The 57671-nt window shown below is 54.5% G+C and carries 54 protein-coding genes and 1 pseudogene (2 of these 55 running past the window's edge); 7 read left to right on the forward strand and 48 right to left on the reverse strand.

Translation table 11 applies throughout. The features are described 5' to 3' along the window. Both RDU76_00865 and RDU76_00870 read left to right on the forward strand, forming a co-directional pair. Nucleotides 1-154, forward strand: the 3' portion of a protein-coding gene (locus RDU76_00865) for a hypothetical protein (protein MDQ7797478.1). Its footprint begins 56 nt before the window's first position; the window shows 154 of its 210 coding nt (coding positions 57-210); the start codon falls outside the window, past its left edge; its stop codon occupies nucleotides 152-154. Next, nucleotides 135-740 (forward strand): tetratricopeptide repeat protein, encoded by a 606-nt coding sequence (locus RDU76_00870; protein ID MDQ7797479.1) that lies wholly within the window; start codon nucleotides 135-137, stop codon nucleotides 738-740. Before RDU76_00865 ends, RDU76_00870 begins: the two co-directional genes overlap by 20 nt. 128 nt (nucleotides 741-868) lie before the next feature. On the opposite strand, the gene RDU76_00875 is transcribed toward RDU76_00870, so the two are convergent. The 48 genes and pseudogenes from RDU76_00875 to mnmE form a co-directional block, all read right to left on the reverse strand. Further along, the gene (locus RDU76_00875; GenBank protein MDQ7797480.1) at nucleotides 869-2134 is read right to left on the reverse strand and encodes a hypothetical protein; all 1266 of its coding nucleotides are present in this window, start codon (nucleotides 2132-2134) and stop codon (nucleotides 869-871) included. 5 nt (nucleotides 2135-2139) lie between these two features. After that, complete coding sequence (locus RDU76_00880; GenBank protein ID MDQ7797481.1) at nucleotides 2140-2874, reverse strand: outer membrane lipoprotein-sorting protein; 735 nt, start codon at nucleotides 2872-2874, stop codon at nucleotides 2140-2142. A 16-nt stretch (nucleotides 2875-2890) separates the two neighbouring features. Next, nucleotides 2891-4141, reverse strand: coding sequence for an FtsX-like permease family protein (locus RDU76_00885; protein MDQ7797482.1), 1251 nt, complete (start codon nucleotides 4139-4141; stop codon nucleotides 2891-2893). 1 nt (nucleotide 4142) lies between these two features. Then, entirely contained in the window at nucleotides 4143-4850 is a 708-nt protein-coding gene (locus RDU76_00890; GenBank protein MDQ7797483.1) for an ABC transporter ATP-binding protein, read from the reverse strand. Nucleotides 4851-4919: 69 nt separating this feature from the next. Continuing rightward, nucleotides 4920-6071: an ABC transporter permease gene (locus RDU76_00895; GenBank protein MDQ7797484.1), complete on the reverse strand. Its 1152-nt coding sequence runs from the start codon at nucleotides 6069-6071 to the stop codon at nucleotides 4920-4922. Between the two features lie 13 nt (nucleotides 6072-6084). After that, nucleotides 6085-7239 (reverse strand): ABC transporter permease, encoded by a 1155-nt coding sequence (locus RDU76_00900; GenBank protein ID MDQ7797485.1) that lies wholly within the window; start codon nucleotides 7237-7239, stop codon nucleotides 6085-6087. Between the two features lie 3 nt (nucleotides 7240-7242). Next, nucleotides 7243-8196: an ABC transporter ATP-binding protein gene (locus RDU76_00905; GenBank protein ID MDQ7797486.1), complete on the reverse strand. Its 954-nt coding sequence runs from the start codon at nucleotides 8194-8196 to the stop codon at nucleotides 7243-7245. A gap of 4 nt (nucleotides 8197-8200) precedes the next feature. After that, nucleotides 8201-9523 carry a TolC family protein gene (locus RDU76_00910; GenBank protein ID MDQ7797487.1) on the reverse strand — a complete coding sequence of 441 codons (1323 nt, stop codon included), beginning with the start codon at nucleotides 9521-9523 and terminating at the stop codon, nucleotides 8201-8203. A 10-nt stretch (nucleotides 9524-9533) separates the two neighbouring features. Then, nucleotides 9534-10451, reverse strand: a complete 918-nt coding sequence (locus RDU76_00915; GenBank protein ID MDQ7797488.1) for an ABC transporter ATP-binding protein — start codon at nucleotides 10449-10451, stop codon at nucleotides 9534-9536. A 9-nt stretch (nucleotides 10452-10460) separates the two neighbouring features. Continuing rightward, nucleotides 10461-11279 carry an efflux RND transporter periplasmic adaptor subunit gene (locus RDU76_00920; protein ID MDQ7797489.1) on the reverse strand — a complete coding sequence of 273 codons (819 nt, stop codon included), beginning with the start codon at nucleotides 11277-11279 and terminating at the stop codon, nucleotides 10461-10463. Further along, nucleotides 11276-11905, reverse strand: coding sequence for a TetR/AcrR family transcriptional regulator (locus RDU76_00925; protein ID MDQ7797490.1), 630 nt, complete (start codon nucleotides 11903-11905; stop codon nucleotides 11276-11278). Before RDU76_00925 ends, RDU76_00920 begins: the two co-directional genes overlap by 4 nt. 118 nt (nucleotides 11906-12023) lie before the next feature. Beyond that, nucleotides 12024-12638, reverse strand: coding sequence for a chemotaxis protein CheC (locus RDU76_00930; protein ID MDQ7797491.1), 615 nt, complete (start codon nucleotides 12636-12638; stop codon nucleotides 12024-12026). Between the two features lie 59 nt (nucleotides 12639-12697). Next, nucleotides 12698-13207 (reverse strand): cupin domain-containing protein, encoded by a 510-nt coding sequence (locus RDU76_00935; protein MDQ7797492.1) that lies wholly within the window; start codon nucleotides 13205-13207, stop codon nucleotides 12698-12700. Nucleotides 13208-13266: 59 nt separating this feature from the next. Next, a complete protein-coding gene (locus RDU76_00940) occupies nucleotides 13267-15057 on the reverse strand; it encodes a molybdopterin-dependent oxidoreductase (GenBank protein ID MDQ7797493.1) in 1791 nt (596 codons plus the stop codon). Nucleotides 15058-15177: 120 nt separating this feature from the next. After that, entirely contained in the window at nucleotides 15178-16098 is a 921-nt protein-coding gene (locus RDU76_00945; GenBank protein ID MDQ7797494.1) for a phosphate/phosphite/phosphonate ABC transporter substrate-binding protein, read from the reverse strand. Between the two features lie 2 nt (nucleotides 16099-16100). Next, nucleotides 16101-16583 carry an NADH-quinone oxidoreductase subunit B family protein gene (locus tag RDU76_00950; protein ID MDQ7797495.1) on the reverse strand — a complete coding sequence of 161 codons (483 nt, stop codon included), beginning with the start codon at nucleotides 16581-16583 and terminating at the stop codon, nucleotides 16101-16103. Nucleotides 16584-16658: 75 nt separating this feature from the next. Then, nucleotides 16659-17843: a branched-chain amino acid ABC transporter substrate-binding protein gene (locus RDU76_00955; GenBank protein MDQ7797496.1), complete on the reverse strand. Its 1185-nt coding sequence runs from the start codon at nucleotides 17841-17843 to the stop codon at nucleotides 16659-16661. A gap of 69 nt (nucleotides 17844-17912) precedes the next feature. After that, nucleotides 17913-19439: a proton-conducting transporter membrane subunit gene (locus tag RDU76_00960; GenBank protein ID MDQ7797497.1), complete on the reverse strand. Its 1527-nt coding sequence runs from the start codon at nucleotides 19437-19439 to the stop codon at nucleotides 17913-17915. Between the two features lie 177 nt (nucleotides 19440-19616). Continuing rightward, nucleotides 19617-20093 (reverse strand): cyclic nucleotide-binding domain-containing protein, encoded by a 477-nt coding sequence (locus RDU76_00965; GenBank protein ID MDQ7797498.1) that lies wholly within the window; start codon nucleotides 20091-20093, stop codon nucleotides 19617-19619. Nucleotides 20094-20107: 14 nt separating this feature from the next. Then, nucleotides 20108-20770 (reverse strand): NADH-quinone oxidoreductase subunit K, encoded by a 663-nt coding sequence (locus tag RDU76_00970; protein MDQ7797499.1) that lies wholly within the window; start codon nucleotides 20768-20770, stop codon nucleotides 20108-20110. A gap of 99 nt (nucleotides 20771-20869) precedes the next feature. Further along, complete coding sequence (locus tag RDU76_00975) at nucleotides 20870-21322, reverse strand: 4Fe-4S dicluster domain-containing protein (GenBank protein ID MDQ7797500.1); 453 nt, start codon at nucleotides 21320-21322, stop codon at nucleotides 20870-20872. 111 nt (nucleotides 21323-21433) lie between these two features. Then, nucleotides 21434-22333 carry an NADH-quinone oxidoreductase subunit H gene (locus tag RDU76_00980; protein ID MDQ7797501.1) on the reverse strand — a complete coding sequence of 300 codons (900 nt, stop codon included), beginning with the start codon at nucleotides 22331-22333 and terminating at the stop codon, nucleotides 21434-21436. 55 nt (nucleotides 22334-22388) lie between these two features. Continuing rightward, entirely contained in the window at nucleotides 22389-24062 is a 1674-nt protein-coding gene (locus RDU76_00985; GenBank protein ID MDQ7797502.1) for an NADH-quinone oxidoreductase subunit C, read from the reverse strand. 22 nt (nucleotides 24063-24084) lie between these two features. Continuing rightward, nucleotides 24085-24495, reverse strand: coding sequence for a four helix bundle protein (locus RDU76_00990; GenBank protein ID MDQ7797503.1), 411 nt, complete (start codon nucleotides 24493-24495; stop codon nucleotides 24085-24087). 74 nt (nucleotides 24496-24569) lie between these two features. Beyond that, complete coding sequence (locus tag RDU76_00995; protein MDQ7797504.1) at nucleotides 24570-25208, reverse strand: hypothetical protein; 639 nt, start codon at nucleotides 25206-25208, stop codon at nucleotides 24570-24572. Between the two features lie 77 nt (nucleotides 25209-25285). After that, nucleotides 25286-27331, reverse strand: coding sequence for a proton-conducting transporter membrane subunit (locus RDU76_01000; protein MDQ7797505.1), 2046 nt, complete (start codon nucleotides 27329-27331; stop codon nucleotides 25286-25288). 18 nt (nucleotides 27332-27349) lie between these two features. Further along, nucleotides 27350-27922 carry a hypothetical protein gene (locus RDU76_01005; GenBank protein ID MDQ7797506.1) on the reverse strand — a complete coding sequence of 191 codons (573 nt, stop codon included), beginning with the start codon at nucleotides 27920-27922 and terminating at the stop codon, nucleotides 27350-27352. Nucleotides 27923-28022: 100 nt separating this feature from the next. Continuing rightward, a complete protein-coding gene (locus RDU76_01010; protein ID MDQ7797507.1) occupies nucleotides 28023-29474 on the reverse strand; it encodes a hydrogenase 4 subunit D in 1452 nt (483 codons plus the stop codon). Between the two features lie 224 nt (nucleotides 29475-29698). Continuing rightward, on the reverse strand, nucleotides 29699-30163 hold the full coding sequence (locus RDU76_01015; GenBank protein ID MDQ7797508.1) for a hydrogenase maturation protease: 465 nt from the start codon (nucleotides 30161-30163) through the stop codon (nucleotides 29699-29701). A 94-nt stretch (nucleotides 30164-30257) separates the two neighbouring features. Beyond that, a complete protein-coding gene (locus tag RDU76_01020) occupies nucleotides 30258-31094 on the reverse strand; it encodes an FAD/NAD(P)-binding protein (protein MDQ7797509.1) in 837 nt (278 codons plus the stop codon). 72 nt (nucleotides 31095-31166) lie between these two features. Continuing rightward, nucleotides 31167-31546, reverse strand: a pseudogene (locus RDU76_01025) (GxxExxY protein). A gap of 47 nt (nucleotides 31547-31593) precedes the next feature. After that, a complete protein-coding gene (locus tag RDU76_01030; GenBank protein MDQ7797510.1) occupies nucleotides 31594-32679 on the reverse strand; it encodes a 4Fe-4S dicluster domain-containing protein in 1086 nt (361 codons plus the stop codon). Nucleotides 32680-32999: 320 nt separating this feature from the next. Continuing rightward, the gene (locus RDU76_01035; GenBank protein MDQ7797511.1) at nucleotides 33000-33680 is read right to left on the reverse strand and encodes a 7-carboxy-7-deazaguanine synthase QueE; all 681 of its coding nucleotides are present in this window, start codon (nucleotides 33678-33680) and stop codon (nucleotides 33000-33002) included. 290 nt (nucleotides 33681-33970) lie between these two features. Then, nucleotides 33971-34519: a hypothetical protein gene (locus RDU76_01040; GenBank protein MDQ7797512.1), complete on the reverse strand. Its 549-nt coding sequence runs from the start codon at nucleotides 34517-34519 to the stop codon at nucleotides 33971-33973. A gap of 142 nt (nucleotides 34520-34661) precedes the next feature. After that, on the reverse strand, nucleotides 34662-35339 hold the full coding sequence (gene queC / locus RDU76_01045; GenBank protein ID MDQ7797513.1) for a 7-cyano-7-deazaguanine synthase QueC: 678 nt from the start codon (nucleotides 35337-35339) through the stop codon (nucleotides 34662-34664). After that, nucleotides 35326-35697 carry a 6-carboxytetrahydropterin synthase QueD gene (gene queD / locus RDU76_01050; protein MDQ7797514.1) on the reverse strand — a complete coding sequence of 124 codons (372 nt, stop codon included), beginning with the start codon at nucleotides 35695-35697 and terminating at the stop codon, nucleotides 35326-35328. The genes queC and queD overlap by 14 nt, the downstream gene beginning before the upstream one ends. A gap of 245 nt (nucleotides 35698-35942) precedes the next feature. Next, complete coding sequence (gene queF, locus RDU76_01055; GenBank protein ID MDQ7797515.1) at nucleotides 35943-36344, reverse strand: preQ(1) synthase; 402 nt, start codon at nucleotides 36342-36344, stop codon at nucleotides 35943-35945. Nucleotides 36345-36354: 10 nt separating this feature from the next. Then, nucleotides 36355-39009, reverse strand: a complete 2655-nt coding sequence (locus tag RDU76_01060) for a PEP/pyruvate-binding domain-containing protein (GenBank protein ID MDQ7797516.1) — start codon at nucleotides 39007-39009, stop codon at nucleotides 36355-36357. A 13-nt stretch (nucleotides 39010-39022) separates the two neighbouring features. Beyond that, nucleotides 39023-39562, reverse strand: coding sequence for a GNAT family protein (locus tag RDU76_01065; protein MDQ7797517.1), 540 nt, complete (start codon nucleotides 39560-39562; stop codon nucleotides 39023-39025). A gap of 22 nt (nucleotides 39563-39584) precedes the next feature. Further along, nucleotides 39585-40061, reverse strand: a complete 477-nt coding sequence (locus tag RDU76_01070; protein MDQ7797518.1) for a GNAT family N-acetyltransferase — start codon at nucleotides 40059-40061, stop codon at nucleotides 39585-39587. An 18-nt stretch (nucleotides 40062-40079) separates the two neighbouring features. Continuing rightward, nucleotides 40080-40811: an alpha/beta fold hydrolase gene (locus tag RDU76_01075; GenBank protein ID MDQ7797519.1), complete on the reverse strand. Its 732-nt coding sequence runs from the start codon at nucleotides 40809-40811 to the stop codon at nucleotides 40080-40082. A gap of 140 nt (nucleotides 40812-40951) precedes the next feature. Then, entirely contained in the window at nucleotides 40952-41497 is a 546-nt protein-coding gene (locus tag RDU76_01080; GenBank protein ID MDQ7797520.1) for a GNAT family N-acetyltransferase, read from the reverse strand. Continuing rightward, entirely contained in the window at nucleotides 41494-41859 is a 366-nt protein-coding gene (locus RDU76_01085) for a hypothetical protein (protein ID MDQ7797521.1), read from the reverse strand. The genes RDU76_01080 and RDU76_01085 overlap by 4 nt, the downstream gene beginning before the upstream one ends. 74 nt (nucleotides 41860-41933) lie before the next feature. After that, on the reverse strand, nucleotides 41934-46862 hold the full coding sequence (locus RDU76_01090; GenBank protein MDQ7797522.1) for a C25 family cysteine peptidase: 4929 nt from the start codon (nucleotides 46860-46862) through the stop codon (nucleotides 41934-41936). A gap of 236 nt (nucleotides 46863-47098) precedes the next feature. Next, a complete protein-coding gene (locus tag RDU76_01095) occupies nucleotides 47099-47872 on the reverse strand; it encodes a DUF4184 family protein (protein ID MDQ7797523.1) in 774 nt (257 codons plus the stop codon). 49 nt (nucleotides 47873-47921) lie between these two features. Continuing rightward, nucleotides 47922-48383, reverse strand: a complete 462-nt coding sequence (gene mscL, locus RDU76_01100; protein ID MDQ7797524.1) for a large conductance mechanosensitive channel protein MscL — start codon at nucleotides 48381-48383, stop codon at nucleotides 47922-47924. Nucleotides 48384-48590: 207 nt separating this feature from the next. Next, complete coding sequence (locus RDU76_01105; GenBank protein ID MDQ7797525.1) at nucleotides 48591-49748, reverse strand: hypothetical protein; 1158 nt, start codon at nucleotides 49746-49748, stop codon at nucleotides 48591-48593. A 20-nt stretch (nucleotides 49749-49768) separates the two neighbouring features. Next, nucleotides 49769-51127 carry a tRNA uridine-5-carboxymethylaminomethyl(34) synthesis GTPase MnmE gene (gene mnmE / locus RDU76_01110; protein ID MDQ7797526.1) on the reverse strand — a complete coding sequence of 453 codons (1359 nt, stop codon included), beginning with the start codon at nucleotides 51125-51127 and terminating at the stop codon, nucleotides 49769-49771. A 243-nt stretch (nucleotides 51128-51370) separates the two neighbouring features. On the opposite strand from mnmE, the gene RDU76_01115 reads away from it, so the two are divergent. The 5 genes from RDU76_01115 to RDU76_01135 form a co-directional block, all read left to right on the forward strand. Next, nucleotides 51371-53029 (forward strand): carboxypeptidase regulatory-like domain-containing protein, encoded by a 1659-nt coding sequence (locus RDU76_01115; protein MDQ7797527.1) that lies wholly within the window; start codon nucleotides 51371-51373, stop codon nucleotides 53027-53029. Nucleotides 53030-53038: 9 nt separating this feature from the next. After that, nucleotides 53039-54760, forward strand: a complete 1722-nt coding sequence (locus tag RDU76_01120) for a hypothetical protein (GenBank protein ID MDQ7797528.1) — start codon at nucleotides 53039-53041, stop codon at nucleotides 54758-54760. 102 nt (nucleotides 54761-54862) lie between these two features. Next, on the forward strand, nucleotides 54863-55339 hold the full coding sequence (locus tag RDU76_01125; protein MDQ7797529.1) for an SLBB domain-containing protein: 477 nt from the start codon (nucleotides 54863-54865) through the stop codon (nucleotides 55337-55339). A 246-nt stretch (nucleotides 55340-55585) separates the two neighbouring features. Beyond that, nucleotides 55586-57046, forward strand: a complete 1461-nt coding sequence (gltX, locus tag RDU76_01130) for a glutamate--tRNA ligase (GenBank protein ID MDQ7797530.1) — start codon at nucleotides 55586-55588, stop codon at nucleotides 57044-57046. Nucleotides 57047-57056: 10 nt separating this feature from the next. Next, a protein-coding gene (locus RDU76_01135) for a TonB-dependent receptor plug domain-containing protein (GenBank protein MDQ7797531.1) crosses the window boundary here: on the forward strand, nucleotides 57057-57671 show its start. 2160 nt of this gene lie beyond the right edge of the window; the window shows 615 of its 2775 coding nt (coding positions 1-615); it begins with the start codon at nucleotides 57057-57059; its stop codon lies beyond the right edge, outside the window.

Here is a 57671-nt window from a genome sequence, read left to right on the forward strand (position 1 = left end):
CAGCCTTCAGCAGGGGGTGGCCGCCAATGCCCTTTCCATCCAGGCCCTGATAAATGTACTGGTGGCCAAGGATCTCTGCACCCGCCAGGAACTGTTGGATGAGTTGAAGAAGATATCCGGCCAGAACCAGCATCATGCCCGGCCAGGCAAATAACAGCACCCGGCTTTTCGCCCGGGCCGATCGGTTCTCCCGGCAGGGCAAGCGCAAGGAGGCCATCAAAGCCTACCGGGCGGTACTGGCCCTTCCGGAATTGAAAAACGGGGGCGATCTGGCCAGGGAACTGGCGCATTGGGGCCTGGCCGAGCTTTTAATCCTGGAGAGGGATACCGCCGAAGCCGAGAGCCACCTGCTGGCGGCCATCGGGCTCAATCCCGACGAGGCCAACTATTACCAGCAGCTGGGCTCGCTCTACAGCTATATGGATCGCTTCGAGGATGCCATCGCCCAGCTGAAGAAGTCCCTGGACATCCGGCCCGCCCACCCCCAGACCATGCACCTGCTGGGGTGGGCGGTCTTCATGTCCGGCGATCACAAGAGCGGCCGGCAGATATTGGAGCAGGCCGCGGCCCTGGATGAATGCGATGCCGGCATTCTGAACGACCTGGCGGTCTGCCTGGTGGAGATGAGATTATACGGAGAAGCCCTGAAACATCTGGACCGGGCGCTGGAGCTGGATCCCCATAACCAACTGCTTGAGTCCTACCGCCAGATGGTAATGGAAAAAAAGGCCTCCCTTTAGGGAGGCCTTTTTATTGTTTCTAATATTGTGGTTATTTAGCTATAGCCTGATTTATCCGACGGGTTTCGAGTGGTAACTTTTAAGACGAACAACGCAACGTTTCTCTGCTTATTGTTCGACGATTTGGTCTAAAAATAAAACGTGGCCCAGAGATCCATCTTGCCTTCATACTGCTTGCTGCCATACTCGGTGTTTGATCCTCCGGCAAAAACAACCGGCCAAAACACAAACTCCAGATTGGTTATCGGCTTGTAGCTGACCGGCAGACCGGCAGAATAGCTTTGGTCATCAAGATTATAAAGCAACTGAACGGCGGGCGTAAAATACAACATATTAAACGGCTCCTGCCACGACACCTTGAGATACAGGTACTCCCGCATCAGGTTCGGATCGCCAAAATATGTTTTACCGGTGTTCAGGGCGCTGGAGACGGCAATATTATTGCCCGAACTCACAGCCTTGTCTAAAAAATCCTGGTACTGTTCAAATTCAGCTTTGCTCAAGCCGGCTTCATTTTGGCAATATTCACCGATAGTGGTGATATTCCAGCTGTTCAGCCATCTGAATCCAAATAGATAAGATGAACCGTCAATGTTTTCTGTTCGTAGGCTGTCGTTTAGAAGATAGTATCTTGGCAGATTGGTGAAACGGCTGTACTCGCCGTGGATTTCCAAACTGGGAATAACATTCCGGGAAAAATCAAACCCGTATTCTTCGGGATTCACCCGACTGTAATAGCCCATCAGATCTATATCCGTGTTCCACAACAGTAAATATAATTTTCCGGCGATGTCGGTATTTTCCGCTTCCGCCACTTTGCCGTTGATGGTATTCGCTGAAGGCGCCAGGATCAGATCTACAGATATATTATCGAGCGCGCCACTGGCAATGCTTTTGGTATATTGGTAATTCATGGACAAAAGGCCAGATTGAGCCTGATCGGGATTCTCGGGGTCCTTTTGGGGGTTGACATACCCCACCGGGTTGAAGGCGTAGCCCTTGCCCCAATTGTACATCTTTTGCCCCAGCAGCAGGAACGAAGTGCCGGATATGCTTACATTCCCATACAACTCATGCAGATCAAAGTCCGCCTGGCTGCTGCCATAATACCCGGAATAGGTCTTTAGGTGAACCCCGACGTCTCCGGTTTGGTAGTCTCCGTTCAAATAGAAGTCGGCCCGGTACGACGACAGGACATCGGACAACGGCCGGCTGTAATACTGAAGGGCGTACAGCGCCGATCCTTTTCTGCTTTTGGCCAGCAAATACCTGGCGTCAAGGCTGCCGCTCAATTCCAGGGTCTCTTTTGTGGTTTCCGCCGGAGGTACCTCAAAAGAATAATCATCGGCCCGGGCAAGAGCGCCGAAGAGCAGCAGGCAAAACAACCCCGTCAAGGCCCTCATTTTCTTAAACCCTCAAGCTTGGACATGTAGTTCATGGTGAACACCTCCTCCTTGAAGGATCTAGGCTTCACCTGGGAATAGATCATGGTTGACAGATAGCCCTTGTACAGCGGGCTGTGTGTTTCGATGACGGAGGGCCGCACCACCCCCTGGCCGAAATTCTTCAGCTCCTTGAACTCCAGGGTTTTAATCAGCATGCCGCTGGCGGAATAGCACTCCACTTTCTTCAGTATTTCGTTTTTAGTGGCCCACATCTTCAGCTTATCATAGGCCACGGTTTTGTTCTTGGCCTTTAAGGACAGGATGTATTCTGATTCAGTTTCCTCCGTTTTTTCAACATCGTATTCCGTGTTATAGTCGACCTGCATGATGTCGGCGTTGTTGAAAACCCCTCCGGTGATGGATTGCAGGCTGGTTATGCGTATCGGCTTGCCCACATTGGGTATATACAGCCACATGTTGTCGCCCAGCCGCAGGGTGGTGCGGCCCTTTTCGCTGGCCGGGGAAAGATACAGCATGGCCACCTTGTCTTTCCCCTTCTTGGCCGTATAAAAAACAAACTCCTTTTTCCGCCCATTGGGCTCAGCGTTGATCAGCTTCCGGTACGACTCGTAGCTTTCCGGCATCAGTTTTTCGTCGATCCTCTTCAGCAGCTGGTTCCCGTCCTGGGCCATGACCGGCCCCATGACGGATATCAGCAGCAGCGGCAACAGCCATGATATTTTTTTCATCGGGGTTCCTTTCTGGTTATACATGTCTTAATGCTTCCACCGGCTCCAGTTTGGACGCTTTAAGAGCCGGTTGCAGGCTGGCCAAGGCGGATATGACGACCACTATGATCAAGGATAATATTATTTCCGCCGTGGGTATCTGCGGTGAAAGGGAAAGTTTCATCATTCCGAAAACGAAGTTAAGCTTCGCCGCCGCAATGATCAGCAGAAGTCCCGTTCCGAATAAGATACCGGCCAAGGCGCTGAAAAAGCCAAGCAGGAGGCCTTCGGTCAGGAAAAGGACCAGGATTTTCGAAGGCGGGGTTCCGATGGAAGCGATGGTGCCGATCTCTCCTATCCGCTCATAAACTGACATCATCATGACGTTGAGGATGCTTATCAAAACGATGGAAACCAGCACCAACCTGACCACCATGATCAGCAGGGTCACTATTTTTACGATGCTGGAAAAGGGCGATAACTCCTCCCAGGAATGGACCTCGAAGGCCGGTTTCCCGGGGTTCTCCCCAGGGGTTCGGGCCAGTTCGCCCTTGAGCCGTGAGTACACCTTCTTGAGCTTGTCGAAATCATTGAGTTTTACTGCGATTTCGGTGATCTCCCCGTTCTCGATCCTTAAAAGGGAAACCGCATCAACAATGTGAATGTATCCGTCCTTGCCCTGGGGGCCGAGTATGTTCTCCGAGATGCCGGATATTTTAAAGGTCACCCCGTTCACCGAACCATCCTTGTTGGTGGCCACCAAAACGGCATCGTCACCGAGTTTAAGGTTCATTCCGGCGGCAATATTGGCGGGAATGACAATCGATCCCGGCTGGACGAAGGTTTTCGGGTCTGAATTCCCCTCTTTTATCCTTTCCGTCAGGGCCGGGCAGGTGCTGCTTTCTTTCTCTGGATAAACTGCGGTCAGGCGCATGCTGGTGGTCTGGGCAAAATTGCTGATCATCGCCCCGAATCTGATCCTTTCCGAATAGGCCTTCACTTCGGGGTTGGCGTCCAGCAGCGATCTTATTTTGTTCAAGCCCTGTTCTGGTATGGCAATGTCCAGCGGCAGATTATCCATCGAGCTGACATACCCTTTCTTGTGTATCTGGATATCGCCCAGGTTGGAATTGGTGATGGTGCCTATGACCTCATCCTTGAACGAGGCTCCAATTCCTCCGAATATTATCACCAGGGCCACGCCCACCGCTATCAGCGAGGACGTCAACAGCGTCCGGCGGGTGTATCTTAAAAGATTGCGCCACGCAATTTTTACTATATTTTTCATTTTACTTATTCCCTCCGGGGTTTGTCTTTTCGTGAATATTGGTTATCAAGCCGTCTTCCATGGTATAGATGATCTCGGCCTCGCCTACTATTTTCTGGTCATGGGTGGCAAAGATGAAGGTTGTATTAAACTCCTTCTTCATCTCATGCATCAGTCCGATTACCTTATAGGCCGTATTATGGTCAAGGTTTGCTGTTGGTTCGTCCGCTAAAACCAGCTTTGGGTCCATGACCAAAGCCCGGGCAATGGCCACCCGCTGTTTCTGTCCCCCGGAAAGCTGGGAGGGGTATTTGTTCCGCTGGTCTGACATCCCGACCCGCTCCAGCATGTCCTCAATTCTTTGCTTTCGTTTGTTCAAGGGAACATCCTGAACCATTATCAGTGGATATTCCACGTTTTCATGGACCGTCAGCACCGGTATCAGGTTGAAGTTCTGGAAAATAAATCCGATGTTGTCGCCCCGGAATTTGGCCGAAGTTTTCCGGTCCATCCGGTTGACCTCCACCCCCGCCACGGTAACCGTTCCCGCTGTCGGCTTGTCCAAACAGCCGACCAGGTTCAACAGGGTGGTCTTCCCGCTGCCGGACGGCCCGACAAAAGAGATAAATTTACCTTTTCCTATAGTCAGGCTTATCCCCTTAAGAGCCGGGACGGTTACATCTCCGGCCAGGTAATCTTTTTTAAGATTGTTAACGGTCAAAAGGCTCATTTATTAATTCCTTCTTATAATGTTTCATTTTTGCCCGGGTCAGATCCTATCAGTCTGCTTTGCGAACGATCATTCCAGCTTTCTTCTGAACCGCGTGACGCTGAGCGACAGGATGCCGACCCCAAAAATCAACAGGGCCAGGGCATGGGGCCACAGTTCGGCCAACCCCGATCCCCTTAAGAATATTCCCCGGATGATGGTGTAGAAGTACCGCAACGGCAGCAGATAAGTAAGGGCCTGGATTATCTGCGGCATGTTCTCTATGGGAAACACGAAGCCCGAAAGATAGATCATCGGCATCATCACGAAGAAGATGGCCGTCATCATGGCTTGCTGCTGGTTGGAGGACACGGTGGATATGAACAGGCCCAACCCCAAGGTGGTCATGATGAACAGCAGGCACAGGGAGAACAACAGCGGATGGCTGCCCCGGACAGGGACCCCGAACCACTGGGTGGCCACCAGCATCACCAACAGGATATCGATGACCCCGATACAGAAGAATGGGGTCAGTTTGCCGATGATCAGCTGATACGATTTAATGGGGGTCACCAGCAGTTGGTCCATGGTGCCGTTCTCCCGCTCCTTGACTATGGCCAGGGAGGTCAGCATCATGGTCATTATCATCAGCAGCAGCCCCAGAACGCCTGGCACCATAAAATTCCGGCTGCTGAGTTCTGGGTTGTACCATATCCGGATCTCGGGGGTAACCGAAAGCAGGGCCGTTTTTCGGGGGCCCGATGATCCGGCCAACTGCAGGCCGATATAGCGGTTGATGATCTGGCTGGCATAGGCCAGGCCGATGCCGGAAGAATTGGCATCCGAACCGTCAGCCAGGGCCTGGATCTGAGGCTGCTTGCCCGCCAGCAGATCGTTTCCGAACCCGGCTGGGATCACAATCCCGACCGAAGCTCTGGTCTCGATAAGGGCGATATCTATATCAGCGCTTCTGGTGGTGCTTTCCACGGTGCGAAAATAGCCGGAATTGGTGAAGCCGCTCAACAGCTGGCGGCTATAATAGGAATTGTCATGGTCGCAGACAATCATGCTCACCTCCCGGACATCCAGCGTGGCCGCATAGGTGAAGACCAGCAGTTGTATGGCCGGAGCAATGATGTTGATGGCCACCATCTTGGGATCCCGCATAAACTGCAGAAACTCTTTTTTGATTATATGAAGGATTATTTTCATGTCTTTGTTGCGGTCGAATTCTATCGACATCCAATATTTATCATCACAGCCCCGACCTTTTGATCCTGATGGCGCTCACCAAAAGCATCACCGTGGCAAATCCCATAAGGAACAGCAGCTGGTCCCAGATCGCACCGAACCCGGCCCCTTTTAGGATTATCCCTCTCAGAGCCACCAGATAATACCTGGTGGGCACGGCATAGGTTATTAGCTGTATTGCCTCCGGCATATTTCGGATGGAAAAGACGAACCCCGACAGCAGAAAGGACGGCAGGATGGTGGATATCACCGCCACCAAAAAAGCCAGCTGTTGGGTTTCGGATATTGACGATATCAGCAGTCCCATACCCAAAGCGCCCAGCAGAAAGATAAAAGTGGTCAGAAACAGCAATAACAGGCTGCCCATGACGTGGACATCAAATAAAACATAACCCACCACCAAAATGATTGCCGTCGACAGCAGCGAAATAGCAATGTAGGGTATCGTTTTGCCCATTATCAATTCCAGGGGTTTTATCGGGGAGACCAATAGTTGCTCCATGGTGCCCCTTTCCTTTTCCTTGACTATCGACAGCGAGGTGGAGATGACCCCTACCACCATCAGAATAAAACCGATCAGCCCGGGAATAAGAAATTTTGCGCTCTTCAATTCTGGATTGAACCATATCCTGGGCCGGTAATCTATCGGTTGGTTAATGGCGGCCACCCCCAGCCGCCGGGCGACCTTGATGGTAAGCTGATATGAATAATTCAGGAAAAAAGCATTAAGGTACCCCTGAATGGTGTTGGCGGCATTGGCATTCACCCCGTCCAATATCACCTGCACCGTAGGGCTCCGGCCCTTGGCCAGGTCGGCCGCATATCCCCGGGGGATCACGATGGCCGCCCGTACTTTTTCGCTGCCCAGGAGATGGTCCAGTTCATTTACCGCCGAGGGCAAATGTTTTACCGTAAAATATTCGCTGTGAGAGAATTCGCTGATCAAATGCCGGCTTTCCCGGCTGATGTCCAGGTCCACCACCGCCAGGGAGGTGTGTTTAACGTCAAAATTCAGGGCATAGCCGAACATCACCAGCATGAACAGCGGGATGAAGAACAGTATGCCCAGGCTCCGCTTGTCCCGCATTATCTGGCGCAGTTCCTTTTTAATGACCGAAGCCACCCTGTCTGCTTTTGTGCCGGGGCTGATCAAAGGCATTGTTCATTTCCCTTCCGGATTTTCGATCGGTGTCTTTTTTTCTATCAGGGTGATGAAGACATCTTCCAGGGTGGGGCTTACCTCCCTTATATTTTCAGGCTTTACATTGCCCGTTCCCAAGGCTTTGATTATCTCCCTTTTGCCGGATTGGACATCCTTTACGCTGACATGAAGTGAGTTGCCGAAAATGGTGGTCTCCAGGGCCCAGGGCAGACCCTGGATCATGCCCATGGCTTTGACCACATCGTCGGACCTGAATTCCAGGATGGGGTTTTTGATCCATTCTTTTTTCAGTTGATTGGGGCTTCCGCCGGCTACGATCCGGCCGGCATGCATCAGGGTGATCTGGTTGCAGTATTCGGCCTCGTCCAGGTAGTGGGTGGTGACGAAGATGGTGGTGCCGCCTGATGACAGTTCATTTATCAGGTCCCAGAAGCTTCTCCGGGAGACCGGGTCCACCCCCCCGGTGGGCTCATCCAGGAAAATGATCCCTGGTTGGTGCAGAATGGCGCAGCCCAAAGCCAGCCGCTGTTTCAGTCCCCCGGCCAGTTCCCGGGTCAGCGAACGCTGGCGTTCCGACAACCCCGCCATCTCCAGAGCCCATTGCCTCCTGTTTTTCAGATTTTGACCATCCAGTCCGTAGACCCCGCCGAAGAAATTGATATTCTCCGCAACGGTCAGGTCCTCGTAAAGCGAAAATTTTTGGGACATGTAGCCGATGTTCTTTTTGACCAGGTCGGCCTGGCGGTTGATGTCGTATCCGCCCACCCTGGCGGTGCCGGAGCTGGAGGACAAAAGACCGCACAGCATTTTGATGGTGGTGGATTTGCCGGCTCCGTTGGCCCCCAGAAACCCGAAGATCTCGCCTGGCCGCACCTCAAAGCTGACGCTATCGACCGCCACAAAGCCGCCGAAACGCTTGCTCAGCCTGTCCGCTATTATCGATGGGGCAGCCATTATGCTAATACTCTCCCAGGGCTTTTTTAAGCTTATCTTTGGCGATCTGGCATTCCATCAGGGCCCCGGCGTGCCCCACCTTGGCTTGAAGCAGCAGCACCTCGGCGTCCAGCAGATCGGAATTGGTGGCCATTCCCTCCAGGAACAGGTTCTTGACGTTGCGGTAGTTCTCCTGGGCCTGGTCCAGCCCGCTCCGGGAGACCGCGGTCTTCTCTCCGGCCTGTTGGACCTCCAGTACCGCCAAATTGACCTCGATCCTGACGGCATCCTCCAGCAAAACCAGCCGGTCCTCGGCCTGCCGGAGCAGAGAGCCCGCCTGGCGCACCTGATGTTTGGCGGCCTGCCAGTTCCAGAGATCCATCGACAGCATCACCCCGGCGTCCCAGGTGGCATCGAACTGGTCCCGGGCCGGAAATATCCGGGGATTGGGGTTGGCATAGGTGTAATTCCCCACCGCAAACACCTGGGGATACCAGCCGGATTTGGCGGTCGTCCTTCCCGCCGCAGTAGCCTCCCGGCGGTATTTCTGGCCCGCAATATCCTGTCTTTCGGCCAGGGCCCTCTGAATCAATTCCGGCGGGCTTAACACGGCAGCCTCCAAAGTGTCGGGAATGGAGGTGGGGTCTATCTGCGCATCCAGGGGACGGCCGATGAAACTGTTGAGATGTATCCCTATGGCCCGGCGGTTGTTTTCGGCATCTATCAGCATCAGCCGGGCATTGGACATCTGCAGTTTAACCTTCAGCCGGTCATTCTCGGTGGCCAGGCCCTGGCCCAGCAAGTTGCCGACATCATTGAAATGGCTCTCCAAGATGCGGAGATTCTCCTCGGCCAATTCCTTCACCTTCTGCGCCTGGTAGAGCCTCCAATACAGGGTCTTTATATTCAGGGCCGCCTGGCAGCGCTGGGCCAGATAATCGCTGGAATCCGCCTGGTAGTTTTTACGGTTTATTTTTAGGTTGCCGGTCACCCGCCCTCCGGTGTACAGCGGCTGCTGCAGGGTCAGCTTGATACTGCTGTTGTCCAGCACCGGCTCGGCGATGGTTATGGTTTTCGGCGCCGGAAAGCCGGGGATGGTCATCTCGAACGGCGGAACATCGCTGAGCCGGCTGTAGCCGGCCGACAGTTTCAGGCTGGGCAGGAGGGCCGTGGCCGACTGGTCAGCCGCCGCCCGGCTCCCCTGGGCTTTGGCCCAAACGGCATCCAGGCCCTTGTTGTTTTCCAACCCGGTTTGGAGGCAGGCCTCCAGTGACATCGGTTCTTTTCCCTGGGCCCAGCCGGAGCCAAACCAGCAGAATAACAGGGACATTAGGATAAGACGGCGCATCTTTTCACCTTTATTTTGGCTTCATCAGTTTTATGAACACATTCTCCAGCGAGGGAGATACCTCCTGCCATTTATCGCATTTCATCCCCGCCGCCGCCAGCTTCTCGATCAAACCCGGCCACTGTTTTCCCTGGCCGGGCATCATCACGTTAAGCCGGTCGCCAAAGGTCTGGACATTTGCCGGGCCCAATTCTTCCGACATCATCCGGGCCGCCCTTTTTATATCCTGACAGACCAACTCCATCACCTTGCCCCCCATCAGCAGTTTGATGTTCTGGGGGCTGTCCAGGGCCAGGATGCTGCCGTTATCCAGCATGGCCACCCGGCTGCACCTTTCGGCCTCGTCCATGTAGGGGGTGGTCAGAAAGATGGTCAGGCCATCGGCCAGCAAGCGGGACAGGATCTTCCAAAAATCCCGGCGGGAGACCGGATCCACTCCGGTGGTGGGCTCGTCCAGAAATATGACCCGGGGGGTGTGGACCAGGGTGCAGGCCAGGGCCAGTTTCTGCTTCATCCCTCCCGACAGCCTTTCGGCCAGGCGGCTGCGGAAGGGCTTCATCCTGGTAAAATCAAGCAATTCCTCCCGCCGGGCCCGGTAGTCACGCACCCCGTGGATCTCGGCAAAGAACTCGATGTTCTCGTCCACCGTCAGATCGCCGTACAGGCTGAACCGCTGGGAAAGATAGCCGATATGGGGCTTGATCAGGCCCATTTGTGCCGGAACATCATGGCCCAGTACGCTTATCCTGCCGGATTGAAAAGCCAGCAGACCGCAGATGGCCCTGATCAGGGTGGTCTTGCCGGCCCCGTCCGGCCCCACCATGGCCAGCATCTCGCCCGGCAGAACATCAAGGTCTATTCCCTTCAGCACCTGATGCGGACCAAAAGATTTCTTAAGGCCGGATATTTCGACCAACGGCTTGGTCATAGGTTTTTGCTACTGCCCCTTGATGAATATTGCCGCATCGGCCGGGATCCCCGGCTTAAGCTGCTGCTGGGGATTGGGGATCTTCAGCTTGACGCCGAAGACCTGCTTGACCCGGTCCTGCTTGGTCTGAATGTTCTTGGGAGTGAATTCGGCCTGGGGGGAGATGTATACCACCTTTCCGGAAAAGGTCTTATCTTTGAAGGTATCTATCCGGATCTCGGCGCCCTGCCCCAGCTTTACGTATCCCAGCTCTTTTTCGTTCACATATACCACCAGCTCGACGGTATCAATTTTGGATATGGTGAACAGGATGGAGCCGGGCCCGGCGGTCTCGCCGATCTCATGGGTTGAATTGGTGATGGTTCCGGCCAGGGGGGCCGTAACATAACAATCGGAGATGTTTTTCCTGATCATATCGGCCGAGGCCCTGGCCTGCTCCAGCCTGGCTCCGGAGGCCCGGAACCTGGCATTGACATCATCGCGCTGTTTCTGGGTGACGCTGCCCTTCTGAAACAGCTCGCTGGTGCGCTGGTCGTCCTTGCGGTCGTTTTCGTATTGGATCCGGGCCAGTTCCAGCCCGGCCAGGGACTGGCGCAGCTGCAGATCCAGCATCACATGGTCCGTTACCATCAGGGTATCGCCCAAGCGTACATCATCCCCCTCCTTCCCCCAGAGGTTTTTTATCTGGCCGCCCACCCGGGCCGAGATATTCACCTGAAGGGCCTCGATGGTTCCGGAAGCCTGTATCCTTTCCTGGCTGCTGTCGTTGGTCCCGCAGGAAGCAAGCAGCAGCGGCAGGATGGCGATCATTGTCGGATATCTTTTCATTTACTTACCTCTTTAACTTTATTCATAAAATCCTTCCTGGCCGGTTCGGTCAATATCCCCCGGAATACCACCTCCACGATGGTTTCGAATACCTGGGACGCCGTAAAGGGAATCTGGCTGAATAGTTTTGGATCGATCATGTTCTGCATCAGGGTGGCGAACATCAGCGTCATCAGCTGGGGGTCGACATCCTTCCGGAACACCCCCTGCCGGATGCCCGACTCCAGAAGTTTCCTGAAATTGAGCAGTATCTTTTCCTTCCGGAAACGGTCGATCTCTTCCCACATCTCCGGTGCGTTGCGGCGCAGGTCCTCTCCGAAGGGCCGGGCCATCCGGCCGACCACCCCGCTGAGATGGTTCATCAGCCGTGACAGCTTCCGGTGGAAATCCATTCCCCGGTCGTTGACGATGTCCTCGATGATCTTTCCGTTCTCATTCATCATACTGCTGACCACTTGGTACAACAGGGCCTGTTTGCTGGGAAAGTGCTGGTAGAGGGTCTTTTTGCTGATGCCCAGGCCGGAGGCGATCTGGTCCATGCTGACCCTGGAGAAACCCCGCTCGAAGAACAGCCGGCTGGTGCTGTCGATGATGCGTGCTTTTAGTTTATCGGCTCTTGCTTTCATAATACTACGGAAACTTATTTGGTATTTATGGTTTCCTATATTATACACCTTTTATTTTATTTGTCAATAGGGAAATAAAAAACGGGGCTGCCGCCCCGTTTAAAGAATGCCCAAATACCTATTTTATATTCATGGCCTTGAACATGGCCTGCAGGGAGCTGTCATCCGGCAACAGCAGGAAATATCCCTGCAATATGCTGTCATTGCCCTGAAAACGGAAATCGTTCTCGATTATCACCGCCAATTCCTCGGCCCCTCCGGCCTGCTCGGCAAAGCCGGCCATCATCTCCTCCGGGGGGCCGATGATCAGGGACGGAGTGGTGGGGACCACCATGAAATTGAGCATCTCCCCCAGGGCATTCATATAGGCGCAGGTCAGTATGTTGGAGACCTCCCGTAAACCCGAACGGTCCAGCTCCGAAAGGGTCTTGACCGTGCCGACGGGACGTCTCATCAGGCAGTCGCAGAATTTAAGGGCGTCGTCCTGGCTGAAGAACAGCAGGGTCCGGCCCACGATGTCCCCGGAGAGGTCTATCCGGATCCCCAGGATCTTCTGCCCGGAATCAGCGCATTTTTTGAATACCGCCGAAAGGGGATCTATGCTGATCACCGGGATATTGATGGTGACCTTCTGCCCGGTAAGCTCCGACAGGGCGGTGGCGGCATGACCCGAGCCGATGTTCGACACCTCTTTTAGGGCGTCAAGCTGGATATTGTCTAATTGTTTCATCATTCCTTTCCGTTTATTCTGCCAAATGATTATACTTCAATTTGACTGATCGATGAGCTTTTTCATCTGGTCAATTCAAATATTCTACTAGCATATTTGGGATATGCTGGCAATAGGGACCCCCGCTGGCCCAGGACAAAATCCTGATATTCAAATCCCGGGGAGACGGTGGTGCCCAGCAGGGCAAACCCGCCGCCCTGCTGCAGGGAAGCCCCCTGCCATACTCCGCGGGGAACCACCAGCTGGACCGCCTGTCCGCTTTTAATGTCCCGGCCCAGAGTTATCTCCCGGCCGGTCCCGTCGGGATAAAGCAGCAGCATCTGCACCGGATCTCCCAGGTAGAAGTGGAATATCTCGTCGCTGTTGACTTTATGAAGGGCCGAATAATTTTCCGGGGTCAGCAAGTAATAAATGGCTGTACTAATGCAGCGGTCGGATTGGTACCAAGATGGTAAAACCTCTTTGCTCAGAATTTCTTCGGAGCGGTAGGTCTCCCTAAAATATCCGCCTTCGATCTCCAGCGGCTTCAGGTCCAGCAGTTTGATCATCTCTTCCGGGCTGTTTATCGTCATATATCCTGGTGGGTTAAAATAAAAGACCCCGCCGTCAACGGCGAGGTCTGGCCTTTGTCCTATATCTTCTCTATCTTGATCGCGACCCCCTTGAACACCGGGGTCTTAAGTTTGGCATCGTACTGGAACGGGGCCAGGGCATTGCCGCCGAAATGTATCGGCATGAAGGCCGTCTTCTTGTAGATATTGTGATTGGCCCTGATGACCGCCACCATCGAACCGGCATCGGAGACCACCCTGGCCTTCCACCCGGAGCGCAGGCCCAGGTCGGCGATGTCCTCGGGGTGCAGTTCGATATAACCTCCGGTGAACTCCCGGGCCAGGTGGTAGCTGCCCATGGTCTGCCCCTCGTCGCCGTAGAGATGCGGGTAGACGCTGCCCAGCTCCAGGTTGAACGGCAGGACCTCGCTTTCTATCTCGATCACCTTGAAGGGGTCCAGTTTCACCGCTTCGGGCTCCGGCAATTTTTCGTTTATATTCAACTTGCCGCCCATGGCTTTTGCCAGATATTCCATAATGTCCCCCAAAGCCCGGCTGTCCTTGTCGGGAACACTGGCGGCCTTGAATGACTGTTCTTTGCCATCCAGATTATAAAAGCTTCCTTCCTTTTCCAGCGACAGCTGCCAGGGGAGGACCACCTCGGCCTTTTCTGAGCAGTCGTTGGGATAGGAGTCTATCACAATCAGGGTCTCCAGTTGGGCAAGAGCCTTGTCCACCGATTCCCTTCCCGGCAGAGTCTTCAGGGGATCCTCTCCTATCAGGATCAGCCCCTTGAGGCGTTTTTTACCGATTGCTTCGATGATCTCCATGTAGCTCAAGCCGTTCGGCGAATTAAGGATCCGTCCGGCGCCGTGGTCGTTGGCTCCGTTCATCACCGGAAGTACCGATAGCCTGTCTTGCAGCAGCAGAGCTATGTCCGACAGGGCGGTCCAGGCCTCAAAGGCCTCTGGCTGGTGCAGCAGATTTTTTCCGAACAGCAGGACCGGCGACTTGGCCGAGGAAAGATCCTTGGCCAGGGTTTCCAGGTCGGTATGGTTGACGCCCGAGCCGTCCAGCAGCTGCCCCGGCGAAAGTTTGGCCAGGGTTTCCTTCAGTTTGCGGAATTCCGGATCGGCTGATGGGATATCATGCTTTTCCACCAGCTGCTTTAAAAGTGCGGTCAGCACATGGCCCTCCCGGCCCGGCCGGGACCACAGGAAAAGCCCGGCATGCTTGGCCAGCGGGTTCTTCTGGCTGTCCAGCACCGCCAGCCTGGCCGAAGGTCCCGAGATGGCGTGGGTCAGGTCGGGGGAAACATAGGGCCGGTCCTCTTCCGGCTTGCACCGGGATAGCACCCGCTGGCCCAGGATGGGGTTGTCCTCCAGCAGATTGGCCCCGATCACCACTATCAGATCGGCCTGGCCGAGGCTCTGGGTGTCAGCCTGATTGGGAAATTTCAGGGGGACGGCGCACAGCCGCGCCCCGCTGTCGTAATTCTGGGTCTCCAACACCCCCTGGGCAAAGCCCTTTACGGCCCAGGCTTCCTGGTTGGTCAGCCGGGACGAGGCGATCATCCCGATGCTGTTCTGGCCATGTTTTTCCCTGACCGCTTTCAGTTTTTTGGCCGCCGCCTCCAGGGCCTTGTCCCAGGAAACCGCCGCCAGCCCCTGGCCGTTCCTGGCCATCGGTTGTCTGACCCTTCCCTCGGCGGTCAGCAGCTGATAACTGGTCCATCCCCTGGCGCACAGCTGCCCCTGCCCCAGGTAGTGGTTCTGGCTGGCGCTCACCCCGCCGATCATCCCGTCCTGTTCCACCAGATAAAGGCCGCATCCGCATCCGCAATGCGGACATATGCTGAAATTATGTTTCATCGATCCAACTCTTGCTTGGTTTTTTCTTGCTTTTAACATCGAACCCCTTGCTTCTCCGCCGTTGAACGGAGTCTGTTAGTTTGTCATCAATATGCCCGGCGGCGGCTGGCGGGGATCAAATCAGTATGGTATCTTCATCTGGTCGGCCACAGCGGAAAAGGCCCGAAGATCGACACTGCCGGCATCGGTAAAACGGAAAATTCCCAGGCCGGCCAGTATTTCTTGGTCCTCCGGTTTGGCGGGATCCAGGGCCAGAATGGCGTCCTTTACCTTGTCGTCCATCTCGGTATGGCCGCCCTGGAGTGAGGCCAGCACCCAGTTGGGCACCGGCTGGCCGGTTGCCAGGATCCTGTAACATTTGGCCAGGCTGTCATTCCATTGGGATTGGGGAATGAAGCCGGCCGCGAAATCGCCTTTCCCCAGGCCGGCCAGCACCCGGTCCAGCTGTCCGACGGCAACCACCCTCAGGTCGCGCTCCGGGTCGATCCCCTGGTCAAAAAGGTATTTGGCCTGGGAGAGATAGCCCTCGGCCGACTGCCTGGAGGCACAGCAGACCGCCCGGCCCTTGAGTTTGGAGGCATCGTCGATCCCCCTGGCATAGGCCGCAAAAGAAGTGATTATCAATCCGCCGGTCTCGGTGGAGCCGTTCTGATCCCGGCCGATGGCCAGGGCCACGGCATTCTTGGTCTTCTGCAGGGTCAGGAAGGTCAGGGCGTCGCAGATCGCCAGCTGGGCCTGGGAGTTCTCTATGGCAGCCCCAAAGCCGGGTATGTTCTCGGCCGAGATGTATTGTACGTCAAATCCGGTCTCCCGGGAAAGCTTGTTCAGCAGCGGCAGGTACCTGGCACTCATGGCGGCGGTGGAGTAGGCCGGCAGCACCGCGATCTTGACCGCCTCCTGGCCGTACCGCCCCTGGGGCAGGTTACCGCAGCTTGTAATACTAAAGACTAAAGATAAAAAATAAAAAACTACTCGGAATTGCCTAATATGCCCGGGGGTGCGGGTTTTTGTTTTTTTATTTTTGATATTTGATTTCATCATTATCATTTCCACATCCCCTCTCGGATCGGGCCTTCGGCGCTCGCTTCGGCCTGAACCTTCTTGGGCGCCAGCCCCAGGGCCACTGCCACTCCGTAAAGAATGGCCTCGGGCCGGGGCGGGCAGCCCGGTATATAGAAATTGACCGGGATCACCTTGTCCACCCCGCCGGTGACGTTGTAGGTGTCGAACCACAGGTTGCCGCCGCAGCCGCAGGAGCCCACCACGATCACCAGCTTGGGATCGGGAATGGCGTCATAGGCCCGCTTGAGGGACGGCAGGGCTTGCCGGGTGACCGGCCCGGAGACCAGCATGATGTCGGCGTGGCGGGGCGATCCGGCCAGCTTGATCCCGAACCGCTCGGCGTCATAGTAGGGGGTGATGACGTCGACGATCTCGATGTCGCAACCGTTGCAGGACCCGGTGTTGATGTGGTAGATCCACAGCGATTTGGTGAACGCCTTGGCGCAAAGTTTTTTTAGAAACATATCTTCAATCCAATGAATTTCATTCTACCACCAAGACACCAAACCGTTAACCCTGGCATCTTTGTGATCTTGTGGTTATTCTAACGGAGCTTCCACTTTTACCGGAACAAACTCCCCGCCCTTGACCCTCCAGACGACGTAGGGTGCGGCCTTGATGTCGCCCTTCTGGTCGAAATCTATCTCCCCCATGGCCCCGGAGAACTTCTGGGAGTGCAGCACGCTGACCAGCGAATCCCCGGCGGTGATCCCGGCCTTTTCAATCGCCTGCAGCAGTACCATGGCGGCATCATAGGAGTAGACCGAATAGGGCCCGATCTCGCCGTAGCGGGCCTTGAACGAACCGTAGAACCGGCCGGCCTCCGGCATGTCCTCCACCGCCGGGCCGAAGGTGAAATAGGTGCCCTCGGTGGCAATGCCCCCGGCCTTTAAGTAGACCGAATTGGCGATGGCGTCTCCGGCCATGAAGGCGCTTTTAAGTTTGCGCTCCTTCATCTTCCGCACCAGCACCGCCCCCTCGGGATAGCTGCCGCCGAAGTATACCAGGTCCGGCTGGATGCTGATCAGCGGATCCAGCACGGCATCATAGCCCGGGGCCTGGCCCTCTTTGACCGGCTGCAGCTCGGCCTCGGCCACGATCGCTATTTCCGGCTGGTCGGCTTTGTTCCTGGCCCCGGCTGGCGGCTGCAGAGCGGCGATGGATTTTTTGAATTCTTCGGCCAGGCCGCGTCCGTAGGTGGTGCCGTCGTTGAAAACGGCCACTTTTTTGATGTTCAGCGTCTTGGCCGCGAAATCGGCCGCCACCTGCCCCTGTTGGTCGTCACGCCCGCAGCTGCGGAATACATTGGCAAATCCCTGCTCGGTGAATTTGGGGTTGGTGGAGGCCGGGGAGATCTGGGGAAGCATCCTTTGGTTGTAGATCCGGCTGCCGGCGATGGAGCAATGGCTGTTGTAGTGGCCGACGATCCCGCAGACGCCCTGGTTGGCCAGCTTCTCGGCCACAATATATGCTTCCTTCTCGTCGGCCCGGTCGTCGCCGGCGATGATCACTATCCTTTTGCCCAGCACCCCGCCACGCGCATTCCATTCGGAGACCGCCAGCTGGACGCCGTGCAGCACATCCTGCCCGGCCTTGGCCTGCTCGCCGGTCAGCGGCGCGGCCACCCCTATCCGGACCTGTTCCCCGCCGCCTTCGCAGCCGGAGATGACTGCCAGAACTGCAACAGCCAGTGAGACCATTGCAGCAGTAAAGACTCTTTTCATTTTAGCGCCTATTTATATGTTAAGAAATTTAAGTTTTCTTGATCATGGCTTATAGACTTTTGCTGGATCCTACCCTCCGATCAAAATCCTCAAAATGCACTTGGTGGCGCTGTCCAGCAGGGGATGCATTATCTGGGGGAACACCCCCAGCACTATGGCCGCGATGGCCAGCAGGACCATTCCCACCCACATGGCCGCCGGGACCTCGGCGGCGGTGACGGCCTCGGCCCCCACCGCATGGACCTCCTTTTCGGACCAGAAGATCTTGTACCCGGCCCTAAAGAAGCAGACCAGGGTGAACAGGCTGGTGATGATGCCGATGATGGCCGCCCACATCAGCTTGGCCTGGCCCACCGCCAGGAACAGGGTGAATTTGGAGACGAATCCGTTGAACGGCGGCATGCCCGAGATGGCGAACACCCCCACGAAGAAAGCAAAGGCGGTCAGGGGCATCCGGAATTTTACCCTGGCCAGTTCGGATATCTTGCGCTTTCCCGCCGAATAGATGATGGCCCCCACCGCCAGGAACAGCAGCCCCTTGACGATGGTGTGGTTGACCAGATGCATCAGCCCGCCGTAGATCCCCAGGTAGGTGCCCATGCCCAGACCCTCGATGACATAGGCGATCTGGGCCACCGAGGAATAGGCCAGCATCCTTTTGAGGTCGTCCTGGACCATGGCCATCATCATGCCCACGATCATGGAGATGGAGCAGAGGATGGCGATGAACAGCGGAATGGTGCCGTAATGCGGGGCGAACACCGAGATGGTCCTGGCCAAAGCGTAGGCCCCCACCTTGATGACGATGCCGGAAAGCAGGGCCGACACCGGGGCCGGGGCCTCGGCGTGGGCGTCGGGCAGCCAGGCATGGAAGGGCACCAGCCCGGCCTTGGTGCCGAATCCCACCACCATGAAGGCGGCGGCCAGCAGCACTATGTTGCTGGGGATCTTGGTGGCGATGGTGCCCAGCTCGGTCAGCAGCAGCACCCGGGAGGCCGGAAGGAACGGGGTGGCCGCCGAGTATAAAAGTACCGACCCCAGCAGGGCGAACACCACGCCCACCGTCACCAATAACAGATACTTGTATCCCGCCTCCAGGGCCGGTTTGTTCCAGTGGAAAGTGACCAGAAAGACCGTGGCCAGGGTGGTGAACTCCAGGGAAACGTACAGCATGATGATGTTGTTGGTGGCGCAGGTCCAGTTCATCAGCCCCAGGAAGACCAGGATCTGCCCGTAATAGGTGGTCATGCTGGTGTAGGGATGGGCCTCCTCTATCTCGGTCTTGGCTCCGAAATATTTCATGGAGTAGACCACCACTATCACCCCCATCACGCTGGCCGCCAGCTCCATCAGGGTGGACAGCCCGTCCACGTAGAAATTGTTGCCCCACCAGGTGAGCACCTCGCCGTTCAGGACCCGGACGGTCATCATCACGGCGATCAGCAGGGTCAGGCCTATCCCGGTCAAGGCCAGGCCATGGCGAACGATCTTTCCCAGCCGTCCCAAGGCGAATATCAGGCCGCCGAAAACCAGGGGGACCATGAAGACCAGGAATGGCAGTATCGACACCACCATGGGATTGATAGTTACAACCATATATTTACTCTACTTTATTACTTTGATGCTTATTGTTTTTCTAATTTTGAGAATTTAGTTGTCATCCCGAGATTACTTCACGCCCTGCTGGCTGAGGAATGATATCGGCACCCATTCAACCGGCAAGGCCCGATGCCTTTCTCCGGGTGACGTGTTTATGTGATGCCTCCGTCCCGTTTATTGGCACTGGGCGGCCATGCTGACCAGCTGCATCCTGGTGTCCTTAAGGCGCGAGGTCAGCACCTGCAGTATCAGTTGGAGCATCTTGATCCCCATCTGGGGTTCGGCGCTGCACAGTTGATAGACCTTCTGTCCCTCGGCCACCAACACGGTGACGTCGCTGACCGCCCGGGCCGAGGCGGTGCCGCCGCTCTGCACCAGGTCGAAGGCATTGGACCATTCTATGATCCGCCCCGGGCTGAGCTCCATGGTCAGCACCAGCCGGTCGGCGCTTTCGGAAAGCCGGGTGGCCACTTCCACCGCCACCTTGCCCTCCACCAGAACCATCATCTCGGTGCTTTCGGCGCGTTCGGGGATCATGGTCTGTTCGGCTTTGTAGATCCTCTGGCTGAACAGCGGAGCCAGCTTTCCCAGCTCGGAATCGGAAAACTCGCTGAAGAAATTCAGCTTTTTCAAAACATCCTTGTTGACCATTTTTTGCTCCTTCTCTATCGTTTCAGGCTGGACAGCTTCATGGTGTCGGCGCTGCCGAAGGCCTTGTAGATATTTTCGGTGAGGAACAGCAGCATCACCGCGGCCACCACCACGTTGGAGACTATCCCCAGGATGGTGGTCACCGGAAGCTTGGGCACCAGGGTCACCAGGGCCAGGTGGACGCCGTTCTCTATCAGGTGCAGACCGATGATTATCTTGACCGCATCGCGGTGGACCACCAGCACGTACAATCCCAGCACGAAGATTGTGAAGGCCAGGGCCAGCGATGAGCGGGCCGGTTCGATGGTGGCCTCCACCGTCGGGGCGACAAAGCCCACATAGGTGCGTATCATCTGGTAGAAGACGATCAGGAATACCGACAGGATTATGAACGACACCACGAAGCTCACCAGCGGCTTTACCTCGATGAACTCGGTGCGCTTGATGTGCCACCACAGCAGGGCCGGGATGATCACCACCTTGGTGATGACGGTCAGGGCCGCCCACCAGTACAGGGTGTAGTTCTGGCTTTTCTCGGCGAAGGCCACGATGATGAACGACAGCAGCAGCGACTGCACCAGCAGGAACAGGGTGGCGGTCTTCAGGTTCCGGATCTCGGCCGCCCCCACCGAGGCGATGAAGTGGCAGGCCATTAAGGTTGTGATCAGATCACCCATACTCTCTTCTTTGCTTTCTACCACCAAGGCACAAAGGCACAAAAATTTTTATACCTTAATTAACCTGAATACTTCTTGGTGTCTTGGTGTCTTTGTGGTTTATTCTGTGATTTGATTGCGGAAGCCCACCGTCATCATCTTGTCGATGATGGTCTGGGTCTCAAAGCACCGGCCGCAGCGCTGGCAGGTCCCCATGTACACCTCGGCCGAGATATGCAGGTCGTTGTGAACGTCGTTGGTGGCGGTCTCGAACTCCTGGGTCATGGTGATGGCCTTCTCCGGACAGACGTCGGCGCAGCGTCCGCAGTAGGTGCAGCGCTCCAGGTAGAAGTCCAGCTTGCGTATGGCTTTCTTGTCGGTGACCACTATCAGCCGCGAGGGGCAGACGTTGGCGCAGCCGGCGCAGCCGATGCACTTGGCCACGTCGATGGTCAGCTTGCCCCTAAAACCCTCCACCGGAAGGGCCTCGAAATTCCGCTTCAGCGGATAGGGAAAGGTGACCCGCAGGTTCTTGAAGCAGATGAGGGCTTCTTTTAGTTTTGATAAGATCATATGAAATTCTATTATTTAAGAGTTCTTGATTTTTTACCACAGAGATCACAAAGAACACAGAGCTACTAAAATAGTTCCCTAAAATCTAATCCCTATCATCCAATGACTAATTTACGCTCCCACCAGCGCAAACACCAGCCCCACCAAGGCGGTCAGAATGACCCCGAAATAATAGACGATGGCCTGGTCTATCCGCAGACGGGGATTGACCACATCCACCAGGCCGACCAGCAGGACTACCACCAATATCTTGGCCGCCTGCGCCAGCACCGCCCACGGGCCGGAGAGGCCGAAGGTCCAGGGGAAGAATATCTGCACCAGGATCAGGGAGAATATCAGCTGCTTGATGATAAAGCCCCAGCGGTACAGGGCGAAGGTCGGCCCGGAGATCTCGATGAACGGCCCGCCCATCAGCTCGCCCTCGGCCTCGGGGATGTCGAACGGCAGCTTGGACAGCTGGGCCTGGATGCCCAGCAGCAGCGCGATGCCGGAGATGATCATGGAGAGCGAGGTGCCGGAGGACTGCTGGTAGAAGGCCATGTCCGAGAAGCGGAAGCTGTGGGTCTTCAGGGCCGCCGTGATCAGGGCGATGAACAGCACCGGCTCCACGGTCAGGGAGGTCATCATCTCCCGGGCGATGCCCAGAAAGGCGTAGGGCGATCCGGAGTCCATCCCGGCCAGCATCACGCACACCGAGGCGAAGCCGATCATGTAAAGGAACAATATCATGTCGCCGCCGGCGAAGGCCGAAGACCCGCCCACCGGCACCAGCAGTCCGGCCAGCAGGACGGCGGCCAGGCTCAGGTAGGCCGGCAGGGGCCCCAGCATGGAATGGACCGACCGGACATTGTCCTTGCCCAGCAGCTTGAGGGTGTCCCAGTAAGGCTGCAGCAGAGGCGGTCCGATCCGGGAATGCACCAGGGCCTTGAATTTACGAAGCAGCCCTTCCAGCAATGGCGAAAGGAATAAAAGGGCCAACAACATGCCGGTTATTTTGATTGCAGAATTCATATCTTTACTTACTATGGTATATTGATAGAAAGGTAATATTTAACTGGTCTTGATCTCAGCGGCCCGTCCACTTGGACAGCTCCTCCTGGCCGTATATTCTGATCTCCCCGGAATCAACGTCCACCACCTCCATCCGTTCGGTGCAGGAGAAGCAGGGATCGATGGAGCCCACGATGATCGGCACGTCGGCCACCTGCTCGCCCCGGACCATGTCCGGGATGGTCGGCAGGTTGGGGTAGGTGGGGCAGCGCACCCTCCAGCGCACCGGCCGGTTGTTGCCGCCGGTCAGCAGAAAGTGGACATCCTCGCCCCGGGGGGCCTCCACCGCCGAAATGGCGATGCGCCCGGCCGGGATCTCCTCCCGGATCTCGGTGATGATGTCGCCCTCCGGCAGCTCCATTAAAGCATCTAAAGATTGCTTGACGATCTTGAACGACTCCAGGGTCTCCAGGATCCGGACCACCGTCCGGCCCCAGACATCATTGCTGTCGGCGGTGATCACCTTGAAATCAATGGCATCATAGGCGCAGTAGGGATGGTCCTTGCGGGCGTCCATGTCCAGGTCGGCCGCCCGGGCCACCGGGCCCACCGCCGCCCACTCGTGGCAGCCTTCCTTGTTGAGGATCCCCACCTTCTCCAGCCGCATTCTTAAAGTTGTGTCGTCCTTGACCGCATCCAGCACTGCCAGCCATTCCTTCTCCATGTTGTTGATCTTGGTGCGGATCTCGGGCACCAGGGCCCGGGGAATGTCGCGCCGCACCCCGCCGATCAGGTTCATGCCGTAGGTCTTGCGGTTGCCGGTGATCTTCTCGCACAGCCACATGATGGGCTCCCGCATCCGCCAGGTCTGCATCAGCACGGTATCGAAGCCGATGATGTGCCCGGCCACCCCCAGCCACAGGGCGTGGGAATGGATGCGCTCCAGCTCCAGCATTATGGTCCGGATGTAGTCGGCCCGCAGCGGCACCTTGATGTCGGCGGCGTGCTCCACCAGTTTGCAGAAGGAGACGTTGTGCACGAAACCGCAGATTCCGCAGATCCGCTCGGCCATGAACGGGATCTGGTTATAGGTCAGGGTCTGGTCGCCCAGCTTCTCGATGCCCCGGTGGGCGTAGAACCCGCGGTAGTCGACGTCCACCACCTTCTCGCCCTCCACATAGAGACGGAAGTAGGTGGCCTCCTCGAACACCGGGAAATACGGCCCCATGGCCACCACCGTGGTCCCGGGAGGATTATCCTTGAACTTGTAGGCCTGCTCGGGATGGGACTCCGGTTTCTGGCTGTAATCGAACTCCTTGCGCAGGGGGTAGACCTCGGCCGGCCAGTCGTCGGCCAGCACCAGCCGCCGGGGATCGGGATGGCCGGGGAACTGTACCCCCAGCAGGTCCCGGATCTCCCGCTCCGACCAGTTGGCCCCGGCGATGACGTTGGTGATGGACGGCACTTGGGGCGTATGGGGATCGGCCGTCACGTCCAGGGTGACGAAGAAATGATCCTTGTCGAAGGTGAACAGGTGGTAGACCGCGAAGCGTTTCTTGATGTCCCGCTCGTCGGAGCCGACGCTGACCAGGTACCTGGCGACCGTCTGTCGGTGCAGTATCTCCACCGCCTGAACCACCGCCTCCGGCTTGACCTCCACCCACAGCTGATCGGGGATCGGCTCGGTGGACCCCATGAACCCGGCGCCCAATTTGGCCTTTAGTAAGCTTAAAATATCCTGTTTGGTCATATCCCTCTATAAGTTAAAGAAGTTACTTTGTTGAATTGGTTAAAGAGGTTTGGCTCCTCTTTGATTTAATATTGGATTTTTGTAAATATGTAATGAATTTGAATAACATATTTGAAATGCCTGCAGCCATGTCAATAGCTGTCACAAAATCCTCTTGGTTGATATATTTTCTTTCGTTGGCGAATATCAAGTGGCTGCGCAACTCGCCGCAGGAACCTTTGGCAATAAATAAAAACTGTATGAATTCCTTGTTGCTGCCCCGTTCAAAACCCTCTGCAATGTTGGCCATGATTGAGACCGAGGCCCGTCTGGCTTGATCGGTAAGTATTCTATCCTTGCTGAAACTGGGATTATTGGTAAAATCATAAACCAGATTGGCCAGTTCTTTGGCCTGTTGCCATATTTTCAGCTCTTCAAACCGCTTTACAGTCATACTAAAACAACTAAAACCTTTTCAACCTCTTAAACTTCTCTAACCTTTTTGAACAAACCCAAATAGCTGCCAGCTTAGTTAACATCCCCCCAGTTGAAGCTGATCCCGGTGGCAAAGCCGTACCCGGAGACATCGTCGGCCGGCTTGCCGTACAGGTAATAGCCGTCGAACGGAATGGATATCAGTTTCCCCAGCCTGATCTCGAATCCGCCGTTGACCCCAAACCCGATGGAAGGATCGCTCCTGGCGTCGTCGCTCCAACCACCGACGCTTATTTTAAGCTGCTCGGTAACAGAATATACATTGGCCTGAACATAGGGGAAAAGCCTGCCCCCCAAGTTGCCCGGATTATATCTCACACCCAATCCCAGGCCCATCACGGTCGTTTCGGCCTTGATGCCAATAAATTCAGTTTCGCTCATCCAGCCGTGAACATCCACCGCCAGGTCTATGTTCTTATCGAAAGAATAGCGGTAATTCAGGAACTCGCCCATTCCTTGGCTGGCATCGATCCCCAATTCCGGCAGCTCAAAATCTCCGCTGGTGGCCTTGAAATACCCTAAAAGGCCCAGGGAGATGTGGTGCCGGCCCAGATTTTGGCTGAACTTTTTCTGATTCAGGGCCGCGGCCACCACCTCGTCGTCACTCTGGAACTGGGCCTGGGCCGCTCCGCAGAGGCCAAACAAAAGAATCGTTGCAGCTATTTTATTCATATTGAACGCTTTAAACATTTTAACCTTTTCAACTCTTAAACTTTTAAAACAGGACCTATATCCTCGCTGAATAATGGTCATCCCACCATGAACATGATGAACAGCGCCACCGCCGCCCCCACCACCATCCACAGCAGATACCATTGCGGAAAGCCGCTGTGGGTGCCGGCAAAAACCTCCAGCACCCTGTGCCCGACGTAGACCAGTGGACGGTACAGCCAGTCGTCCACATCCAAAAGGTGCTTGAGCTTGAACGATTTGTGGATCTTGGGCAGTTTCCACTGGGGATAGACCCCCTCCTGGCTGTACTTGCCGAACCGGATATTGAAATGCTGCTTGAAGGTCCTGAAATAGCTGCCCGAATAGTAGCGCACCGCCTCCGGGCTCTGCACCTCTCCGGAGTACCACAGGTTGGAGACCGTCTGCTTGGCGCCGCCCGATTTCCAGATCACCCAGGCGATCACCGTCAGGACGGCCAGGGCCAGCAGGACGAACAGCGGTTTGTAGAAGCCCACCAAGCCCTCTCCGAAATTAAGGCCCAGACCGCCCTGGGCGGTGGTGATGATCGAGGAGAATTGGGGCCAATAGCCGGGTGTCAACAGCCCGGTGACGCTGGAATACAGAACCTTTGTTATCCAGACCACCAGCACTCCCTGAAGGACCACCAGGACCGCCAAAATCACTTGGCTGGCTATCATGGTCCGCGGCACGTCGCTGTTGACATTCTCGTTGGCCTTGGTCCTTTGTCCGAAGAACGACAGGCCCATGAACTTCACCATGACGCTGGCCATGGTCAGCAGGCTGGTGAACAGGGCCACCACCCCGGCCAGCAGCAGGATCGGTACCGCAAACCCGCCGTTAAGGGTGGCGTGATAGATATACCATTTGCTGACAAATCCGTTCAAAGGAGGGATCCCCGATATCCCGAAAGCGGCGATTATTCCGCAGGCCGCCGTCCAGGGCATGTACCTGCCCAGGCCCCCCATCAGGTCCAGATCCTTGGTGCCGGTTTTATATTGAAGGGACCCGGCCGTCAGGAACAGCAGTGATTTGAAGGTCGAGTGGTTGATCAGATGGTAGAGCCCGGCGATGATGGCTATGGTCGCCAAGGCCGGAGATATGGGAAGCATCATGATCCCCGCCCCGATGCCCAGCAATACATACCCGTTCTGGCCGATGGAATGAAAAGCCAGCACCCTTTTGGCGTCATGCTGGTACATGGCGGTCATGGTTCCGATGAACAAAGAGAGAGTTCCGAAGATGGTCAGTATCAGGCCCCAGGTATAGGAGAAATGCGACACCGGCAGCATCCCCAGAAAGATGCGGAGTATCCCGTAGATGCCGATCTTGATCATCACCCCGGACAAAATGGCCGATATCGGGGAGGGCGCCGCCGGGTGGGCGTCGGGCAGCCAGTCGCCGAAGGGGAAGATGCCGGCCTTGGTGGCGAAGCCGACGAAGAACAACAGCAGCAGAGTGTGCAGCAGGACCGGGTTGTCGCTCATCAGCAGGCCCATCACCGGGCCCAGGGCGTTGAAGTCGAAGGACTGGCTGTAGTGATAAAGGGTGTTGGCGGCTATGATGATCCCGGCGGTGCCGATATGGGTCATCAGAAAATATTTGAACCCGGCATTGACGTTGGTCTTGTTGCCCCATTCGTAGACCACCAGGGCGTAGGAGGTCAGGGTCATGAATTCCCAGAAGACGATGAAGAAGAACAGGTCGCGCACCACCACCACCCCGTACATGCCCATCAGGAACAGCAGCAGCAGCGGATAGTAGCGGGCCAGCGATTCCTTGTAATGCTTCATGTATTCTATGGAGTACAGCCCGGCGGCCCAGGAGACCACGGTGATCACCAATAGGAAGATAGCAGACAGCACGTCCACCTTCAGCAGGAACGAGGCCCCCAGCCCGGCCACCTGGAACACCGGCTTGTCCAGGTTGAAGGTCCCGCCGGCCAGCACCCGCAGGGCCGTATAGAGAAAGCCCAGCGAGGCCACGGTCTGGAAGAACAACGATATCCAGCCGATGGTCCGCCGGGAATACGGCATCAACAGGGTTACGGCAGCGCCCAGGAACAGCGTTGCCATGGAGAACAGAATGACGGTTTGAAGATTCATATCAAATCTTAGGAAATATTAATCGTTATGAATTATGCTTAATGTATCTTTGGGATTATTTGCCTGTACAATTTTATTATTATAATCGGTTAACAGGTGGTAACACTCTTTCTGAAGACCAGTTGAAATCGGGGTTTCTGATTTGTTATACAACAGTATTGGCGCCATCGTCAATGCCCCGATCCCAAAAACTATGGGACTAGCTATCGCAAAAAATCTGCCGTTTGGCACATGATCGGGGGCCAGTAGCCAAAAAAGATCACAAAACAGCATTCCGCCAAGCCCGCCAAACAAAGCCCTTTTAAATATCGTTTTTCTTGCTTCTTTTTTGGCTCTATCTGTTAAAATGGCGCTGTGCCTTTTCGTTGCCAGCATGGCTGAATCTGCCGGAAAGAAGACGTCTACTTTGCGGGACACTTCATCATTGATTTGCACACAACGACCGTAATCATATACTTTAGGAACCAGGATTGCCGGATCTTTGTATTGTTTTGATATAATATTAGTTTTATTTTTAGATATACTGGCACAACCGATAAATTGAAGAAAACCAATGAAACAGCATAATATTTTTAACAGGGGCTTATTCATATAACAATTTTCTTCAAATCTTATAAACCGTTTCCCTCTCCCCTCCGGAAAATTCCATGTCCTAAAAAATCAGTGGAAATCTGCGTCCTATTAAATTCCCCTACCTTATCAGCTTTATCAGCGGCAGGCCCACCAGCGGGGCGATCACGGTCAGTATCATCAATACTATCAGAATGACCTTGGAATTTATCGGAAGATTGATTGCCTGGTCCACCTTGGCCGATGGCTCGCCGAAGAACACCTTGTGGGCCACGAAGAAATACCAGGCGAAGGCGATGATGATCTCGGCCACGAAGGGGATTATCAGGAACACCGCGGTCTTGCCGCCGATCTCGATGACCCCCTCCATCAGGAACAGCTTGGACCAGTAACAGGACAGCGGGGCGATCCCGGTGACGCCCAGGGTCCCGATGATGAAGGCGATGGAGGTCAGGGGCATGGCCTTGGTCAGGCCGCCCAGCTCGTCCATGTTGCGGGTGCCGGTGGCGTAGGCGATGGCCCCCACGCAGATGAACAGCAGGGCCTTGGCCGGCGCGTGGCAGATGATGTGGAGGATGGCCCCCTGGTAGCCGTAGTGCGAGCCCATCACCCCCAGGCCCAGGCCCAAAAAAATGTATCCCAGGTGGGCGATGGTTGAATAGGCCAGGAATTTCTTGATGTCGGTCTGGAAGAAGAACAGGAACAGCGAGGCCAGCATGGTCATCACCGCGAACACCGCCACCAGCAGCCCCAGCCCGTAGGAGAAGCCCACGGTGGAGATGGTCACCCGGGCCATCAAATAGACGCCGGCCTTGACCATGGCCGCGGCGTGCAGGTAGCAGGACACCGGGGTGGGAGCCGCCATGGCGTTGGGCAGCCAGGCAAAGAACACGATCTGGCTGGACTTGGCCCAGGCCGCTATCAGGAACAGGATGAAGACGATGGTCTTCACCTGCGGGGTCAGCAGGTTGATGGCGTCGAAGCCGAAACTGCCGGTATTGACGAACAGCACGATCAGGGCGATCAGGAAGAAGATCCCTCCGAAGAAGGTCTTGATCAGGGCCTCGAACCCGGCATCCAGCGATTCCTTGTTGTGGTAGTAGGAGATCAGGGCCCAGGAGCAGATGGTGGTCAGCTCCCAGAAGATGAACAACTGCAGGAAATTGGCCGAAACGGAAACCCCGACCATGGCCCCCAGGAACAGCAGGTGCCACAGGTAGAAGCGCCGCTTGCCGTCCTTGACCGGGTGGAACTTGTTCTCCGGCGACAGGTAGTCCCGGGAGTAAAAGGTCACCAGCAGCCCGATGATGGTGGTCACCAGCAGCAGCACCATGGACAGCGGGTCCATGAAGACCCCCATGATCCCGGGAACATCCGGCAGCCACGGCCAGTTGATCAGCGGCAGGGAGAATCTTTGGCCGTAGGCCAGCAGCACCACCAGCAGGGAAAGGATGGTCACCAGCGAGGCCACCACCGCGGCAAAGATGTCCTGCTTCTTTTCCGGCAGCCACTGGGTTATCAACGCCGCCAGAAAGGGCAGTATCAGCATTACGATAAGTATGGAACCTAGCATAATCTTCTATAATAGTATGGGTTTATATTTTTGATCGTCATTCTGAGCCCGGCACCCTGCCGGCCAACCGAAGAATCTTTTTGTCACCCTGAGAAATCTGTCCGCCCGACAGGCCGAACGGGTGACGATAATTCATCCTTCAACCGTAAAACCTGTTGCAGCTATCAGTATAACTAACCAATTCTTTTAAACTTAGTGCCTCTGTGCCTTGGTGTGAAAATATCCTAACGCCCCGCAATGACCCTCACCAAATTATCAATGGTCTTTCTGACCTCGGTGCTCAATCCCTTGCCGAAATCTATGCTCCTGGGCTGGACCCCCAGTATCTTGATGTCCAACTCCGGCAGTTTTTCCTTCAAATACTTGATGAACATCAACAGCGAAAGGTTATGGGTGGAGACCGCTATCCGCTTGCCCAGCTGGTCCGATTCCAGCAGGGCCGCATCGCCCGGCATCCCGCCCAGGGCCACCGCATCGGCTATCACCAATCTGACCGGGGCCGTTTGGACGATCTGATCCAGAAGGTCCTCCGGGGTCTCCCCTCCGTCCAGCAGATTGATCTCTGTCTTACCGGAAAGGTTCTTGACCAGTTCCGGGCCGAATCCGTCGTCGCCCCGCATGACGTTCCCCACCCCCACGATCAGCGAGGCTTTATCCAAAGAGCGCAGATATTCAAACAGGTCGGGCATGGCTGTCTCGATAAGTTATACCATGGTTATACGTTGAGTTCACCATTGCATCTCTATCGTATCACTATTGTATGACCAGTCGTGATCCCGATCGTTAAAATGCCTCCTCGGCCAGCCCCTTGATCTCGGTGTAGTCGAACACCGGCCCCTCGGTGCAGACATACTTGTTCCCGATGCAGCAGTGGCCGCACTTGCCCACCCCGCACTTCATGTAGCGCTCCAGGGTGGAAACGATCTGCTTCTCCGGCAGGCCCAGCTTTAAAAGTTCGATGATCACGAACTTGATCATGATGGGCGGCCCGCAGGTGTAGACCACGGTGTTGGGGATGTCCAGTTTGAGCTTGGGGAACAGGGTGGTGACCACCCCCACGTTTCCGGTCCATTCCTTGTCGGCCACGTCCACCGTCTGGATCAGCTTCAGGTCGGTCTTCTTTTCCCAGTCGCTTAGCTGATATTTGTAGACCCGGTCGGCCGGGGTCCGGGCTCCGTAGAGGACGGTGAAATCGCGGTAGTCGGCCCGGTGGTTGAATATGTGGTCGATCATGGAGCGCAGCGGCGGAAGGCCGATGCCGCCCCCGATCACCAGCACGTCCTTGCCCCTGGAGTCTATCTTGTCCAGAAAGCTGTTGCCCAGCGGCCCCTTGATGCCGATCTCATCGCCCTTCTTCAATTCGGCCAGGGCATTGGTGACCCTGCCGCAGGCCCGCACCGTGAAGGTCATCACCCCCGGCTCCTGGGGCGAGGTGGTCAGGCCGAAGGGCGCCTCTCCGGCCCCGAACACCGAGGCCTCCACAAACTGCCCGGGCCGGGAGACGAACAGCTTGGCCTCGTCCTTCTTCTTTATTTTAACATCATAGGTGCGGGTGTCCGGCGTCTCCTGCTTGATGTCGGTGATCTCTGAAATGTACGGTAGGTAGATATTGGGATTCATAATACTCTTGCTTTATTTTTGCCCACGAAACACACGAAAAACCCGAAATTTTTCTGGTTAAGTGGAAATTGGTTATAACACGAATCTCTCGTTTTCAATCTTGGGGTAATGCCCGAAATTTATCAGCAAACCAAGTTTATAACCAGTGGCATTCAGGTAATTCAATATTTGCGCTCGGTGTTCATCAGCAATTTTTCCACAGCTTTGATTTCAACAACGATTTTATCGTAACAGATGAAATCAGGTTTATATTTTTGCTTCAGCACCTGGTTGCGATAACTTAATAAAAGTTCCTTTTGGACTACAAATGGGATTTTTTGTCGAGTAAATTCTATCTCCAAGCACTCTTGATAAACCGGTTCCAAAAATCCGTTCCCCATGGTTTTATATACCTCAAAACAAGCACCTACGATCTGATAGCTTTCCTCTTTATATATTATTCCGGGTTTCATGATGCAAGATAAATTTTCGTGCAGTTTAGTGTGTTTCGTGGGGCGATCTATTCCGTTTTTCTCATCCAGCGGATCACCGTCGGCATATCTATCCCGCCGGGGCAGGCGATCACGCAGCGGCCGCAGCCCACGCAGCCGATCACCGGGTTCTTCTCCAGGTAGTCCATGGAAACCTTGTGGTAGAACCAGCGTTTTCTCCGGTCGGCCCGGGTGGCCCGGGGATTGTGGCCCGAAACCTCGCGGGTGAACCCGGCAAAATCGCAGGTGTCCCAACTGCGATACCGCATCCCTTCGTTTTCTGACTCCACCCGGTCGTCCACGTCGAAGCAGGAGCACATGGGGCAGACGTAGATGCAGCCCCCGCAGCCGATGCAGTAATCGGCCACCTTCTGCCAGAACTCCGGCTTGAGATGCCCCTGGTCCATCCGGCGCATGGCCTTGGCAAAGAAGCTGATGGGCTGCTGGAAGGTCTTTTCGGCCTGGTTCTCCAGGGTGCGCCGGGCATGCTGGTCGCCGTCCTGGGCCGGGGTGAAATATTCCTTGAATTCCTTGATGAACTCCTCGCCCTTGGGGCTGCCCACCTCGGCAAAGTAGCGGTCGCCCAGGTCGGTAAGCTGAATGTCGTAGCCCTGGGCCAGGAACGGCCCGCTGTCGGTGCAGACGCAGAAACATTTGGGCCCGGCCACATTGCAGCCGATGGTTATGAACACCGCCCGGTTCCGGCGGGCCTCATAAAGCGGATCCGGCAAAGGGTCGCCCGATTTCCAGTCCGGGCCGGATTTTGCGCCCTGGCCGAAGAAGCTGTCGAAATAGTTGACCGCCGACATGTCGCAGGAGCGGATGCCCCAGATCACCGCCCGCGGCATGGCTTCCGGCTCGGACAATTCCAGTCCGGATTTGTTCTTTTTATAGCGGAACATCTCCTCGATCTGGGGAAACACGAACCGCTTGGCGCCCAGATAGCCGTTGACGTAATCCCCGGCCAGTTCCTTCTCGGAAGACAGCCGGCCAAAAAAATCGTCTCCGTTCTCGCCGGCCATCGGCCCCCAGACCTCGTCGCCCTTCTTTATCAGGCGCGCCAGCAGCTCCGGCACCTTGGATCTGGCAAGTGAATAGTTCTTGTTTTGCGACATATGATATGATCCGGTTTATATTGTTTTTAGCATTGTGCTGAACGGGCTTAACAAAAAGAGGGCCAATGACAAAAGGGCCCTTTAATGTAAGGCCATAATTTGTGAATTATTTCACAAAGACGGCAAAAAGTCAAGCCCTTTTTAAGCGTTCCGTTAGGTGTGAAAATTCTTCTTAAATTATCTTGAGACCTTAATGAAACCAACCACTAAAACACAGAACTACTGAAAATACCAAAGAAAGGACCTTAAAAACGATCTTCTCCAGGATTATTATTCCAAAATTCAGTGTTTCCGTGGTAAAGAGTGTTTTTATAGAAGTCTCATCTTATCTGCCAAATCTTGTGCATCTGCCGGATTATGCTGACATGGGTTAATAACTGACCGGCCAGCCCCTGGTATCTGCGCACCGCCTGCATGTCCGGGGCTGATTTTCCTTCGGCCGGCTGGAGGACAAGGATGATCTTATTATCAACCCGGGCTATCATCTTGGCGGCCCGCTCGACTTCGCCTGGAACCGTATTGTCGCAGACCACCATTTTGACAAAGGCCTTCTCTTTGGCGATAGTCAAAAATTCCCTCTGAACATCCCAAAGGTCTTTCCCGCAGGCCGAGGGCGGCTTGATGTCCATGGAGACCACCTCGATCCCGGAGACAAGGGGTGCTAATTCCCGGGGCAAGCTGCCGTTGGTCTCCAGATAGGTCCGAAACTTTTGTTCTTTTAGGGCCGGAATGATGGCGGAAATGAACTCCGCCTGCAGCAGCGGCTCCCCGCCGGTGAAGGAGACGAACTGGCCCGGCTGGGTGACGGCGCTTATTTTAGCCAAGGCCTCCGAGACATTCATCTCGGTGGCTTTGCCGTCGTCCTTGGCCTGTAGAGTATCACAGTAAGAACAATCCAGGTTGCAGCCGGCCAGGCGCACGAAGGTGGTGGGATCGCCCAGATAGATGCCCTCGCCCTGCAGGGAATGGAATATTTCGGTTATTTTGGCGGTGGGTTTCATTGGATCTTAAAAATGATAACTACTGGCCGGAAGGATGCTTCAATGATCGGAACCCTGATCCGCCAGTTTGTCCGCCGCAGTGGAAACGTAGGCGGAAGGCGGATAGCCGGGGTGCGGGGTGTGGCAGCGCATCCCGCCACGGCCGAAAGAGATAGCGAAGGCCATTCAAACGATGGCCTTAAGATGATTGATACTTTTGAAAACCTCTTTGAAGTTTTGAACGTTAGCCCCACACCCCGCGAGGTCTTTTGTTTCTTTTCTCCCGATCGAGAAAAGAACGCTCGGATAAGCTATCGGTATATCTTGAAATCCGAATTTTGGCTCACCACCCTTATCCTTCCCCTGTTGATCAGCGCATTCCAGCCGACCTGCACCCGGAATTCCGAAGGGAACAGGAATTCTTTGATCTGGATGAACCTCATCTCCATTTCGAGCTCTTTGACCGGCCACTTCAATTTGGGCATGGTGGCATTTATCTGCTTCAGCGTCAGGGTCCCGGGATCGTACAGCAATTCGCCGGCCACATCGCCTTTCTTGGGCTTTTTGGGATTGAAGGCTATCTTGCCGGATGCCGCATCCACCAGGAAATCATAGGCCGGGTCGTTTAACTTTGGCAGTTTGACCTTTTCGCTGCGCCTTTTCATTCCCTCGCTCTTTTCTTCTTTTTTATTGGATGAATACAGCAGGGTATATTCCTGCAGGGAATCGCCCTTGAATTTATGCCAGGTCTTGGTAGTATCGGTCTTTTCGACGACTCCGTGCTTGTCCAGTTTATGAACGTAACTGATGGTGTTATAGCTGTAGACCAGCTCCTTCTGCTCCGCCTCCTGCCGATCCATATTCTGCTGAAGCTTGATGAGAGTTGAATCCTGGGCAAGAGAAACTAGAGGAAAAGAAAATATTAAGAACAAAACTGTAATAATATTTGAAAAATTATGATACATAGAACCTGTAATTATTTGTGCCTTGGTGCCTTTGTGGTTATGAACTCGCCGGATCTTTTATCCCCGCCTCATCGAACCCCTTGTTCCTCAAAAGGCAGGAATCGCAGGTCCCGCAGGGCTTTTTGCCCCCGTTATAGCAGGACCAGGTCAGTTTATGCGGCACGCCCAAATGGATCCCCAATTTAATTATTTGGGATTTGGTCATTCTCAGCAGCGGCGCAACTATCTTTATCGGCCTTCCCTGCCGTCCGGCCTTGGTGCCCAGTTTGAAGACCCTTGACATGGCGGCCATGAAGTCCGGCCGGCAATCGGGATAGCCCGAATAATCCAGGGCGTTGACTCCGATCATCACCGCTCCGGCCCCAGTAGTTTCAGCAAATGAAAGCCCGTAGCTGAGGAACAGGGTGTTGCGTCCCGGCACATAGGTGGAGGGGATCACGGCCCCAACAGCCTTGACGTTTTTGGCCTTGGGCAGGGCCGCCTTTTTACCCAGCAGGCTGCTGCCCTGCCAGGGCAGTCTTATGGAAATCATCTGATACGGCACCCCGGTCTTTTTGCACAACGCCCTGGCCGAGGCCACCTCGCGGCGGTGCCGCTGGCCGTAGTCGAATATCAGGGCCTGCGGGCGATAGCCTTTATTTAGGGCCCAGAACAGGACGGTGGCCGAATCCAATCCGCCGGACAGCAGGATCACGGCTTTTTTATTTTGGCCCATAGGTGGCCTTGCATCCTTCGCTTTCCCACACCACCACCTGGCTGACCTTGATCTTCTTGGCGCTGAATTTCAGCAGCATCTCCTCGTAGACCAGCTTGGCGATGTTCTCGGCGGTGGGGTTGATCCTGTCGAACGGCTTGATCTCGTTGAGATGTTTGTGGTCCATCCGGGCCAGGACCTTGTCCAGGGCCGCCCGCAGGTCGGTGAAATCCACCACCATGCCGTTCTTGGTCAGCTCCAGCCCTTTAAGCTCCACCTCCACCTTGTAGTTGTGGCCGTGCAGGTTCTCGCACTTGCCCTGGTAGCCCCGCAAGCTGTGGGCCGCGGAAAAATGCTGGACGGCGGACACGTAATACATGCTGTCTCCTTATGGTTGATATGATTGTTATCTTCTAATTTATTGTCATCCCGAGGGCACAACGAAGCAACGCCGGTTGAGGGATGGCCATGTCACCCATTCAGTTTGTCAACCAAGATTGCCTTCTCGGGGTGACAGTGGTCCGGTCATCGCGAGAGGACCGCTTTGATTTACAAACGAAGCGATCCATGGTTTGGATTGCTTCGCATGTCCGGTATGCTGTCGGCCTCGCAATGACGGCCCCTTTATTTATCCTCGCAATTATAGCTGGCGCTTACGTTAATGGCAATACCCCCCCGGGCGTTAAAAAATCCCGTTACCTCGCAGCGGCGGGGCTTGGCGATCTTGACGATATCATCCAATATTTTATTGACCGCCTCCTCGTGGAAGATGCCCTGGTTGCGGAAGGACCACAGGTAAAGTTTTAAGGATTTGGATTCGATGATCAGCCTGTCCGGCACGTAGTTGATGGTGATGGTCCCGAAATCCGGCTGCCCGGTGATGGGACAGACCGCGGTGAACTCGGCCGATTCCAGCACCACCTGGTAGTCCCTTTTGGGATACTTGTTGGGAAAGGCCTCCAGCTTGCCGACGGGCCTGGTGACCTTTTTGCCTAATAATGTCAGTCCATGGTTTTTCTTTGGCATGGCGAATCCTTTATGTTTGATGTTTGATTTTTATCTCCACTTCCCCGCTGCTCCCGTCCACCGTGATCTGGTCCCCGTCCTTTATCTCCGAGGTGGCCCGGTTCACCCCCACCACCGCCGGGATGCCGTATTCCCGGGCCACGATGGCCCCGTGGCACAGCGCCCCGCCCACCTCCATCACCAGGGCTTTGGCCATCAGGAACAGGGGGGCCCAGCCCGGTTCGGTGTAGGGCGCCACCAGGATCTCGCCCTTGTTGAAAAGGCGGGCCTGCGAAGGCTCCCGAATTATCCGGGCTGTTCCGGTGACCCGGCCGGAAGAGGCCCCCACCCCGCGCAGGATATTTCCTTCCCGGGGCTTCTGGTTGGTGTTCCGCCACTGCCGCCCGTCGCTGCGGATGATGAACGGCGGATCGGAATCCACCTGGCGGTGCCAGTCGTCCTTTCTTTTTTGAAGGAACTCCCTGATATTTCCGATTTCGGGAAATCTCCCGCTCTCGACATCCATTATCTCCCCCACCGTCAGATAGAAGATGTCCTGCCGGTCATCCAGCAGACCCTTTTCACAATAACGGCGGCCTATCTCCAGGACTATCCGGCGGCTGCCGGGAAAGCACCGGATGCCGTAGAATTTCTCGTTCTCCCGCAGGGGCAGGCAGTCGTGGATGACATCCGTCATCTTCTGAAACAGCCAACGCCGGACGGGGAATATTCTGTCCACTGGATTTTTAGACAGGCGTTCTTTGGCGGTTTTTATCAGCTGCTGGCGCCTGGCCACCGACTGCTCGAATTGTTTTACCGGATCGATGTCGTCTGGGCCGAATTGCAGATAGCTTTTTATCATCTGGTAAACATAGCTGCGATCCTCGCCCCAGCTGGGATAGCCCATGTCCAGGTCCTTCATCCCCCGGTGGCCGTAGGCATCAAGAAATCTGTTGACCCTGGCAAGATAGTCCTGGCCCTCCGGATATTTTGCCAAGGCGGTTTCAAACTCTTCACACCGGGAAACATCCGATCGTTCGAATATTTCCCTGACGGTTTCCGGCATCCGCGAAAGCTTGAAAAGCTCCAGGGCCGCCTCGGTGGTCTTGTTCCCCTTGATGCCGAGCATCAGATCCTCGTATCTGAAGCCGGGCCACTCGCCGGTCAATCGCTTGATGACATCAAACGCCACGACCGCCTTGCTGGCGATGAACAGCAGGGGAAAGGCATACCGGGCGGTGACGAACCCGAACAGCCGGGCCTCCTCCAGCAGGTCCCGGCTGGATTTCCCCTCCAGGGGGGTGGCATCATACTGGTCGGCCAAAACCCAGTATTCGTCGCATTGCCGGTAGATCTGCTTCAGGCTCATGAACCAGGGAAATCCCAGATAGCACTTCAGGGCGGTGGCCGCGACGACAATTTTCTGCCAAAGGTTTATCGGCAATACCGCCGGCCGCAGATCCCCGTTATGGTAGGCCTTTTCGAAGAAGACCGTGGCCTCGTGGTCTATCTGCGCCATGATGGGCCGCATGATCCTGCGAAATAACGGATGGCCATAGAGCAGGTTCATGTTCCAGTAGGTGCGCCCGTTCACCAGGTCGATGATACTGCTGTAATGATGGATCGGTGATCTTTTGTCCACTCCCCAGATGGCCCGGTTGATGGCCGGGACCAGAAAATCGTTGAAGAACGACCAGCTGAGCGGCTTCAACGGATAGGGCATGTTCTCCCGGGTGTTCCAGTTGGACCAGTAGACCGGCGTGTTTTTCAGGATCTCCCGGGTGGCGGGATTCCCCCAGATGACCGGAAAGGGCGGCTGGTTGTTTTCCGATGCCGTGATATGGCGCGATTGCAGAATGTGGAATTTATCTTTATAAAAAGCCCATTCGATGTCCTGGGGGCATCCGAACATTTTTTCCACCTTCAGGGCAAGGTCGGCCAATTCATTCAACCTGCCCTCCGGCAACAATTGCCCGTCGTCAGACAGCTCTTTTTCGATCTGGAAAGAACCCTTTATGATCCTGTATTGGTGGGGTTTGGCCTTGCCCGACACCAGTTCTTCCCCCAGTCCGCGGACGGCGTTGATAAGAATGGATCCCCGGTCGCCCGAGACGGGATCGGCGGTGAACGCCACGCCCGAGACATCCGCCGGCACCATCCGCTGGATGATCACCGCCATGGCGAGATCGTCCTGTCTGATGCCGTTCTTTTCCCGGTAGACAATGGCCCTCTCCGACCACAGGGAAGCCCAGACTTTTTTTATTGCCGGCAAGATATCGTCGGCTCCCCTGAGGTTGAGGAAGCTGTCATATTGTCCGGCAAAGGAGAGGCCGGGCAGGTCCTCGGCGGTGGCCGACGAGCGCACCGCCACCAGATCGGTTTTACTGAAGGTCGATTTATATTTTATTTCTTCGGCGAGGCCCCCGGGAATGGCTATTGTGTCGAACACCCGAGATATCGAAAGTGCAATGTCTCGAACTTTTTCCGGGCGGCTGGAATCAATGTCCTTTAAAAGAACTTCCAGCTCTTTATGTCCCTGGATGATCGCCTGCCGGTAGGCATCGGCGGTCAGACAGAATCCGTCCGGGACATTGAATCCCGAAGACATCAGCCGGGCCAGGTTGGCCGCCTTGTTGCCGACCGTTGGCAGATCTTTGGCCGTAATGTTCCTAATGTCTATTATCAATCCATCCACCAAACTAACTGTTCAGCTTCTCCCATTCCGACCGCAGGATGCCCATCAGGATCACATCGTGGTATTTCCCCTCCCGGAATATCTCCTGCCGCAGCACCCCTTCCTGGCGGAAGCCGCATTTAACATAGCTTTTGATAGCCCGCTGGTTGAAGGAGAACACCTCCAGCTTGACCTTGTCCAGGTTCATCTCGTCGAAGATGAAGCGCAGCAGGACCCTCATGGCGTCGCTGCCGTAACCCTTGCCCCGGTACTGCTCGTCCCCGATGAATATGCCCACCATGGCGTAGCGGTTCTTCCAATCGACCTTGTTGGTCCCGCAGCCGCCGATGTATTTCGAACCGTCCAAGGTCTCTATGGCAAACGAATATGAATCTTTGAATGCGCTCATGTCATTGAAGAACTTCTCCTCGTCCTCCAGTTTCAGGGGGAAGGGGATCCCTATCACCAGGTTCTTTTTCACCTCGGGATCGTTGATGTATTCCAGAGCCTGCGGGATATCCTCTTTCCGATAGGCCCTTAAACGGACCTTCTTTCCTTCGAACATGGGTCCTCCTTAATAAAAGATTTTATCTTTTATTTTTGATCTTTAATTTTTTAACAAAATGCACGTCCCGGCCGACATCCTTATAACCCATGGCCCGGTGGGCCCTGTAACTGCCCCTATTGCCGACCCAGGTATCAGAGCCCATATGCGAAAAACCACGGCGGTCAGCCCATTCCTCGGCGGTTTTGACCAGCGCCCGGACCGCGCCCTGCTTGCGGTACTTGGGTTTTACATACCAGCCCTCGAGGTATCCGACATCCTGCCTGCCGGCCCCGTCGGCGTAGTTGCGGACCGAGACCTCCAGAAAGCCGATGATCTCACCGGAAAGGGATTCGGCCACCCAGGCCGGCTGATCTCTTTTATCGGCCAGGACCTCCGCCATTTCCTTCCGGTGCTTTTGGGGCGGACAATCGGGCCACAATGCCCGGCGCATGGCCAGCCATTCGTTAAGGTCGGTTTTCCTAGCCAGACGGATTATTATGTTTGGCCTGGTTCTCATTCTTGTCTTATATAAAAGTTATATGCCGTCCAAAAAGTATGCGATGGCCGCCCAATACCCGCTCTCATTGCTGAGCGAGTTGTGATCAGCCCCGGCTATTTCTTTCACCGTCACCTTCCCGCCCCATTTTTCGGCTAGCTGGTATGATTGCCGGGGCGGGATGGTCCTGTCCTCCGTGGCCACCATGATCAACACGGGAGCCTTGATTTCCGGGACCCGTTTGCTAGAGTCGAATTTATATTTGAGGATCAATCCCACTGGTAAAAACGGATAATGTGCCTTTGCCACATCTTTAAGGCTGGTGTATGGAGATACCAAAACCACGGCATCGGCCTTTCTTTTGCTTGGCAGATAGGTGGCCACCCCGGTGCCGATGCTCCGGCCCATGACCGCGATCTTGGGGTCTTTTATATCCTTCCGGTTGATAAAATGATCATATATCTCTAGCGCATCGCCATAAAGCGATCTTTCGCTCACCTTGCCCCCGCTCTGGCCGTATCCCCGGTAATTGATAAGTACCAACGACCAGTCATTGAACTCCGGGGCTTTTTCTATCAGATAGGAAACCTCCTCGGCGTTGCCGCCGAAATAGAACAGGATCTTCGGCCTGCCGGCGGAACCATTATTGACAAACCAGCCCTTTACTGTTATTCCGTCCTTTGTCTTCAGGCTAATTTCTTCAACATTTTTGTGGTTCTTTCTTATGCCTTCGACCTCGGCCTGGCTGATCCTTTGAGGATAAAAGATCATTTTGTCCTGGAATAGGTAAAAAAGCACCAAACCCAGGCACAGGAAAGATAATACGAGCAGAAGAATCCTTGATAAAGAGGTCAGGGCTGGATTCATTTTATAACTCCTCTGTTTTCCCGCGCCGGATTACCGGTTTTAGTTCATGGATTGTATTCGGCATCTAAAATGCCATAGTGTATTATATCTTCGAACTGGTCCCATTTTTTTATATGTTGGCGCATCTCGCCTTCCTTTTTCATGCCGATCTTCGCCATGACTTTCCCCGAGGCCGGATTACGGCTTAAATAAAAAGCAAATATCCTATTAAGCTTGGTTTGCCGGAAACCATAACCCAAGACAGCCTTAGCCGCCTCAGTGCAGTAGCCACGGCCCCAAAACGTCTGGCTTATCCAATAGCCCAACTCGGCTCTTTCGTTTTTACTATCAACGCCCAAAGAAATGCATCCTATCAGCTGGGGCGAATCTTTCAACACGACAGCCCAGGCAACCGAACCATTTTTTTGGTATTCATCCCGGTGCGTGCTTATCCACTTTTCGGCGGCACCCTCTGGGTACGGGTGTGGAATATTTATGGTAGTATCGGCGATCGCGCGGGCTCCGGCCAATTTTTGCAACTCCGAAGCATCGTCCAGCGTGAAAGGCAGCAATATCAAACGTTCCGTGGTTAATGTTGGCATCATGTTCATATGGCATCGAAATTATTGGGTTTGCTTTTATCCAAATAGGTATGCACCTTGGCGGCGTGGCCGTCCTTGAGGGGAATGGTCAGAAAGAAGAATAATTTGTCACCCATGTCAAAATACCCCTTGGTGTTCCTGCCCTCCTTCTGGGAGACCTTCAAAGGACATCCGGCATGGGGTTTTCCGGCGGTGGTGATGTCAAAACACCTCTTTCCCAGGATCTCTCCGGACTCTTTGAATTCCTCCCCGAAACGTTTATTGTGCCAGACTATCTTCATGTCCTTATCCAGTATCATCACCGCCAGGTGGGGTGAATTCACGATGCTTTTCTCTAACTCTGAAATCAATGATAATAACTCTTTTTCCATATTTAATCCTGTTCTCCATCTTTGGCTGTTTAAAATCCTTATTGTCATCAGGTCCAGACCATATTTGAAAACCATCACCTCAGGAACAACATTTTTTTGGTGTAGCGGTAATCGCCGGTCTCCAATCTGTAAAAGTACAATCCGGCAGAGACCGTGTTCCCTGCTTCATTTATTCCTCTCCATGTTGCCGTATGGAATCCGGGTGCTTGAACCTGATCTATAAGCGTTTTTATCAGCTGCCCGCTTATATTATAGATCTTCAGCCTTACCCTGGCCGCTTTTGGTAATTGATAACTGATGACCGCCACTTTATTGAATGGATTGGGCCAATTTTGAAACAGTTGAACAGTCTGAATCGTGCGTGACGTATCACTGGATTCCTTGGTGGTGGTATACGCATAAATATCGCCGTCATGGGGAGGTATTTGCCCGGAAGTGTAAGCCGCCCAAACCTCGCCTTCTTCCGGCTTTGTCTCCCAGGTCATCTTTCTGACCGTAGCGGCTCTGTTGAAATAGAACCGGGAACCGCAAATATAGATGAAGCTGTATAAGGCCGAAGGCCAATTATAAGTGATACAATCCCTTCCCCTGCCGCCAGCAGTTGCGCCAATTGCCCAGGAACTTTTTTTCATGCCGGTCCAGCCAATCGACGTATCGAGCGGCACCAATGTTCCATTGGCAATATCCCATACCTCGGGCCGTAAAGTGTCCAATGTATCGTGAGGACCTTCTTTAACATGCCATTTTATTTCATAGTCCGCGCCGCGCCAGGGCCAGTATTGATCAATGGTGGCATATGCCTTTAAGGTATCACACGAGGGCTGGTTCAAAATATTCACATCATCGATTATTTTGAATGAATCGGCCGAAAATGTGCTGCGATCGACCTTTATTTTCAGTTCCGGCACGACCCCGTCGATGGGATCCGGGATCCATGATAACTGATTCGCGGTTTGCGGACAGGAAAAGCTTTTATTGGGTACAAGTAGATTTGACGCGGTTGCGTCCCAAAGGTCAAAGCTATAAATTGGGGTATAATTGTTGCCAGAAGTAGTGTCTTTCTGTATTTCCCGAAATCTCAATTCATAACGGTGTCCTGTCACCAGGGATTGATCGGTCATATAAGGGTTAAAAACAACCGTATTGGCTGCTCCCGAAATATGTTCCCGGGAAGAAACCGTATCATGCAGATTGTAAATTGTGAATATGGAACCCGAAATATCGGAAATGCTGTCCGTACCGTCAAAAATGCTTATTTTAACCTTATAACCGGTATCATTCGGCAAGGTCCTGGTGTCCCAGCTGTATGCAGCAGCTGACCATCTTTGAGATCGCACCGAAATGGTCGCGATGGATTGCCACTGGCAGCCTTCATCCCGAGTGTAATCAAGCATTATCGACAACGAATCGTTATCGGCATCACCATAGTACCATAACAAATCCTTTACTCCCCACAAACTGTCGCCTCCTAAGGGGAAGCAAAGCATCACCTCCGGCTTGGCATTCCCCGGATTGTTGATGATGAACACGGAATCGGAGATGTCATAGGCGGCTTTTTGATCACCGTGAATGCACACACCAACCTTGTTTCTCACCCCATCAATCGTCAACATGCTGTTGTAGTTGAAAAAACCGGAATCCGGGACATCCAAGGCCAGCACGTTCCAGGTGTTGCCGCCATTCGTGCTTAGATAAACGTCCGCATAACAGGACGTTGTTTTGCTGCTGTCAACCCAGGTTATCGCTTGGTTTCCGGTCCAGACATCACCGCCATTGGGATCCTGTAGTTTTAGATATAGATCGGTCCAAATCCGGTTGGTGCTCTGTACCCTGAAATCATCAATATAAAAACCTTCGGCAGTCCCAATGACATCGCTAATAAACGTGAATTTTATGCGGGCGGTGTCGCCGTATCCGAATTGTGAAAGATCATAGACCTCCTCGGTCCAATCTCCGTAAAGTCCAAGCATTGAGTCCAGCGCTCCTCCGGATCCGATATACCCCAAGGTATCCCACTTCCCCTTGTAAAATATTTCCGTAAATAGGCCGTCGGTTCCATAAAGCGTCAGCCCATATGCCCTCCGGAAAGATAATTTTGACTTAGGACCCAGAATGAACGGCGGCGAGACCAGCATCGCTTTCATGTTATTGATATATTGCCAAGAACCTTCTTGGCCGCAATACCATGAGTTAAATCCCGAATACCCCCTATGCGGAGATATATGCCACAGGTCATTTGTTCCGCTATGCGTCCATCCCTCGGTCTCATGTTCCATTATGTCCATAAAACCGGTTTGACCGACCTCGAATGCCAAACTATCATAGCAAAAATACCCCTCTTCGGTGATAAGGCTTAATTTTATAACACCCACATGTGGCATCACGGATCCCGGAGATATGCAAATATTGAAATTTCCTACTCTCACCGAATCGGGAGGGATATTCCCCAATATTTTAAATGCATCGATAATGGCCAAAGAAGTATCGCTGGTGCTGAGGCTGCAAACAACGCCCTCGGCCAGGCCCAGGCCTTTGTTTTTTATCCCGAGACTCAGGCCAATGGTCTCTCCGGGTTCGGCAAGACCGTTATTATTGCCCGCCGTATCATTTATTCCAAGATCATAATAAGAAAGAACGGGGGTGGCCGCCGTTAGCGCTATTGATGCCGGCCAGGTGTTGGCGTTGCTGTCGCTGATCTGAAAGACAAAACCCAGGTGATGTTCATTGGTTGCGTTCACAGATACCGTGAATCGGTAGCGACCGGTCCCGGAACTTGAGTCACCCGGAGAAATATCCCCATAAACCTGCTGGGAATCAAGGATCGAGATCAAGGTGTCCCCACTTTGCATTGTCGCCGATACCATCGGGGCGCCCAGATCTCCAAAATTTTTCAATGTTATCGCCAGGTTGATCGCTTCCCCCGGATTTATCATCCCGTCTCCGTTGCCACCGGAGGAATCGTCAACGGCATATCCGATGATATCTGCATAAGCCAGACTGTCGCCGACCAGGATGTCGGCCTGAGAGGGCAGGTGGTTCTGGGCGGTCACGGTAAGGGTCATTTTACCCATAGTGGCCGGGATTACATCAAACAAAATATCACCGCCTCCGGCCGTACAGCCGCGCGCATACACTTCGGCGTCCTTTTGCAGGCAGACCAGGGCATTTTCCAATGGATGCGTGTCGCTGCTGACATTGATCCGCACCTGACAGGCAGCGGCCGGGATCATCTGGGGATATGCCAGCTCCAGCGTCCCGGGGGTGTCCGTCCATATGGGCATCTCGGGATCCCCTATCAAATTGACATCGTACTGATGCCAACGGTATACGTTTTCCTCACGAGACTGGGCGATATACGAGGCCTTGGCTTGGGCCAGGGTGGTGCCGATCCGATAAAAGTTATTGTTGAATAACTCCCTGAAGAACGCGGCGTCAAACAGGTCGGAATAACCATATCCCGGGTTTCCCGGGGAACCCCAGCCGTAAGAGGTATTTCCGATATAAGCCACCCCGCCGCCGTTGGGGTTGTTGACGAAGTGCTCGGAACTGGCGTCATAATCAAAAGCATTGGTCCAGCACCCGATGGAGTATAGAATGCCGTTCCTTGGATTATTGGTAAAAGAATCCATCTGGTAAATATCAAATAGTCCACCGGCGATCCAACCATGGCCGCAATGATTAATAATGCTCCGGCCGGCATTCACCGAATCAAAGCTGGCGCCGCCCAAAAACAAAGATTCGTAATGCTTGGCAATAACGTACCTGTCGGGGAAAGACTCGTTTTGAATCATGTCCTTGGCAATCCCCTCGTCGGTATATGGGCTGGTCCAAAGAATATCGGCATCAAAAAGGGCTTTCAACTGGTAGTCGGTTGGGGGATTTTTTTCATAGGTCAGTATTTTGTCGACAAAGGCTCTGGCCTTATAAAGGCTATCCGCCGAAGCCCTTCCCACAAAAATGTCAGGATACAGGTCCACGCTGTCGGATACTTCGCCGTAGATGGTATCTCCGTCGGCGTTCCAGGTTCCATCCAGATCTGAATAATACAAATCACAAGGAAAAATATTATTCCGGCCGCCACCCATTTCACAATCCATGGCAAAAGCGTTCCTAACCGGAACTATGCCTACATCGCCCCCCAGCAACAAAAAAGTAAGGCCCGAATCGCTATGGGCAATTTTAAGGTAATTTCTGATTTTTTCCTGAGTATCGCTACCGGGGTAATTGGCGGCTATCCAATCCACGTTCCTAACGACCCCGGGGATCCCCTTGGCCGTCTTCCAGTCGGCTAATCGCTGAAAAACGGTATCTAACGGGGGCTTGGTGATAATGAGATATTCTAATGGGGCAAACCCGGCATCCTTGCTCGGAAAGGACGCGGCGGTCACCCCGGTAAGGCCTCTGACAGAATGATCATAAAGGACTTGGCTGTATGCTGATAATGCCTTGCTTGGGTTTTCTTTTTTGGGATCATTGTGAAAATAAATGGTGAGTTCTATGGAAGAATAAAATTCTAGCCTTTTTTCCGCAGGAATATACTGAAGGGGGTAAATAAGAATTTCCGCGATGTGCTTTCCGCTAATATAGCCCGAGCTTTTATATTCGATGATCTTCCCTGGATATTGGCTATGTGATTCGTAAACCGACTTGCTCGGCTGGGTGAAGGCTGTTTTTCCGTCCATCTTGGAAAGAATGACTTGTTTTTGTGCCGGGTAAATATCATGGTATCCGTCGATATATTCTTGTGTGTAAGATGAGACCTTGACGCTGTCTACCGCAGCATCAAATGGTAGCGAGACATATTTTTTATCCACCGGAAGCTGGGGATCGCCGGCCTTGTTGATAATATCCGTTTTTGCCAGAAAGACTTTTTCATAACCCTCGCCGGTTGATATAAATTTTAGCGCGGATTTGGAATGATTGATTGTTACCGATATTGTCGCAGCATGAAGGCCGGAAGCTGCCATTGCCAGCATAGTGGCAAATAAAATCCCTTTTTTCATGGTGTCTCCTTGATTAACTGGCGTTACGCCTTTTTCACAAACAGCACCGCTGCGCAAATTACGGCCTCACCCTAAAGAATCTCTACGGGAGCCTGGAAAATTCTTTTGCCTGCCATCCCTGTTGTCCCTTCATCAATAAAGCTTTCCCCCGATATCATAGGCTATCATATTTAAAGCGCAAAAAGCAAGCCGAAATTTGGCTTGCTTTCGCTTCAGACCGTGTCCCCTGGTCCGGGCTATCGGAATTCCCGGAAAGCCCTGTAAACCAGGGATACCGTTAGGAATCCCAGTATCAACCCGCTCAGAACAGTGACCCCGTAGTGCTCGAAAAACCCGATCCCGGGGCGGCCCCTGATCTGAATGGTGCGCAGGACCGTGATGGCTGCCGCCAGGGACAGCCCAAAGCCCCAATAGGCCCACTTGAAAAGCCGTCCGATCGTCCTTTTCTCTCCGGTCGCTGACGGTTTCAATTTCGTGATGTAATAGAGGATCACCCCCAGGCCGGCGGCCGTCACCGCCAGATGAATGATGTTATGGGCCGGCACTTTGTATTCCGCACCGTAAAACCTGATGGTAAAAAGGCGTCTCATTAAAACCGGCGCCAGATCCCTGAACATCTGCAAGGGGTGGGTAAAGGCATCCAGAAAGAAATGGGTCAGCATCCCCAGCAGGGCAGAATAGGTGAAGACCAGAAAATTCCTGGGCGTTGCGATGGACCACTTATCCCCGGCCATCGTGTAGAACCTATTACCCAGCTGATCCGGCAGGCAGTATATCAGAGGCTTTTTCACCACATAGTGGAACAGCAGCGCCGTCAGGAAGATCAGCGGCAGGTTGAAATACAGCGATCCCAGCAGGGTGTGGCCCGGCCCCCGGAGGGGATAGAAGCGGATGAAATATTCAAAATCCGGGGCCATGCTGCCCACCACCAAAGCCGTCAGGCTGAAATATTTCGGCCATCTGGCCTTGATGGGCAGGACCATGGCGGGATGGGCGGCGGTAAAAGGCATAATCTTCTAAAGCGGTTTATGCTTCGGCATATTCAATGATACCATCGTTCTACGCTGGAAGCTTGATCTCCGAGGTGCAGTTGGGGCAGCGCACCGCCTTGAGGGCTATGGCCGAGAAGCAGAACGGGCACTCCTTGGTGGTGGGCTGGGCCGGAGCCGGGACCGGCTGCTTCTTGAGCTTGTTGACCAGCCGGATCACCAGGAATATCACCAAGGCCACGATGGCAAAATCGATCACATTGTTGATGAACAGGCCGAGCTTGATGACCGCAATATTGGCTTCGGTGGCGGATTTAAGGGTGATCTTGGTGAATTCCATGCCCTGCGGCCTGGCCAGCGGTATCACCAGCTGGCTGAAATCCATCTTGCCCATCAGCCGCCCGATGGGCGGCATGATGATGTCGTTGACCATGGAGGACACGATCTTGCCGAAGGCCCCGCCGATGATCACCGCCACCGCCAGGTCCAGCACGTTGCCCCGCAGGGCGAATTCCTTGAATTCCTTGAACATAGTTTTATCCTTCCTGTTGTTATTTGATGGAATAGGTCAGCCCCAGCGAGAGGGTCTGCTTGAACCGGGCCCGCAGGTCCACCTACTTGTCGTACAGCATCTGCAGATTGAACATCACATATTTGCCTATGCCGGACAGCAACAGCGATGGAACAGCCGCTACGCTCAGAATACAAGCGATTGCCATCATTTAATGCTATTTTGTATTCAATTACCAATATTATTGAAAACTATCTTGTTGTTATCTTGGTAATAAAACATACTATCATTTATAAAGTCTACAAATCTATCTGTTTCGTAGACAATTTTTCCAGTCCGATCAACAAGCTTAATATATTTCTCATTTTTACTTTTAGCCGAGGCATAAGTTACAAACCATTTACCACTTGGCGAAATTTTTCCCCTACCATTTGTCCCGGCAAGTTTCCATAATTCTTTCTGTTTACTCACTTCCCAACAAACCAAAGTATCTATATATGCCAACAAACAATATTTACCATCGTCCGATATGGTTTGTAAATCCAATTTGGTACTATCAAGGGTAGTTACGCTATAACCTTTAATGTCAACTGTGTAAATTGAGTTATATATGCTTTGCGTTGAAACCATAACCATGCTGCCTCCGGTATAAATACTGTAACCCATTTCTGGTTTGATATTGGGGTATGTAAATTGTAGATTGCCATTTATATCATAGATTACAATAGAGTTTTTCTCTCCGTTTTTCGCCCGTTCAACAGTCAAGACAATATTATCCTTGATTATCTTTGCACCCCAAACAACGCAACTATCCGAACCTTTTGTCCATAATAAATTGCCCTTTCTATCGTGTATTTCAATCGCTTCCATGGGATGTTCTGCCAACCCTATCAGAATATACTGGCCGTCATCAGAGATTTGGCTTATTCCGCCACGTTTGGTTTTAAATAAGAAGTTTCCATTTCCATCAAATACCTTGGTGGTAATATCTTCATAGTCATTGCTTGGCCCTTTTACCATTGCCTTTATTGTTTGTCCATTTTTACTAACCCATACATTTAAAGCCTTGCCCAATATAACTCGTGCCAATGTATTCTCATTGTTATCAACTACTATCAAATCGGGGTCGGTATAGATGTATAGTTTTATATTTCTCTCGCCTTTTTTTGTTTGGTCAGGTGCGAGCCTAACCAAGGTTGCGCTCTGGGGCATTGTTACCTCAAACGCTTTACTTATCGTGCACAAAGAGGTTATCTGTTTTTCGCCGGCTACTTGAAGCTGTTTGGTATTTGTTGTACTATCCTTTTCGGATGCCCGTTTACCGCAGCCAACCAACATTAAAACTGCCATTAATAGAACGGGGCCGCATTCCATCTTCGTAATCATGGTGATTCTTTTTTAAAGGTTTATTTTCCAATGCAGAATTTTTCGAAGATCCTGTCCAGAATATCATCTCCGATGGTCTGTCCGGTGATCTGCCCCAAGGCATCGATGGCGGCCTTGAGGTCGCTGGCCGGCAGTTCGCAGGACAGTTTCTGCTCCAGGCCGTGCTTTGCGGTATCCAAATGCTTCAGGCACTCCTCCATCAGCTGCGCCTGCCGGGCATTGGCGGCCGAGGCGGCCCCGGCCTCGATGCCCTGTCCGTCGGTAAGTCGGGCCACAATGGATCTCTCCAGTTCCGGCAAACCTTCTTCGGTGACGGCCGATATCTTCAGCCACGACCCTCCCGTCCCGTTCACCGGAGGTTGCGGCAGGTCGCATTTGTTCACCAGGATCAAACGGGCATATTTTTCGGTTTGGGATAAAAGCTTTTCATCCTCCGGGGCCATCGGCGCGGTCCCGTCCAGCACCAGAAGCACCAGATCTGCCTGTTCCAGCTTGCCCCGGGCCCGTTCCATGCCATGGGACTCGATCTCATCGAATGTATCCCTGAGGCCTGCGGTATCGAACAGGCGGAGGGGGATGCCCCCGATATCTATCCAGCCCTCCAGCACGTCTCTGGTCGTTCCGGGGGTTTCGGTGACGATGGCCTTCTCTTCTTTAAGCAGCATGTTGAACAGGCTGGATTTGCCGACGTTGGGCCGGCCGGCGATGACCACCCGGGCTCCGTCCTTTAATACCATGGCGGCTTTGCTGCCGGCCAGTACCCTGGCGATCTGCTCCCTTGCCCGGTCGATATCAATTATCAATTTGTCGGATTCGGCCGGAGGAATATCCTCCTCGGGAAAGTCTATCAGGGATTCCACCAAGGCAGCCGCATCCAGCAGACTCTCCCTGACGGCGGCGATCTTGCGGGAGAGACCCCCGGAGAGCCGTTCCAGGGCGGCCCGGGCGGCGGTGCCGGTCCGGGCATTGATGATGTCGGCCACCGCCTCGGCCTGGGCCAGGTCTATCCTTCCGTTGAGAAAGGCCCGCAACGAGAACTCCCCCGGACGGGCCGGACGGGCGCCGGCCGCCAGGGCCGCCCCCAGCACCGCGCCGGCCGCCGCCCCACCCCCGTGGCAGGTGATCTCCACCATCTGCTCGGCGGTGAAGGAATGCGGCGGCCTTAAAACAGCCAACATGACCTCATCCAGCCGGGCGCCACCGGCATCGATGATGTGGCCGTAATGCAGTAAATGGCTTTCCATCGCTGATGGTTTCAGGCTCCCGGTGAAAATGGCGTCGCCGATCCGGGCCGAATCCGGGCCGGAGATCCTGACCATGGCCAGAGCGGCCGGCCCGGTGCCGGTAGCTATGGCGGCTATGGTATGGTTCGATTTCATCACATCTATAAAGTGGCGGTCCATAGAGTTTAATGATACCGGAACTTCGGATTAAAATCAAGAAATTAATAACCATCCTGAAAAAGGCAAGTTCTTATTATAAAGCAATTTATTTTGTCAATAATATTGACATTTATTGCCCAAATGTGCTAACCTATGATACTGGGGTTGTAGTATTTTATGTGATTTTTCCATACAACCCAAAGGGTCTTTTATCCCTCAATCCCTACTTGGAGACCGACCATGAAAAAATATCTGCTGATCGCAATATCCCTGTTTCTGGCGCTGCCTGCCGCGCAGGCCGCCCGTTTCCCCCTGCTGGGCGGCCCGGGCCTGATCCACCTGCAGTCGGCCAAGGCCGGACAGGGCTTTGGCTTCAGAAGCTTCAATGCCATCACCAATTACGGCAGCCAGAAAGTCTCGTTCCTCCCGGGCGACGATAATTCATATAACGACCTGTGGAGCTACAATCTGGTGAACTATTCGCCGATGGATAACCTGGCCTTTATGGTGGTGGGCCTGGCCCATGCCGAGCAATGGAGCATAAAAAGCCCGGGCGGAGACAGTCTGGACAACACCCTGGGCTGCCCCGGCGATTTTACCATAGCCGCCAAATACGGCCTCCAGCTTTATGACGGCATGGTTGATCTGGCCTTTATGCCGATGGTCACCATTCCCATGGATAAGGAGAAATTTCAGGATTCCCCGTCCCAGACCGGCCAGGTAGATTTCGGCGGCAAGCTGCTGACAGATCTGGCCCGGGATAAAATGAGCCTCCTGGTGAACGTGGGTTTCCTGACCCGGGGCGACCAGCGCCCCCAGGTGCCGGCCGGGCTGGGCGTCAATTATGAGATAAACCACCGCTTCTCGGCCTTCATGGAAACCTCGGCCGAACTGCGGATCGGCTCCAAGAAAGATTCCCTGCCGGATTCCTTGATACTTTCCGGGCGGGGGTTCGATCGCACCGAAGCCAGGCTGACCCCGGGGCTTCGTTTTGTACCGCTTCCCATTTTGGGGGTCAATCTGGCCGCCGACATCGGGCTGACCAGGGCCACCCCTTCCTGGCAGCTGATCCTGGGGCTGGATTTTCCGGCCGCCGCCGGACTGATCAGGTCCGTCATCCTGCCCGGCACCGTCGCCGGCCTGATAAAGCACCGCCAGACCAACCAGCCGATCAGGGGCATGATCAGCTTCCCCGGCACCGATATGCCGGCGGTGGTCAGCCAGCCCAACGGCAGCTACCAGTTAAAACTTAATCCCGGCACCTATAATATCAAGGTGATGGCCAACGGTTTCCGGACGGTTGACCGGAAGCTGGAGGTCAAATCCGGCGAATCGCAGTCCTGGGATCTGACCCTCAGCCCCCGGGAGGGCACCATCAAGGGTCAGGTGGCCGATGCTGCCACCGGCCGGCCGGTGTCGGCCGTGATCACCCTGAACGGGAACGGAGACAGATATCACAATGACCAGGCTACCGGTGGTTTCAGCTTGACCCTGGCCGCCCCCAAGAAATACGACCTAAGCGTGGCCGCCGACGGCTATCAGCCTTTTCAGGCCAGCATCAGCCTGACCGACAAGGAAGAATCCATTCAGAATATCGTCCTGCAGCCCATTCCCAAACCCCAGCCGGTCCAGCCGGCGGTGGTTCAGAAGCCGGCCAAGCCGCCGGTGGCCGTGGCGGCAAAGCCCAAACCGGAAAGAAAGCCGGCTCCCAAGGCGCCCGGCCTAAATCCCGAGGAGGTGGCTGATCTTTATAAGACCGGGGTCAAACAGTACATGAGCGAAGAATACGACCAGGCCGTGGCCACCTTCAAGAAGCTGCTGGCGGCCGACCCCGGGAATACCAAGGCCCGGGATTATCTGAAAAAGAGCCAGGAACGCTTAAAGAAAATTAGAGGATAGTTCCTTTTTATGAAATTATTATTCCGCCTGACCGCGGTGCTGGCCCTGACGGCAGCGCTCTCCTGGGCCGCCCGGTTCCCGATCATCGGCGGGCCGGGGCTGGTGCATCTGCAATCGGCCAAGACCGGCTCGATGTTCGGCTATCGCACGGTGAATTCATTCTCCAGCTACGGCCAGCAGAGGGTCTCCTATCTGGCCGGGGACGCCAACTCCTACAACGACATCTGGAGCTACCAGCTTTTGAGCTATGCCCCCCTGCCAAACCTGTCGCTGCTGCTGAGCGGAGTGGCCCACGGCGAGCAGTGGACCATCACCAGCCCGGGCGGCGAGGGCCTGGACAACACCCTGGGCTGTCCCGGCGACATCACCATCTCCGGCAAGTACAGCCTGGCCCTGGCCGACCAACTGGTGGATCTGGGAATAATGCCCATCATCTCGGTGCCCATGGACAAGGATAAATATGACGACGGACCGTCCCAGACCGGCCAGCTGGATTTTGGGGCCAAGCTGCTGGGCGATATAAATCTCAGGCAGTCCACCCTGTATGCCAACCTGGGCTTTCTGACCCGGGGCGACCAGCGGCCCCAGGTACCGGCCGGGGTGGGATACGAATACGGCTTCAGCCAGAAGTTCTCCGCCTTTGCCGAGGTCTCGTCCGAACTGCGGATGGGCTCGGCCAAGGATTCCCTGCCGGATTCCCTGGTGCTTTCGGGCCGGGGCTATGACCGCACCGAGGCCCGGTTCACCCCCGGCATCCATTATGTCCCGCTGGATTTTCTGGGGGTCTCCCTGTCGGCCGACATCGGCCTGACCAAGGCCTCGGCCCCCTGGCAGATCAATCTGGGGCTGGACTTTCCGGCCAGCGCCGGCCGGGCCATCTCCGGGGTGATCACCGGGGCCATCGCCGGGATGATCAAGGACCGTGACACCGGGGTGCCCATGAAGGGCATGATCACCTTCCCCGGGGCCGGGCTCCCGGGGTCCGTCAGCGACGATATCGGCAAATATCTGACCGAGCTGCCGCCGGGCGATTATAAGATCCACATCTACGCCAACGGCTACCGCTGGCTGGAGAGAAAGATCAAGGTGGAGCCGGGCAAGAAGGAAAAATGGGACCTGACCCTCAAGCGCAAACTGGGCACCATCAAGGGCACGGTGGTCGATGCCGCCACCGGCCAGCCCTTGGCGGCCAGCTTCAGTTTCGTGGGCAAGGACCTGCCGGAATTCAGCTCCGATCCCCGGACCGGGGAGTTTAATACTCAGGTTCCCCCTGGAAAGTACAGCCTATCGGTCACTTCGGGCGGATACCAGTCACAAAGCATAGAGGTATCCTCCAGGGACCGCCAGGATGCCGTAAACGAACTGGCCATGCAGCCCATCGCTGCAGCCCCGGTGGCTTACAATGCCGACGCCCGCCGGACCTACCAGCCCCCGGCGGCCTCCCAGCCGGCGCCTCCTCCGACCAAACCGGCCGTCACCCGGGAAACCGCCCCCCGTCCGGCGGCCGTCGAAAGACCCAAAGCCGCAGCCCCCAAGCCGGCCGCCTCGGCCAAACTGTCGGCCGACCAGATCAACGATCTTTACAAGACCGGCGTCAAGCAGTATATGAACGAGGAATATGATAAGGCCGTCAAGACCTTCCAGCAGCTTTTAAAATCAGATCCCGGGCACGCCAAGGCCAAGGATTACCTGGCCAAGGCCAAGGACCGCCTGAAGAAGATCAAGGGCTGACAATACAGATATCAGTCATTTCGATTCACCGCAGGGATCCGATAATATCTGCATCGGTTCCTTGCGGTGAAATATATTTGAAACTCAAGCGGGGTGTTAAATATGAAACTGATGGTCAAACTAGCGATACTTTCTCTGGCTGTTACGATCCCGGGCTCATCCTTTATCATGGCCCAGGATGCCCCCTCCTTCAAAAAGGAGGAGTTCTACATGGATGCCGGCCAGCGCCTGCTGATAGAGGTGCACGTCTGGGGCGAGGTCAACAGCCCAGGCATGTACCGGGTGCCGGACGGCTCGACGGTGCTGGACCTTATGTCCCGGGCCGGCGGCCCCACCCAGTATGCCGCCCTCTCCCGGGTCAGGCTGTCGAGCCACGATGGAGCCAAACGGCTCAACCAGAAGATAAATATCGACAAATACCTTAACAGCACCAAGCAGGTTGCCATTCCGGCCCTGAAGCCCGGCGATACCGTGATGATCCCGCGCAACGCCCGGTTCTTCTGGAAGGACGCCATCGGCTTTGTGGCCGACCTGGCGGTGATCGCCAATGTCTATTATCTGATATCCCGCAATCGATAACCCAACCGATCCGGTCCCATCTTTCTATCGGCGCATTTCTTTTAAATTGTCATCCCTGCGCAGGCAGGCGTCCAAAAGTTAACTCCGGCGGGAATCCTGAAAAACGTGGATTCCTGCTTTCCCACGGCCCCGATGAAATCGGAGCCTCGACTTTGTCGGGGCGCGGCGCAGGAATGACAAAAACAAAATGACCGCCAGTGATCGTTGCCTTTGATAAGCTATAAACCAAAAGAATCATTTAATTTTATGCCACTAAAAGTAAGGACCCGCTTCGCCCCCAGCCCCACCGGCTACATGCATATCGGCAATTTACGAACCGCCCTGTATGCCTACCTGATCGCCCGGACCATGGATGGAAAATTCATTCTGAGGATCGAGGACACCGATCAGGAGCGCCTGGTGGAGGGATCGGTCGAGGTCATATACAACACTTTGAGATTAGTCGGCCTGGAGCACGACGAGGGACCGGATATCGGCGGACCGTTCGGACCGTATATCCAGAGCCAACGCAAGGGCATCTACAAGGAATGGGCCGAAAAGCTGATCGCGGCAGGCGGGGCCTACTACTGCTTCTGCAGCAAGGAAAAATTGGAGTCTTTGCGCAAAGAAGCCGGGGGCAAGGAGACCGTCTTCAAATATCAGGACCCCTGCCGGGAGATCGCTCCGTCCGAGGCTCAAAAGCGGGCTGACAGCGGCGAACCCTGTGTGGTGCGGCAGAGGATCACCCGCGGAGGAACGACCACCTTCCAGGATATGGTCTACGGTTCGGTGACGGTGGAGAACGATACCCTGGAGGACGGAATTCTTTTAAAGTCCGACGGCCTGCCTACCTATAATTTCGCCAACGTGGTGGACGACCATTTGATGCAGATATCCCACGTCATCCGGGGCAGCGAATACCTGTCCTCGGCCCCCAAATACAATCTGATCTACCGGGCCCTGGGCTGGGAGATCCCGGCCTACATCCACCTGCCGCTGATAATGAAGGCCGCCGGCAAAAAGCTCTCCAAGCGGGAGGGCGACGCCTCCTTTGAGGATTTCTACCACCAGGGATATCTCAAGGAGGCCATCGTCAATTACATCGCCCTGCTGGGCTGGAATCCCAAGGATGACCGGGAGATCTTCTCGCTGGACGAACTGAAGAAGATATTCAATATATCGGGGCTGAACAATTCTCCGGCCATCTTCGACCCCGACAAGCTGAAGTGGATGAACGGCGAGTATATCCGCAAGCTGGCCCCGGAGCAGTTCAACGATCTGGCAAAGCCCTATTATCAGAAGGCCGTCAAACGAACGGATATCGATCTTCTTAAACTCAGCAAGCTGGTTCAACTGAGGACCGAGGTTTTGAGTGACATCCCCGGGATAGTTGATTTTATTGACACCCTGCCGGAATACGATGTTTCGCTTTACGTCAACAAGAAGATGAAGACCGACCCGGCCATCTCTCTGGAGTCGTTAAAGCTGGCCCTGGCTGTGCTGGAAGATCTGGAGATTTGGGAACACCAGACGATACATGATGCCCTGTTCGGGCTGATAGAGACCCAGGGGCTGAAGACCGGGCAGATGCTGTGGCCCATCCGCACCGCCCTGTCCGGCAAGGAGAGCTCGCCCGGCGGGGCCATCGACCTAGCCGAGGTGCTGGGCAAAGAGGAAACCATTCTAAGAATTACAACGGGAATAGGTTTATTATCAAAACCAAGCTAAAAGGACCAATATGAAAAGGTACTTTTCGTTAGTCCTGCTTTGTTCGATACTTTATTTACCCCTTTGGGCCGGCGCCCAGGAAACCATTCCCGTTCCGGATACATTGAAAACCGATAGTACTGAGATTGTGATCGTTGTCCCGGCCAATGACACATTGGCGGCCGACACCATTATAGCAAGACCCGTAGGCGGCCCTGTTTATGGAGTAACCCAAAATTATAAGCCATCTACACCTGGCACTAGGGTTGTTTATCCCCGGGAAATAGCCGCCACCCCCAACGCCAACATAATTTCGATATTATCGGCCACCAATGGCGTGGTGAACGGAAACGGCTCTCTTTATTTTCGGGGAAGCCGTTCCGATGAGATAGCCTATTTTATAGACGGTTTTAATGTAACCGAACAATACACTGGAGAGATCGCTACCCCTATCAATTTGGCGGCTATTGAAGAATTATCCGTAACTACCGGCGGCTGGGGCGTTGAAACTGGCGACGCCATGGGCGGTGTGGTCAATTTCAAAACCAAGGAATATTCGGATAAATTCAACATTTTCGGCAAATGGACCACAGAGCCAAGCCGTAATGGTAATAAATTTGAAACGGCGCTGGGCGGAGCTCTGCCG

Source organism: Candidatus Edwardsbacteria bacterium (genome assembly GCA_031082425.1).
In the GTDB taxonomy this organism is placed as follows: Bacteria; Edwardsbacteria; AC1; order AC1; family EtOH8; genus UBA2226.

Coding starts and splice junctions, on each gene's coding strand:
- RDU76_00980 (MDQ7797501.1), bottom strand. CDS start 22,333: ATGAATTCTGCAATCAAAATAACCGGCATGTTGTTGGCCCTTTTATTC.
- RDU76_01090 (MDQ7797522.1), bottom strand. CDS start 46,862: ATGAAAAAAGGGATTTTATTTGCCACTATGCTGGCAATGGCAGCTTCC.
- RDU76_00990 (MDQ7797503.1), bottom strand. CDS start 24,495: ATGACTGTAAAGCGGTTTGAAGAGCTGAAAATATGGCAACAGGCCAAA.
- queC (MDQ7797513.1), bottom strand. CDS start 35,339: ATGGGCCAAAATAAAAAAGCCGTGATCCTGCTGTCCGGCGGATTGGAT.
- RDU76_00920 (MDQ7797489.1), bottom strand. CDS start 11,279: ATGAAAAGATATCCGACAATGATCGCCATCCTGCCGCTGCTGCTTGCT.
- RDU76_01030 (MDQ7797510.1), bottom strand. CDS start 32,679: ATGTCGCAAAACAAGAACTATTCACTTGCCAGATCCAAGGTGCCGGAG.
- RDU76_01115 (MDQ7797527.1), top strand. CDS start 51,371: ATGAAAAAATATCTGCTGATCGCAATATCCCTGTTTCTGGCGCTGCCT.
- RDU76_00935 (MDQ7797492.1), bottom strand. CDS start 13,207: ATGACGATAAACAGCCCGGAAGAGATGATCAAACTGCTGGACCTGAAG.
- gltX (MDQ7797530.1), top strand. CDS start 55,586: ATGCCACTAAAAGTAAGGACCCGCTTCGCCCCCAGCCCCACCGGCTAC.
- RDU76_00885 (MDQ7797482.1), bottom strand. CDS start 4,141: ATGAAAAATATAGTAAAAATTGCGTGGCGCAATCTTTTAAGATACACC.
- RDU76_00925 (MDQ7797490.1), bottom strand. CDS start 11,905: ATGAAAGCAAGAGCCGATAAACTAAAAGCACGCATCATCGACAGCACC.
- RDU76_01085 (MDQ7797521.1), bottom strand. CDS start 41,859: ATGGAAAAAGAGTTATTATCATTGATTTCAGAGTTAGAGAAAAGCATC.
- RDU76_01105 (MDQ7797525.1), bottom strand. CDS start 49,748: ATGATTACGAAGATGGAATGCGGCCCCGTTCTATTAATGGCAGTTTTA.
- RDU76_00895 (MDQ7797484.1), bottom strand. CDS start 6,071: ATGTCGATAGAATTCGACCGCAACAAAGACATGAAAATAATCCTTCAT.
- RDU76_01075 (MDQ7797519.1), bottom strand. CDS start 40,811: ATGATCTTTTATCCTCAAAGGATCAGCCAGGCCGAGGTCGAAGGCATA.
- RDU76_00900 (MDQ7797485.1), bottom strand. CDS start 7,239: ATGCCTTTGATCAGCCCCGGCACAAAAGCAGACAGGGTGGCTTCGGTC.
- RDU76_00945 (MDQ7797494.1), bottom strand. CDS start 16,098: ATGATGAAATCAAATATCAAAAATAAAAAAACAAAAACCCGCACCCCC.
- RDU76_01000 (MDQ7797505.1), bottom strand. CDS start 27,331: ATGAATCTTCAAACCGTCATTCTGTTCTCCATGGCAACGCTGTTCCTG.
- RDU76_01070 (MDQ7797518.1), bottom strand. CDS start 40,061: ATGAGAACCAGGCCAAACATAATAATCCGTCTGGCTAGGAAAACCGAC.
- RDU76_00910 (MDQ7797487.1), bottom strand. CDS start 9,523: ATGCGCCGTCTTATCCTAATGTCCCTGTTATTCTGCTGGTTTGGCTCC.
- RDU76_00880 (MDQ7797481.1), bottom strand. CDS start 2,874: ATGAAAAAAATATCATGGCTGTTGCCGCTGCTGCTGATATCCGTCATG.
- RDU76_01080 (MDQ7797520.1), bottom strand. CDS start 41,497: ATGAACATGATGCCAACATTAACCACGGAACGTTTGATATTGCTGCCT.
- RDU76_00985 (MDQ7797502.1), bottom strand. CDS start 24,062: ATGACCAAACAGGATATTTTAAGCTTACTAAAGGCCAAATTGGGCGCC.
- RDU76_01035 (MDQ7797511.1), bottom strand. CDS start 33,680: ATGAAACCCACCGCCAAAATAACCGAAATATTCCATTCCCTGCAGGGC.
- RDU76_00890 (MDQ7797483.1), bottom strand. CDS start 4,850: ATGAGCCTTTTGACCGTTAACAATCTTAAAAAAGATTACCTGGCCGGA.
- RDU76_01020 (MDQ7797509.1), bottom strand. CDS start 31,094: ATGAATCCCAATATCTACCTACCGTACATTTCAGAGATCACCGACATC.
- queD (MDQ7797514.1), bottom strand. CDS start 35,697: ATGTATTACGTGTCCGCCGTCCAGCATTTTTCCGCGGCCCACAGCTTG.
- RDU76_00955 (MDQ7797496.1), bottom strand. CDS start 17,843: ATGAAAAGAGTCTTTACTGCTGCAATGGTCTCACTGGCTGTTGCAGTT.
- RDU76_00970 (MDQ7797499.1), bottom strand. CDS start 20,770: ATGGGTGATCTGATCACAACCTTAATGGCCTGCCACTTCATCGCCTCG.
- RDU76_01015 (MDQ7797508.1), bottom strand. CDS start 30,163: ATGCCCGACCTGTTTGAATATCTGCGCTCTTTGGATAAAGCCTCGCTG.
- RDU76_00995 (MDQ7797504.1), bottom strand. CDS start 25,208: ATGAATAAAATAGCTGCAACGATTCTTTTGTTTGGCCTCTGCGGAGCG.
- RDU76_00940 (MDQ7797493.1), bottom strand. CDS start 15,057: ATGAAACATAATTTCAGCATATGTCCGCATTGCGGATGCGGATGCGGC.
- RDU76_00915 (MDQ7797488.1), bottom strand. CDS start 10,451: ATGACCAAGCCGTTGGTCGAAATATCCGGCCTTAAGAAATCTTTTGGT.
- RDU76_01065 (MDQ7797517.1), bottom strand. CDS start 39,562: ATGTTCGAAGGAAAGAAGGTCCGTTTAAGGGCCTATCGGAAAGAGGAT.
- RDU76_01095 (MDQ7797523.1), bottom strand. CDS start 47,872: ATGCCTTTTACCGCCGCCCATCCCGCCATGGTCCTGCCCATCAAGGCC.
- RDU76_00950 (MDQ7797495.1), bottom strand. CDS start 16,583: ATGTTTCTAAAAAAACTTTGCGCCAAGGCGTTCACCAAATCGCTGTGG.
- RDU76_00960 (MDQ7797497.1), bottom strand. CDS start 19,439: ATGGTTGTAACTATCAATCCCATGGTGGTGTCGATACTGCCATTCCTG.
- RDU76_00930 (MDQ7797491.1), bottom strand. CDS start 12,638: ATGATGAAACAATTAGACAATATCCAGCTTGACGCCCTAAAAGAGGTG.
- queF (MDQ7797515.1), bottom strand. CDS start 36,344: ATGCCAAAGAAAAACCATGGACTGACATTATTAGGCAAAAAGGTCACC.
- RDU76_00965 (MDQ7797498.1), bottom strand. CDS start 20,093: ATGGTCAACAAGGATGTTTTGAAAAAGCTGAATTTCTTCAGCGAGTTT.
- RDU76_01040 (MDQ7797512.1), bottom strand. CDS start 34,519: ATGGATCGGCAGGAGGCGGAGCAGAAGGAGCTGGTCTACAGCTATAAC.
- RDU76_00870 (MDQ7797479.1), top strand. CDS start 135: ATGCCCGGCCAGGCAAATAACAGCACCCGGCTTTTCGCCCGGGCCGAT.
- RDU76_01010 (MDQ7797507.1), bottom strand. CDS start 29,474: ATGCTAGGTTCCATACTTATCGTAATGCTGATACTGCCCTTTCTGGCG.
- mscL (MDQ7797524.1), bottom strand. CDS start 48,383: ATGTTCAAGGAATTCAAGGAATTCGCCCTGCGGGGCAACGTGCTGGAC.
- mnmE (MDQ7797526.1), bottom strand. CDS start 51,127: ATGAAATCGAACCATACCATAGCCGCCATAGCTACCGGCACCGGGCCG.
- RDU76_01120 (MDQ7797528.1), top strand. CDS start 53,039: ATGAAATTATTATTCCGCCTGACCGCGGTGCTGGCCCTGACGGCAGCG.
- RDU76_00975 (MDQ7797500.1), bottom strand. CDS start 21,322: ATGATCTTATCAAAACTAAAAGAAGCCCTCATCTGCTTCAAGAACCTG.
- RDU76_01005 (MDQ7797506.1), bottom strand. CDS start 27,922: ATGAATAAGCCCCTGTTAAAAATATTATGCTGTTTCATTGGTTTTCTT.
- RDU76_00905 (MDQ7797486.1), bottom strand. CDS start 8,196: ATGGCTGCCCCATCGATAATAGCGGACAGGCTGAGCAAGCGTTTCGGC.
- RDU76_01125 (MDQ7797529.1), top strand. CDS start 54,863: ATGAAACTGATGGTCAAACTAGCGATACTTTCTCTGGCTGTTACGATC.